Annotated in this window: 50 protein-coding genes, 1 riboswitch and 1 other annotated feature (2 of these 52 only partly in view); of the genes, 47 read left to right on the top strand and 3 right to left on the bottom strand. The window is 46.3% G+C overall.

Translation table 11 applies throughout. The features are described 5' to 3' along the window. A protein-coding gene (gene scfB, locus AC0J5I_RS09935) for a thioether cross-link-forming SCIFF peptide maturase (RefSeq protein WP_475299658.1) crosses the window boundary here: on the top strand, window positions 1-1169 show its 3' portion. Its footprint begins 235 nt before the window's first position; 1169 of the gene's 1404 nt are visible here — the last part of the coding sequence; the start codon falls outside the window, past its left edge; its stop codon occupies window positions 1167-1169. Between the two features lie 324 nt (window positions 1170-1493). Here scfB and AC0J5I_RS09940 read toward each other — a convergent pair whose 3' ends face one another. Beyond that, window positions 1494-2660 carry an aminotransferase class I/II-fold pyridoxal phosphate-dependent enzyme gene (locus AC0J5I_RS09940; protein WP_475299659.1) on the bottom strand — a complete coding sequence of 389 codons (1167 nt, stop codon included), beginning with the start codon at window positions 2658-2660 and terminating at the stop codon, window positions 1494-1496. Window positions 2661-3002: 342 nt separating this feature from the next. Next, window positions 3003-3148, top strand: a riboswitch (Lysine riboswitch). 159 nt (window positions 3149-3307) lie between these two features. Here AC0J5I_RS09940 and dapD point away from each other — a divergent pair. The 10 genes from dapD to AC0J5I_RS09990 all read left to right on the top strand — a co-directional run bounded on the left by dapD (window position 3308) and on the right by AC0J5I_RS09990 (window position 12749). After that, window positions 3308-4021 (top strand): 2,3,4,5-tetrahydropyridine-2,6-dicarboxylate N-acetyltransferase, encoded by a 714-nt coding sequence (gene dapD / locus AC0J5I_RS09945; RefSeq protein ID WP_475299660.1) that lies wholly within the window; start codon window positions 3308-3310, stop codon window positions 4019-4021. A 31-nt stretch (window positions 4022-4052) separates the two neighbouring features. Next, window positions 4053-5195 carry a M20 metallopeptidase family protein gene (locus tag AC0J5I_RS09950; RefSeq protein ID WP_475305663.1) on the top strand — a complete coding sequence of 381 codons (1143 nt, stop codon included), beginning with the start codon at window positions 4053-4055 and terminating at the stop codon, window positions 5193-5195. A 425-nt stretch (window positions 5196-5620) separates the two neighbouring features. Beyond that, complete coding sequence (locus AC0J5I_RS09955; RefSeq protein ID WP_475299661.1) at window positions 5621-6136, top strand: hypothetical protein; 516 nt, start codon at window positions 5621-5623, stop codon at window positions 6134-6136. A 39-nt stretch (window positions 6137-6175) separates the two neighbouring features. Then, window positions 6176-6706, top strand: coding sequence for a DUF2179 domain-containing protein (locus AC0J5I_RS09960; protein ID WP_475305667.1), 531 nt, complete (start codon window positions 6176-6178; stop codon window positions 6704-6706). 40 nt (window positions 6707-6746) lie between these two features. Beyond that, the gene (locus AC0J5I_RS09965; protein WP_475299662.1) at window positions 6747-7694 is read left to right on the top strand and encodes an aldo/keto reductase; all 948 of its coding nucleotides are present in this window, start codon (window positions 6747-6749) and stop codon (window positions 7692-7694) included. Between the two features lie 572 nt (window positions 7695-8266). Next, window positions 8267-9307, top strand: a complete 1041-nt coding sequence (locus tag AC0J5I_RS09970; RefSeq protein WP_475305672.1) for a branched-chain amino acid aminotransferase — start codon at window positions 8267-8269, stop codon at window positions 9305-9307. 375 nt (window positions 9308-9682) lie between these two features. After that, entirely contained in the window at window positions 9683-10672 is a 990-nt protein-coding gene (locus AC0J5I_RS09975; protein ID WP_475299663.1) for a YihY/virulence factor BrkB family protein, read from the top strand. Window positions 10673-10799: 127 nt separating this feature from the next. After that, complete coding sequence (locus tag AC0J5I_RS09980; RefSeq protein WP_475299664.1) at window positions 10800-11996, top strand: FtsW/RodA/SpoVE family cell cycle protein; 1197 nt, start codon at window positions 10800-10802, stop codon at window positions 11994-11996. Between the two features lie 24 nt (window positions 11997-12020). Next, entirely contained in the window at window positions 12021-12374 is a 354-nt protein-coding gene (locus AC0J5I_RS09985; RefSeq protein ID WP_319217612.1) for an arsenate reductase family protein, read from the top strand. 18 nt (window positions 12375-12392) lie between these two features. After that, the gene (locus tag AC0J5I_RS09990) at window positions 12393-12749 is read left to right on the top strand and encodes a glycine cleavage system H family protein (protein WP_475299665.1); all 357 of its coding nucleotides are present in this window, start codon (window positions 12393-12395) and stop codon (window positions 12747-12749) included. A gap of 287 nt (window positions 12750-13036) precedes the next feature. On the opposite strand, the gene AC0J5I_RS09995 is transcribed toward AC0J5I_RS09990, so the two are convergent. Then, entirely contained in the window at window positions 13037-13762 is a 726-nt protein-coding gene (locus AC0J5I_RS09995; protein ID WP_475299666.1) for a gamma-glutamyl-gamma-aminobutyrate hydrolase family protein, read from the bottom strand. A gap of 255 nt (window positions 13763-14017) precedes the next feature. Here AC0J5I_RS09995 and sufC point away from each other — a divergent pair, with 255 nt between their 5' ends. The 31 genes from sufC (at window position 14018) to mmuM (ending at window position 48148) form a co-directional block, all read left to right on the top strand. After that, complete coding sequence (sufC, locus tag AC0J5I_RS10000; protein ID WP_475299667.1) at window positions 14018-14791, top strand: Fe-S cluster assembly ATPase SufC; 774 nt, start codon at window positions 14018-14020, stop codon at window positions 14789-14791. 11 nt (window positions 14792-14802) lie between these two features. Then, a complete protein-coding gene (gene sufD / locus AC0J5I_RS10005) occupies window positions 14803-16095 on the top strand; it encodes a Fe-S cluster assembly protein SufD (RefSeq protein ID WP_475299668.1) in 1293 nt (430 codons plus the stop codon). Then, the gene (locus AC0J5I_RS10010; protein WP_475299669.1) at window positions 16092-17327 is read left to right on the top strand and encodes a cysteine desulfurase; all 1236 of its coding nucleotides are present in this window, start codon (window positions 16092-16094) and stop codon (window positions 17325-17327) included. The genes sufD and AC0J5I_RS10010 overlap by 4 nt, the downstream gene beginning before the upstream one ends. Continuing rightward, a complete protein-coding gene (sufU, locus tag AC0J5I_RS10015; protein WP_475299670.1) occupies window positions 17314-17799 on the top strand; it encodes a Fe-S cluster assembly sulfur transfer protein SufU in 486 nt (161 codons plus the stop codon). Before AC0J5I_RS10010 ends, sufU begins: the two co-directional genes overlap by 14 nt. After that, window positions 17796-19190, top strand: coding sequence for a Fe-S cluster assembly protein SufB (sufB, locus tag AC0J5I_RS10020; protein ID WP_475299671.1), 1395 nt, complete (start codon window positions 17796-17798; stop codon window positions 19188-19190). The genes sufU and sufB overlap by 4 nt, the downstream gene beginning before the upstream one ends. A gap of 735 nt (window positions 19191-19925) precedes the next feature. Further along, the gene (locus tag AC0J5I_RS10025; RefSeq protein WP_475299672.1) at window positions 19926-20738 is read left to right on the top strand and encodes a Hachiman antiphage defense system protein HamA; all 813 of its coding nucleotides are present in this window, start codon (window positions 19926-19928) and stop codon (window positions 20736-20738) included. Beyond that, entirely contained in the window at window positions 20735-23806 is a 3072-nt protein-coding gene (locus tag AC0J5I_RS10030) for a DEAD/DEAH box helicase (protein WP_475299673.1), read from the top strand. Before AC0J5I_RS10025 ends, AC0J5I_RS10030 begins: the two co-directional genes overlap by 4 nt. 252 nt (window positions 23807-24058) lie before the next feature. Continuing rightward, window positions 24059-24631, top strand: a complete 573-nt coding sequence (locus AC0J5I_RS10035; RefSeq protein ID WP_475299674.1) for a hypothetical protein — start codon at window positions 24059-24061, stop codon at window positions 24629-24631. 674 nt (window positions 24632-25305) lie between these two features. Beyond that, window positions 25306-26097 carry an amino acid ABC transporter permease gene (locus AC0J5I_RS10040; RefSeq protein WP_475299675.1) on the top strand — a complete coding sequence of 264 codons (792 nt, stop codon included), beginning with the start codon at window positions 25306-25308 and terminating at the stop codon, window positions 26095-26097. Then, a complete protein-coding gene (locus tag AC0J5I_RS10045) occupies window positions 26094-26912 on the top strand; it encodes a transporter substrate-binding domain-containing protein (RefSeq protein WP_475299676.1) in 819 nt (272 codons plus the stop codon). The genes AC0J5I_RS10040 and AC0J5I_RS10045 overlap by 4 nt, the downstream gene beginning before the upstream one ends. Window positions 26913-26927: 15 nt before the next feature. Next, window positions 26928-27638, top strand: coding sequence for an amino acid ABC transporter permease (locus tag AC0J5I_RS10050; RefSeq protein WP_475299677.1), 711 nt, complete (start codon window positions 26928-26930; stop codon window positions 27636-27638). After that, window positions 27635-28381, top strand: a complete 747-nt coding sequence (locus AC0J5I_RS10055) for an amino acid ABC transporter ATP-binding protein (protein ID WP_475299678.1) — start codon at window positions 27635-27637, stop codon at window positions 28379-28381. Before AC0J5I_RS10050 ends, AC0J5I_RS10055 begins: the two co-directional genes overlap by 4 nt. Before the next feature lie 13 nt (window positions 28382-28394). Next, window positions 28395-29615 carry an aminotransferase-like domain-containing protein gene (locus AC0J5I_RS10060; RefSeq protein WP_475299679.1) on the top strand — a complete coding sequence of 407 codons (1221 nt, stop codon included), beginning with the start codon at window positions 28395-28397 and terminating at the stop codon, window positions 29613-29615. Window positions 29616-29627: 12 nt separating this feature from the next. Beyond that, window positions 29628-30599 (top strand): NAD(P)-dependent oxidoreductase, encoded by a 972-nt coding sequence (locus AC0J5I_RS10065; RefSeq protein ID WP_475299680.1) that lies wholly within the window; start codon window positions 29628-29630, stop codon window positions 30597-30599. A gap of 26 nt (window positions 30600-30625) precedes the next feature. After that, complete coding sequence (locus AC0J5I_RS10070) at window positions 30626-31378, top strand: amino acid ABC transporter ATP-binding protein (RefSeq protein WP_475299681.1); 753 nt, start codon at window positions 30626-30628, stop codon at window positions 31376-31378. Window positions 31379-31390: 12 nt separating this feature from the next. Further along, the gene (locus tag AC0J5I_RS10075; protein WP_475299682.1) at window positions 31391-32584 is read left to right on the top strand and encodes an MFS transporter; all 1194 of its coding nucleotides are present in this window, start codon (window positions 31391-31393) and stop codon (window positions 32582-32584) included. Window positions 32585-32672: 88 nt separating this feature from the next. After that, window positions 32673-33116 (top strand): Lrp/AsnC family transcriptional regulator, encoded by a 444-nt coding sequence (locus tag AC0J5I_RS10080; RefSeq protein WP_475299683.1) that lies wholly within the window; start codon window positions 32673-32675, stop codon window positions 33114-33116. A gap of 493 nt (window positions 33117-33609) precedes the next feature. Next, the gene (gene bglB, locus AC0J5I_RS10085) at window positions 33610-34716 is read left to right on the top strand and encodes a beta-galactosidase BglB (RefSeq protein WP_475299684.1); all 1107 of its coding nucleotides are present in this window, start codon (window positions 33610-33612) and stop codon (window positions 34714-34716) included. A gap of 24 nt (window positions 34717-34740) precedes the next feature. After that, window positions 34741-35754, top strand: coding sequence for a TRAP transporter substrate-binding protein (locus AC0J5I_RS10090; RefSeq protein WP_475299685.1), 1014 nt, complete (start codon window positions 34741-34743; stop codon window positions 35752-35754). Between the two features lie 12 nt (window positions 35755-35766). Beyond that, window positions 35767-36261, top strand: coding sequence for a TRAP transporter small permease (locus tag AC0J5I_RS10095; RefSeq protein WP_475299686.1), 495 nt, complete (start codon window positions 35767-35769; stop codon window positions 36259-36261). A gap of 2 nt (window positions 36262-36263) precedes the next feature. Beyond that, complete coding sequence (locus AC0J5I_RS10100; protein ID WP_475299687.1) at window positions 36264-37559, top strand: TRAP transporter large permease; 1296 nt, start codon at window positions 36264-36266, stop codon at window positions 37557-37559. A gap of 6 nt (window positions 37560-37565) precedes the next feature. Next, on the top strand, window positions 37566-38408 hold the full coding sequence (locus AC0J5I_RS10105) for a sugar phosphate isomerase/epimerase family protein (protein WP_475299688.1): 843 nt from the start codon (window positions 37566-37568) through the stop codon (window positions 38406-38408). Between the two features lie 98 nt (window positions 38409-38506). Then, complete coding sequence (locus tag AC0J5I_RS10110) at window positions 38507-39361, top strand: AraC family transcriptional regulator (protein WP_475305676.1); 855 nt, start codon at window positions 38507-38509, stop codon at window positions 39359-39361. Window positions 39362-39396: 35 nt separating this feature from the next. Further along, window positions 39397-39708, top strand: a complete 312-nt coding sequence (gene rhaM, locus AC0J5I_RS10115) for an L-rhamnose mutarotase (protein ID WP_475299689.1) — start codon at window positions 39397-39399, stop codon at window positions 39706-39708. A 25-nt stretch (window positions 39709-39733) separates the two neighbouring features. Further along, window positions 39734-40381, top strand: coding sequence for a bifunctional 4-hydroxy-2-oxoglutarate aldolase/2-dehydro-3-deoxy-phosphogluconate aldolase (locus tag AC0J5I_RS10120; protein ID WP_475299690.1), 648 nt, complete (start codon window positions 39734-39736; stop codon window positions 40379-40381). Window positions 40382-40452: 71 nt separating this feature from the next. Beyond that, window positions 40453-41292 carry a 5-dehydro-4-deoxy-D-glucuronate isomerase gene (kduI, locus tag AC0J5I_RS10125; RefSeq protein ID WP_475299691.1) on the top strand — a complete coding sequence of 280 codons (840 nt, stop codon included), beginning with the start codon at window positions 40453-40455 and terminating at the stop codon, window positions 41290-41292. 24 nt (window positions 41293-41316) lie between these two features. Beyond that, window positions 41317-42120 (top strand): gluconate 5-dehydrogenase, encoded by an 804-nt coding sequence (locus AC0J5I_RS10130; protein ID WP_475299692.1) that lies wholly within the window; start codon window positions 41317-41319, stop codon window positions 42118-42120. A 374-nt stretch (window positions 42121-42494) separates the two neighbouring features. Next, window positions 42495-44033 carry a glucose-6-phosphate dehydrogenase gene (gene zwf, locus AC0J5I_RS10135; protein WP_475299693.1) on the top strand — a complete coding sequence of 513 codons (1539 nt, stop codon included), beginning with the start codon at window positions 42495-42497 and terminating at the stop codon, window positions 44031-44033. Between the two features lie 410 nt (window positions 44034-44443). Beyond that, window positions 44444-45190: an SDR family oxidoreductase gene (locus AC0J5I_RS10140; protein ID WP_475299694.1), complete on the top strand. Its 747-nt coding sequence runs from the start codon at window positions 44444-44446 to the stop codon at window positions 45188-45190. 356 nt (window positions 45191-45546) lie between these two features. Continuing rightward, window positions 45547-45774, top strand: a binding site (T-box leader). Window positions 45775-45828: 54 nt separating this feature from the next. Continuing rightward, on the top strand, window positions 45829-47238 hold the full coding sequence (locus tag AC0J5I_RS10145; protein ID WP_475299695.1) for an amino acid permease: 1410 nt from the start codon (window positions 45829-45831) through the stop codon (window positions 47236-47238). Next, entirely contained in the window at window positions 47228-48148 is a 921-nt protein-coding gene (mmuM, locus tag AC0J5I_RS10150) for a homocysteine S-methyltransferase (RefSeq protein ID WP_475299696.1), read from the top strand. Before AC0J5I_RS10145 ends, mmuM begins: the two co-directional genes overlap by 11 nt. A 592-nt stretch (window positions 48149-48740) precedes the next feature. Here the strand turns inward: mmuM and AC0J5I_RS10155 are convergent. Next, window positions 48741-49559, bottom strand: coding sequence for a helix-turn-helix domain-containing protein (locus AC0J5I_RS10155; RefSeq protein ID WP_475299697.1), 819 nt, complete (start codon window positions 49557-49559; stop codon window positions 48741-48743). Window positions 49560-49669: 110 nt separating this feature from the next. Here AC0J5I_RS10155 and AC0J5I_RS10160 point away from each other — a divergent pair, with 110 nt between their 5' ends. The 5 genes from AC0J5I_RS10160 to AC0J5I_RS10180 form a co-directional block, all read left to right on the top strand. Then, complete coding sequence (locus AC0J5I_RS10160) at window positions 49670-51211, top strand: DUF5597 domain-containing protein (RefSeq protein WP_475299698.1); 1542 nt, start codon at window positions 49670-49672, stop codon at window positions 51209-51211. 248 nt (window positions 51212-51459) lie between these two features. Continuing rightward, the gene (locus AC0J5I_RS10165) at window positions 51460-53895 is read left to right on the top strand and encodes a GH39 family glycosyl hydrolase (RefSeq protein ID WP_475299699.1); all 2436 of its coding nucleotides are present in this window, start codon (window positions 51460-51462) and stop codon (window positions 53893-53895) included. A 170-nt stretch (window positions 53896-54065) separates the two neighbouring features. After that, window positions 54066-55478: an MFS transporter gene (locus AC0J5I_RS10170; RefSeq protein WP_475299700.1), complete on the top strand. Its 1413-nt coding sequence runs from the start codon at window positions 54066-54068 to the stop codon at window positions 55476-55478. Window positions 55479-55754: 276 nt separating this feature from the next. After that, a complete protein-coding gene (locus AC0J5I_RS10175; RefSeq protein ID WP_475299701.1) occupies window positions 55755-56849 on the top strand; it encodes a Gfo/Idh/MocA family protein in 1095 nt (364 codons plus the stop codon). 39 nt (window positions 56850-56888) lie between these two features. Next, window positions 56889-57671, top strand: partial view of a sugar phosphate isomerase/epimerase family protein gene (locus AC0J5I_RS10180; RefSeq protein WP_475299702.1) — the 5' portion only. It continues 228 nt past the right edge of the window; the window shows 783 of its 1011 coding nt (coding positions 1-783); it begins with the start codon at window positions 56889-56891; its stop codon lies beyond the right edge, outside the window.

The raw sequence follows: 57671 nt of genomic DNA on the forward strand, positions 1-57671 counted from the left end.
TCACGGAAGACTTGTACCAAGACCTTTCCATCGATTTGAAAAACCGCCAAACATTCGTGAAAGCTCTTTGCTTGAACGTTGCCCACACTTGCAACCTGACTTGCGATTACTGCTTCGCCAGCCAAGGCAAGTACAATGGCGACAGAGCGATCATGAAATTTGAAGTCGGCAAGCAAGCAATCGATTTTCTGCTTGAGAATTCCGGTTTCCACCGCAATCTGGACGTCGATTTCTTCGGCGGCGAGCCGTTGATGGCTTGGCGCGTCGTGAAACAGATCGTCGAATACGCGCGCAGCAAGGAAGAGGAGTCCAACAAGACTTTCCGTTTCACTTTCACAACAAACGGGATGCTTTTGAACGACGAAATCAATGAATTCCTGAACAAAGAAATGTACAACGTCGTTTTGAGCTTGGACGGACGTAAGGAAATCCATGACCGGCTGCGCCGCACTGTTAACGGAAAAGGCAGCTATGACTACATTTTGCCGAAATTCCAGAAATTTGTGGAAGGGCGCGGCGACAAGGAATACTACGTCCGCGGCACTTACACAGGCAATAACGTCGATTTCACAAACGACATTTTCCACGTGGCTAATCTCGGATTCGACAAACTGTCGATGGAACCGGTTATCTGCGACCCAACCGAACCTTACGCATTGACGGAGGAACATCTTCCGGCATTGTACAGACAGTATGAAATCTTGGCTGAGGAAATGCTGAAGCGCGGCGAAGAGGGCAACGACTTCACTTTCTACCACTACATGCTGGATCTTTCCGAAGGCCCTTGCATCCAGAAACGCATCTCCGGCTGCGGATCAGGAACGGAATACATGGCTGTCACTCCTTGGGGCGAAATATTCCCTTGCCACCAATTCGTTGGTGATGAAGAATTCAGCCTGGGTAATATCTGGGATGGCGTGACCAAACCGGAACTGCAAGGCCAATTCAAGGAAGTCAACTGCTATTCCAAACCGGAATGCCAGGATTGCTGGGCTAAATTGTACTGCAGCGGCGGCTGCCCTGCAAACTCCCTGCATGCGACAGGTTCGTTGAAAGGCAATTATGAATTCAGTTGCGACCTGTTCCGCAAACGCGTGGAATGCTCGATGATGGTGAAAGTCGCGGAATCGATCCGCGAGATGGAAGCCGAAGCGATGGCTGCTGAGTAAGAATTTAACGACATAAAATGAAAGAAGTGCGCGCCGGATTGTTGTCGGCGGGCGCTTCTTTTTGTTGTGGGGATGGGCGGAGCGGCTGCTCCTCCGGAGAAGGAGGCGTTGGCCGGAGGACGATCCAAAATTTTGACGCCACCTCCGACGAGCCCACCCTCCCCGGAGGAGAAATCCGAATGTCAGCCGGACCTCCGGCGAAGCCGGCTCTCGCCGGAGCAAACCCAAAAAATGTGGGCCATTCCTCCGGCCAACAATCAACAACCAAAACCCAACAGAAAAAACCGCACAATCGCCCGATTGTGCGGTTAAACATTCATTCACTTATTTTGCATTCAAATCTTCCAGAAATGCAACGATCCGTCGGCAGCCTTCGATGACGTTCTCGTCGCTGGCGGCATAGCTCATGCGGAAATAGCCGACTCCGGATTCGCCGAAAGCCGATCCAGGGATGACGCCGACGCCGGCTTTGCGCGCGAGGTCGATGCAGAAGTTCCAGTCATCGTCGCCGTACTGCTCCGGAATACGCGGGAACAGGTAGAAAGCGCCGTCCGGATTGTTCATCTTCAGCCCGGCAGCCGTCAAGCCTTCCAACAGGATGTCCCTGCGTTTGAGGTAGGCAGCTTTCATCGTGGCAGTCGCTTCATCACCGTCGCGGAAAGCAACACCGGCTGCCGTTTGTGCAGGGGTAGAGCCGCAAGTGACCAAGCTTTGGTGATATTTCAGAATTTCGCGGATCAGGTCCGCTTGGGCAGCGACAAAGCCGACGCGCCAGCCTGTCATTGCGTAGCTTTTCGAAGTGCCATTGATGACGATCGATTGCTCAGGGATATACTTGGCGATGGATGTGTGACTGCCGTCGTAGGTCAGTTCGCTGTAGATCTCATCGCTGAGGACAAACACATCATATTTCCTGACGACATCGGCCAAGGCTTCGACTTCCGCCTGCGTGTAAGTGGCTCCGGTCGGGTTGTTCGGATAGGTAAGCACGACCATCTTCGTTTCCGGATTCTCATCCAACGCCGCCGTCAGGTCCTCTGGTGTGATCAGAAAACCCGTCTCGGATGTGTCGATTTTGACGCTCTGGCCGCCAGCCAAATGCGTAACGTATTCATACTGCGGGAAGGCTGGCGATTGAATGATCACTTTGTCGCCCGGATTCATCAGCGCGAACATCGACGCAGTGATCGCTTCCGTTGCGCCGACAGTCAGGATGATGTCGGTCTCGGCGTTGTAATGCAGGCCGTATTTCCGCTCCATGAACTTCGCGACTTCCTTGCGGGTCTCAAGGACACCGGCGGAAGGGGCGTAATGCGTCTGATTCTGGTTCAAAGCCTCTGCGGCCGCCGCCTTGATGAAATCCGGCGTATCGAAATCTGGCTCCCCCATTGTGAAACGGATCAGATCCTTCACGTCGCTGATGGCCGCGTCAAAGTTGCGGATGGGCGACCCCTTCAGTTGCTTCACAAAACGGTTCGTTTCTCTGCTCATAATTTATCTCCTCCGGATGAAATATCCTTTATCAATGTATAGTCGAACATGCGCCAGCCGATTGCTGACGCCCAATATCATGAAAATAACATAACACGATTGCAGACGTATTTCTATGCAAAGTTGCGTACTCTTGGGTGAAAATTAGAAATCCGCGAGTTTGATGAGCGTTTTCACATAGGAGTGGCCGATCCTGCCCAGCACTTTCCGATCCGGAGTCCAGCCCGCGCCTTGCCATGCAACTCCAAAACACTTAGAGACCAAGTTGAATCCAGCTTCTGCCCCGGAGCGGTTGACAGTTCTGGCGGATAAGTGTACGATTAGAAAAATAAAATGAATCTCCAAGCAAAAAGAGGTCGCGGCTGGTCAAGATTACCGCAAGGGAAAGGGACGGTCGCCGAAGCATGCAGATGCTGGACCCAGGTTGAACAAATGTGGGGCTGTTCCATTGTTGTTGCCCGATGACAATGGATTGCGCTTTAGCTTGGTTGGGCGAATGCAGGTCTCCGTAGCCGTAAGCACTCGCTTACCGCTATTTTTTTTGCATTTCAGCAACAAACGGCTGCCTGCCGCATAAGGCAAACACAGGCTAGCATGCTATAATGGGCATGTTGGAACAGAAAAAATGATCGGGAGGAAACATCAAAATGAGCGAACTATTATTGACAGATGCTTACGAAATCGCAGCATATATCAAAGCTGCCGAAAAGCAAACACCTATAAAACTATACATCAAAGGGGATTTCGAGAATCCTGCCTACGAAGGCTTGAAATTCTTCGGAAACGGAGACAGCTACACAGTCTTCGGCGACGCTGCAGCGATCTATCCTTTCTTGGAAGAAAACAAAGATAAGATCAAAGATCATGTGATGGAATACGACAGACGCAATTCTGCGATTCCGTTGTTGGACACTACCAAAATTGAAGCGCGCATCGAGCCAGGTTCATTCATCCGTGATCACGTGACAATCGGCAAGAGTGCCGTCATCATGATGGGTGCGGTCATCAACATCGGCGCAATCATCGGCGAAGGCACAATGATCGATATGGGCGCGGTGGTCGGCGCACGCGGCACAATCGGCAAAAATTGCCACATCGGAGCAGGCGCAGTGGTTGCAGGCGTCCTTGAGCCACCATCGAAATCACCAGTCATCATCGAAGACGGTGTTCTGGTCGGCGCGAACGCTGTCATCATCGAAGGCGTGCACATCGGCGAAGGCGCTGTTGTCGCAGCAGGCGCAATCGTATTGGAAGACGTACCGGCTAACGCGGTTGTTGCGGGATCCCCTGCTAAAATCGTGAAGATGAAGGACGCTCAGACAAGCGAAAAAACCAAATTGTTGGCGGACTTAAGAGACTAATAACTAAACGCGGAGGGACCAGGTGAACAGCATGCAAATTGCAGAATTATATGATACGGTGAAGACGATCCGAAGGGAGCTCCACCAGATTCCGGAGATTGGCTTCGATCTGCCGTTGACTTCGGAATACGTCCGCCAAAAGCTGGTGTCGTTCGGTTATGAACCGATCAGCACCGCCGAAACGGGCTGGGTAGCCGTCCTGAAGGGCAAGTTCCCAGAGGCTGTCGCTTTCCGTGCGGACATGGACGCCCTGGAAGTAACCGAGGAAACAGGAGCGGATTTCGCTTCCCTTCATTCGGGCAAAATGCATGCGTGCGGACACGATGGGCACATGGCCTTATTGTTGGGTTTCGCAAAATACCTGAAGTCCCTGCCGATTTTGGAAAAGTCCGTCGTTTTGGTCTTCCAGCCGGCTGAAGAAGGCCCGGGTGGCGCGAAATGGATCATGGACTCCGGCATTCTTCAGGAGCTGCAGGTCAAAAAAATCTACGGTTACCACCTGTATCCGAGTCTCCCTGAAGGCATTCTCGGCTTGGCAAAGGGACCATTGATGGCGCGCAACGGCGAATTCGACATCACGCTTGAGGGCGTCAGCTCGCATGCCGGGCAGCCGCACTTCGGCAAGGATGCCTTGATTGCCGCCGCACAGATCCTGCTCTCGGTCCAGAACATTCTGGCCCGCGATCTTGATCCCTTGCAACCAGCTGTCGTGAACATCGGCACGCTCCATGCCGGGGAAGCCCGCAATATCGTGGCCGGAAAAGCCGAGATGACCGGGACGATCCGGAGCTACGATAAGGCGGTCTATGCATCCATCAAGGAGCGCCTTGCCGATATCTGTGCAGGCATCGAGCGCATGAGCGGCGTCATCTGCACGTTGGATATCCGCGATTTCTATCCAGAAGTCACGAACGATGCGGAAATGATCGGCACGTTGATGGACGCGTTGCCGGCAGATGCCTACGAAGTCGTCAAACCATTGATGTTGGCCGAGGACTTCGCTTTCTACCAAGAGAGCATCCGCGGTGCCTTCATCCTGCTCGGGACCGGCCGTCCCGACATGGGTTGGACGCACCCGCTCCACAGCAGCCGCTTCAACTTCGACGAGAAGGTGCTGCTGCAGGGAATCGCTTGCTATGACCTGATCCTGGAAAAGGAAGGGCTGAAGGGCTAAAAGCCAACAGTCAAGTTACCGAACACAAAATATACAACCAAAAAGCACCCTCACCAGGGTGCTTTTTTCTTTCGAGGCACATAACGATTGCCGTCCTCCGGTGAGGGGTGTTTCGCCGGAGGACAGGACCGCATACAGATGCTCACCTCCGACAAGCAGAAGACTCCTCGGAGGAGCGCCCTTTTATTTCCGGTCTCTTCCGGCAAAAGAACCCTCGCCGGAGCTGGGGGCCAGTTTGTATTGCACATCTCCCGCAGCCGCTTTTTGCCAAATTTGATCGAAGCGGGCAAACTGGATCAGCTGCCGCAATATTGCGCCACATCCAATAAAATTGTAAAGGTTCGATTAAGTTGATGGATGGGAAAAGCATTTTCTCCTCAAAAAAGGTACAATGGAATCATATATTGTATGAAAGAGGGGAAATTATGCATAAGAAAAGATTATCCGCATTGCTTTTAGGGTCAACAGCATGGCTTCTTGTCGCGTGCCAGAGTCCGGCAACAGACACAGCAGCCACCGAGGCGGCGACAAGCACGTCACAAGTACAATCAGATACAGAAACGACCAACGAAGCAAGCGATCAAGCTGCTTCAAGAGCGAGCAGTTTGGAAGCAGATGAGAGCGTGCAAGCACAATCCGCAGCAAACAGTACCACGGCGGATCCCGCAACGACCGCCGATACTGCTCAGACCACCGATGAGGCAACACTGATCACCGAGGCGAAACAAACAATCACGCAATTGACAGGCTATGTCGAAAGCGATGTGTACCTGTTTATCGTGGAATCGGTCGAGGGCAATGAAGTCACAATCAACGTCCGCGAAAACGGCACTGATGTAGCAAGCTCCGTCGGTTTTTACCGTTACAACGGAACGACCGGGGAATTGCTGGAAATGGATATCGTAACAGGGGAATACACCCGCCATCCTGCACAATACTAAGAGGATAGGTTTGAATCAAAAAAGGAGAGGGTGATGACGATGTTCGATTGGGGATTATTGGCGAAAATATTCGCGATCAGTCTGAGCTATGTGACGATGAACACGATCCGGTTCATGTTGACGATAAAAGGCTACCGCATTTTGGCGCCACTGTTGAGCATGGTGGAAATCGTCATCTATGTTTTGGGACTGTCGATGGTCATGAACAGTCTGGACAATCCACTCAATCTGGCGGCCTATGCGCTCGGTTACGGGGCCGGCATCGCTATCGGCATCAAAATCGAGGATTTGCTCGCGCTTGGGTACACAATGATCACCGTCATGACGCAGGATGTGAACAGCCCAATGCCGAACTTACTGCGCGATTTTGGCTATGGAGTCTCATGCTACCGAGCCCACGGGAGGGACGGCGAGCGGCTTGTACTTGAAATCCTGCTCACACGCAAAGCCGAACGCCATCTTCAGAACAAAGTATTGGAAATCGATCCGAAAGCTTTCATGGTTTCATACGATCCGAAATACATCCACGGCGGCTTCTGGTCCAAACGGGTCCATCTTGGCAAAAAATAAACAAATGAATAAATGAACGGGCAAGGAAAGGGGAAACGAGATGACAGAACTTGTGAAATTGGGAAGAACCGACCTACTGATCCATCCGATCGGGCTGGGGGCGAACAAGATTGCCGCAGCCAATCCGGAAACGAACACCGAATACGGCGGTGATGTGCTTTTGAGCGCGATCAACAAAGGACTTAACTTCATCGACACGGCGTTCCTTTATGGGCAGGGCACTTCCGAAACCATCATCGGCAAAACGCTGAAGGAACACAACCTGCGCAATAACGTGGTCATCGCCACAAAAGGCGCGCACGAGGTGACCGAAGCCGGCATCGTCTTGAACAACAATCCAACTTTCCTGACGGAGCAGGTCGAAAACAGCCTGAGACGTCTGCAGACTGATCATATCGACCTTTACTACATCCATTTTCCGGATGAAAAGACACCCAAAGCCGAAGCTGTCGGCGCGCTGCATCGACTGAAGGAACAAGGAAAGATCCGTGCCATCGGCGTTTCCAATTTCAACCTGGAGCAGCTGAAGGAAGGCAACGCCAACGGCTACATCGATGTTGTCCAGGATGAATACAACCTCCTGAACCAGTCGGCCGAAGAGAAGCTGTTCCCTTATTTCCGTGAGCGGGGCATTTCCTTCATCCCGTACTTCCCGTTCGCGTCAGGGTTGTTGGCCGGCAAGTACACGGAAGATTCGATCCTTTCGGAGAAACAACAGCAGCGTCCGCAGTTCCGGGGCGACACCTACAAAGACATCCTGAAACGCGTGGACCAGATTCGGCCACTCGCCGTGAAGCACCAGACCGGGCTGCAGAATATCGTCCTGGCCTATTATCTGTCCAAGGACATCATCGATGCCGTTATTCCCGGCGCACGCAACCGGAAGCAGGTGCTTGAAAACCTCGAGGCTGCAGAAGTGCGTTTGGATGTAGAGGATATCGCTTTGATTCAGCAAGCTTTCCCGGCGTCGTACCGCTTGCCGAAATGATTTTCCGTTTGTCCTAAAGTTATTTATTACAAAACGATGAAAAAAGCATTTGACATTCATTAGATACAGGCATAGAATTACATCATAATCTAACAAACAGAAGGGGGAGAATGAGGATGGATGCGACTTGCGGAATGTGTACGTTACTGAACAAAAAGAAAGCGTCGTTCTCATTCGATGCCCTAGTCATTCTAAAAGTGATTTAGCCCGGATTCTTACTTACTACAAGTAGAGTCCTCTTTCCGTTTCATGGGGCTCTCATTAAAGAATGAGCCTAATCACATAGGCTCATTCTTTTTTTTGTAGAGTTGAAAAGTATAAAATATTTTGAATCCAAAAGTGCATCACCTTTGGTGTTTTACAGGTTTGCAAAAGGTTTTATGCAATCAAAATGGTTGGCTAGCTTCACGGGTAAGCCCTTCGGAAATTAGATAAATCGTACCTATTGCGCTCTACGATGCTCAGTCGGCACGATTTCCTAAATTTCTTTCAGGACTGAACGAACCCGTTCAGCTTTTCTTATCGTTAAATCTGATAAATAATATAGATATGGAGTGGTTTGGATGACAGAAATGACACAGACAGCAGAACAAAAAGCGTTGAACATCGATTGGGAAAATCTAGGATTCAGTTACGTCAAGACGGATTATCGCTTCATTTCTTATTGGAAAGATGGGAAATGGGACGACGGCGAAATGACGACCGACAATAAAGTGCACATCAGCGAAGGCTCTCCAGTGCTGCACTACGGCCAATCCTGCTTCGAGGGGATGAAGGCGTACCGCACAAAAGACGGCAGCATCAACCTGTTCCGTCCGGAAGAAAATGCCAAGCGGATGATCCAAAGCTGCCAACGCTTATTGATGCCTGAGTTTCCGATTGATAAATTTGTTGAGGCCGCTAAAGCGGTAGTCAAAGCCAATGAAAAATGGGTGCCGCCTTACAACACCGGCAGCACACTCTATCTGCGTCCCTACTTGATGGGTGTCGGCGACAACATCGGTGTCAGCCCAGCGACTGAATACATCTTCTCCATCTTTGTCATGCCGGTTGGCCCTTACTTCAAAGGCGGCTTAACGCCGACGAACTTCATCGTGTCCGACTATGACCGTGCCGCGCCGCACGGTACAGGTGCAGCGAAGGTAGGCGGAAACTACGCAAGCAGCTTGCTGCCTGGTAAAGAAGCACACGATCGCAATTTCAGCGACTGCATCTATCTTGATCCAGCAACGCACACGAAGATCGAAGAAGTCGGCTCCGCAAACTTCTTCGGCATCACGAAGGACAACCGTTTCGTGACTCCAAAATCACCATCGATCCTGCCGAGCATAACCAAATATTCCTTGTTGTATTTGGCTGAGCACCACTTGGGCATGGAAGTCGAAGAAGGCGATGTCTTCATCGACAAGCTGGATGGGTTCAGCGAAGCCGGCGCCTGCGGAACTGCCGCAGTCATCTCTCCGATCGGCGGCATCCAGTACGGCGACAATTTCCATGTTTTCAATTCCGAAACAGAAGTCGGACCTGTGACGCGCAAATTGTATGAAGAACTGACCGGCATCCAATTCGGCGACTTAGAAGCTCCGGAAGGCTGGATCGTGAAAGTAGACTAATTCAATTGAATGCAGAGCAGCTCTCCCTCAGCATATGTGCTGGCGGAGGGCTGCTTTTTTGAGCTGGTGAGTGCTGGAGATGGGTGTGAGCGGAGGAGTACGTCAGCTCCGGTGAGAGGTGCGTTGCCCGGAGTACAGCATGCGCGCCAGCGACCAACTACGGCGAGCGAATGCTGGCCGGAGGAGAGGCGGTATCCGGCAGGCGTCCTCCGGCGAAGCCGACGCGGCCGGAGGTGACATTTTTCAATCTCACTAGCTCCGGCGAAAACCACCTTCGCCGGAGCCGGACAAATCGCACAATCGATGCTTATCTGTGGCAATCGCAGCCGCTTTTGGCTATGATTAAGCTATAGAGTTTGGCGGGAGGAAAAAATAATGAACGCATTAAGAAAATTCATCAAAAATCCAAACATTCGCCAAATCATGGTTTTGTTCCAGCAGCATTGGGGCCGGATGGAGATCGGGCGGCAGTCGGCTGAGATGGCCTACTATGTGCTGTTGGCGCTGCTTCCGACATTGTTGTTGCTGGGGAACATCATTCCGTTGTTACCGTTACCGCGGGAGCAGGTGCTGGCATACGTGGAAATGGCCTTGCCGCTTGAAATTCGCAACACCATCACACCAATACTGGAAGAATACTTGAACAGCGGCAGTGGCGGGGTGGTTTCATTCGGTCTGGTGTTGTCGATCTGGACGGCTTCGAAAGCATTCAATGTCTTCCAGAACGTTTTGAATCAAGTGTACAATACGAAGATGCGCAAGAATATCATCGTCCACAGGATCTTTTCGTTTGTGATCGCATTCCTGTTGGTCGCCATGATTTCGCTTGTCGCCGTACTGTTCATGTTCGGCAGGTATATCCGTGATTTCTTCGAAGAGTTTTTATCCATCCAGTTGGACTTCATCACCGCCTTCGAAAATGTCCGTTGGATTGGGGCCTTCCTGATCATCTCAGTCATCATGACGGTCATTTATTTCGTGGTGCCGAATGTGCGTTGGTCATTCAAGTTTTCGGTGCCGGGGGCGGCATTCGCAACGATCGGCTTCCTGTTGATTTCGCAACTGTTCTCTTTTTATGTGGGAGTCGCCGGGAGCCAAGCCATCGGAAACAGTGCAATTGGGGTTGTGATCACGTTGCTGTTATGGCTGTATCTGATGGGGACGGTGCTGATCCTGGGGGGCTTCCTCAATGTGATGCTGTACCATTATTTTCGGCCGTTGCCGATTGTTCTGAAGGAAGAGAGCCGCTATGCAATCCGTTATTCGAAGAACGCATTGGCGCTGACAGTCAACGAACAATCGCTGAAACGGCGCCTGATCCGCAAAAAACTGCGCATCCAAGGGAACAAACAAGCAGACATATGATTGAATCCGGTATGACGAGGCAGAGAGGTTTAGGTTTTTTTAAACCTCCTCGCCTTTTTTTTTGGGCGAAGTTTCTATATAATGAATAGATAGCACGCCTATTGTTTTTGAAAGAAAGGATTTAATCATGCGAAATCAACAAAATACGCAGAATGCGGATGTTTCAAAGATCGATTACGGCATTATCCTGTCCGTGTTCCTTCTGGCCATCATCAGTGTCCTGACGATTTATTCAACTACTGTCCTGCAGACGGACGGCGGGATCGATACGACCATCATGCAGCTCGTCTGGTACGGCATCGGCATCATCGCCGCGGCCATCGTGATGCACTTCGATTCCGAACAACTCTGGAAAGTCGCGCCGATTGCATACGGGGCCGGCGTCCTACTGCTGTTCCTGGTCCTCATTTTCTATGACCGCAACACCTATGCGCTGCAAGGAGCGAAGAGTTGGTTCCGATTCGGTTCCGTCACTTTCCAGCCTTCGGAAGTCGTGAAGGTCGCCCTCATCATCATGTTAGCGCGGGTCATGACCGAACACAACATGCATATCGATGACCGCACCGAAAAGACTGACATGAACTTGCTGCTGAAGATTGCCATGTGGTCGGCACCGCCGTTGCTGCTGGTCATCCTGCAGAATGACCTCGGCACGACACTCGTGTTCCTGGCGATCATCATCGGAATGACGTTCCTTTCCGGCGTATCCTGGAAAATTCTGCTGCCCGTATTCGGGACAATCGGGGCCCTTGGATCGCTGCTTATCTACCTGGTTGTCTATAACCGCGACGTGCTCCTGAATTTCGGCTTCCAGAATTACCAATTCGCCCGGATTGATTCCTGGCTCGACCCGTTTGGGGACAGCACCGGGGATGCCTATCAACTGGCTCAAAGCATGAAAGCGATCGGATCAGGCAAACTGTTCGGCAAAGGCCTCGGCGTTTCCGAAGTCTACGTGCCGGTGCGTGTGTCCGATATGATCTTCTCCACGATCGGCGAGAACTTCGGCTTCATCGGCGGATGTTTTCTCATTTTCATCTACTTCCTGCTGATTTATCAGATGATCCGCATCTGTTTCGATACGAAAAATGAATTTTATGCCTACATGGCGACGGGCGTCATCATGATGATCCTGTTCCACGTATTGGAAAATATTGGCATGACGATCGGGTTGTTGCCTATCACCGGTATCCCATTGCCGTTCATCTCGCAAGGGGGCTCGGCGCTCCTTGGCAATATGCTGGGGATTGGGCTGGTCATGTCGATGCGTTACCATTACCGCAGCTATATGTTCTCGGAAGAGGACGAACATTTCGGAATCTGACCCTAACTCAAGGAGGCAATTGCATTGATCACCATCTACCAACATCCCCAATGCTCGACCTGCAAAAAGACGCGCGCTTGGTTCGACGAAGAGGGCATCGCCTACGAATTGAAGGACATCCGCGAAGAGCGCCCGGACCGGGAAAGCATCCGCCAAGCGATCGCATCGGGCAATCTGACGCTGCGCCGCATCTTCAACACGAGCGGCAACCTGTACAAGGAAATGCAACTGAAGGACAAACTCGACAGCATGGACCTTGAAGAAGCACTGGACCTGCTCGAATCGGACGGCATGCTGATCCGCCGACCATTCGTCACAGACGGCACGCAGATCACGGTCGGCCACGACGAAGAGAAATTAACCACGACCTGGAAATAAGTGAAGGAGGAAAACAACATGACTGAAAACACAGTGAAATACAGCGAGAACGGCTTCTGGATCAAAAAGGAAGCGGGCAAGTACATCATTGGTCTGTCCGAAAAAGGCCAGGATGACCTGGGCGAAGTCAGCTTCATCGACCTGCCGGAAACGGGAGTGATCAAAACGACAGACACGCTGATCGGCGTCGAAGCCGCCAAAGCGATGACCGACTTGGCTTCTCCGTTGGCGGGCACGATCACAGCGGTGAACGAAGCGCTGGAAAACAATCCGGAGAACCTGAACAGCACCGATGCAACAGTGAACTGGATCGTCGAGCTGACGGATGTCGCGGATGAAGCTTTCGAAGCTTTGCAGAACGAATCCGGACTGTAAAAGAATGTGAAAAGACAAAATGGCAAGCATCCGGACATCGTCGTGTCCGAGTGCTTGCCTTTTTGATTTTTGTTTGTGCTCCGGCGAACGCCGGGTTGGCCGGAGGAGCCAGCCCCGGATTTACTTGTCCTCCTGCGAGGGAATCTTGGCAGGAGGACAGATTGAGTACCCTGTTCGTCCTCCGGGGAGGGTTGCCTCACCGGAGGACGCGAAACCTTTCCATACTCAACTCCGGCGAAGGGTTCCCCGCCGGAGCTGAGGCCCGAAACCCGAAATCCGAAACCATTCTAGCGCGAAGACCGCGCCACCAAATCCTCAAAGAACAGACGCATGTTCTTGGCTTCCGGTATCATTGTCTCCGGGTGCCATTGGATGGCGAGGATGCTTTGTTCCGGATCCGTCGCTTCGACGGCTTCAACAAGACCGTCGGGGCTGTATCCGACAGGCTGCAAGCCTTTGGCGACGACTTTCAAGGCTTGGTGGTGGAAGGAATTCACGGACAGCTTATCGCCGACGAGTCCGTGGAGGTGGCTGCCTTCCGTCACGACGACGGAGTGGGTCGCATATTTGAAGTCGGTCTTCTGTTGGTGCTGGATGCGCATTTCCGGATATTCATGGGGAAGATCCTGATACAGGCTGCCGCCCATCTGGACGTTCAAAATCTGCAAGCCGCGGCAGATGGCCAGGATCGGTTTCTTCTGTTTCAGTGCTTCCTCCACAAGCGCCATTTCGAAGTCGTCACGCAATGGGAAGGTCGCGCCGATATGCAGGCTCGGTTCTTCGCCGTAAAAGTTAGGGGAAACATCCTGTCCGCCCGTCAATAACAGCCCGTCGATTTTGGCGACGTAGTCCGCTGCCGTTTCGGGGGCGCCGATCGGAATGATCAGCGGATTGCCGCCTGCGGCCTGGATCCCTTTCACGAATCCGATAGGTGTGTAGGCGACGGAAATCCCTGAGAAAGCAGGGACAGCCTCCAGTAATTGGTTGCCGGTTATGCCGATCAATGGTCTCATATATGTTGTCTTCCTTTCGTTATTGGCTGATTTTTACCATTTTACATCATAATTGAGAATATGGGAAAGAATCGTTCTTATAAGTGGACAAAACCGGCCGATAGTTTATAATGATTATAAATTGAAAAAAATTATCGTTGATTAATGGGGTTTTCATAATGATTCCATTGCGAAAGGTTTTCAATTGGGTTAAAATAGTCGTAGTGTTAATTATGAAGTTTCGATTAAAATATATAGATTGTGAGGAGTTAATTTATGTCTACTTTAGAAATAATAGATCTGCATGTCTCCATTGAGGATAAACAAATTTTGAAGGGTGTCAACCTGGTGATGAACACAGGTGAGATCCACGCCATCATGGGGCCGAACGGTACAGGTAAATCGACTTTGTCACAAGCAATCATGGGTCATCCGAGCTACACGATCACACAAGGCCAAGTTCTGTTGGACGGCAAAGATGTGACGGAAATGGAAGTCGACGAACGCGCACGCGCAGGCCTGTTCCTGGCGATGCAATATCCGAGCGAAATCGCCGGCATCACAAACGCTGAATTCATGCGTGCGGCCATCAATGCCCGCCGTCCGGAAGACGACAAAATTTCGGTCATGAACTTCATCAAGAAGTTGGACGAAAAAATGGAAATCCTGAACATGCCGGAAGAAATGGCTGAACGCTATTTGAACGAAGGCTTCTCAGGCGGAGAAAAGAAACGCAACGAAATCCTGCAGTTGATGATGATCGAACCGAAATTCGCGATCCTTGACGAAATCGACTCCGGTTTGGATATCGATGCTTTGAAAGTCGTTTCCAAAGGCGTGAACCTGATGGCAGGTCCCGACTTCGGCGTCCTAATCATCACCCATTACCAACGTCTCTTGAATTATGTACACCCTACATTCGTCCATGTCATGATGGACGGCCGCATCGTGAAATCCGGCGACGCCAGCTTGGCGAAACGTCTGGAAGCGGAAGGCTACCGCGGCATCCGCGACGAATTAGGTCTAGATATCCATTTGGATGAAGAATAGGAGGACGTCACATGCTGAACGAAGAAAAAACGTCCTTGTTGGATGTGGTTCGCCTGTTTTCCATTGAAAAGGAAGAACCGGAATGGATGCGCACGAAACGTTTGGAATGGCTGGAAAAATACGAAGAGCTAGCTTTCCCATTGATGGAACGCATCAGCTACCACCGTTGGCCGCTCCTTGACACAACCATCTCCGCCGGTGCATACGGCGAGGAATTGGTGAATAGCCAAGGTCTCCAATACGACTTGGGCGACACACCGAAAATCGTACAATACGGAAATGTGACGCTGATGGAGCAATTGCCACAGCATTTGATCGATCAAGGCGTCATTTTCACCGACTTATATACAGCCGCTCAGGATTATCCTGAATTGGTCCAAGAATACTACATGACGACAGCCGTGAAGCCGGAAGAAGACCGTTTCACCGCTTTCCACACAGCCTTCATGAACAGCGGCGTCTTCCTATACGTGCCGAAGAACGTCGTCATCGAAGAACCGTTGGAAGCTCTGTTCATCCAGAATTCCCACGTGAAGGAAAGCTTCGTCAAACACGTGCTTTTGGTTGCTGACGTGAATAGCTCAGTCAAATACGTGGAGCGCTACGAAACCGAAGGCAACGAAAAGAACAGCGCCAACATCATCGTTGAAGTCATCACGAAAACCGGCGCGCAAGTCAAATTCTCTGCAGTCGACACCATGGGCGAAAACACTTCAGTCTACATCAACCGCCGCGGCCACCTGTTGAAGGATTCCTCCATCGAGTGGGCGATCGGCGTCATGAACGACGGCAATGTCATCTCCGATTTCGATTCCGATCTGATCGGCGACGGTTCCCACAGTGAAATCAAAGTCGTTGCTGTTTCCACAGGCAGACAAGTGCAGGGCATCGATACCCGCGTCACGAACTACGGCAAGCACTCAATCGGCCATATCCTGCAGCACGGGGTCATCATGGACCGTTCGACTTTGACTTTCAATGGCATCGGCCACATCATCAAAGGCGCGAAGGGCGCAGATGCGCAACAAGAAAGCCGCGTCCTGATGCTGTCCGATAACGCCAGAGGGGATGCGAACCCGATCCTCTTGATCGACGAGAACGACGTCACAGCCGGCCATGCCGCCAGCGTCGGACGCGTCGACCCGGAAGAGATGTTCTATCTTCTTTCCCGTGGTATCCCTAAGGCAGAAGCCGAACGTCTGGTCATCCGCGGATTCCTGGGTACGGTCATCGCGGCCATCCCGGTCAAAGAAATCCGTGATAGCTTGGTGGATATGATCGAAAGGAAGTTGATGAAGCTTTGATCGATGCAAAAAAAATCAAACAGGACTTCCCGATCCTTTTCCAGACCGTGAATGACGAGCCGCTGATCTATCTGGACAACGCGGCCACTTCACAAAAACCGAAACAGGTGCTGGAAGCCATCCAACATTATTACGAATTTGACAACGCCAATATCCACCGCGGCGTGCATACGTTGGCGGAACGCGCGACTTCAGCCTATGAAGCCGCCCGCGAAAAATTGCGCCGCTTCATCAATGCCGCTTCGATGAAGGAAGTCCTCTTCACCCGCGGCACGACAACCGGCCTGAACTGGGTTGCAGTCGGCTTCGGCGATCTGATCGTCGAAGAGGGCGATGAAATCTACATCACGCCGATGGAGCACCACTCCAACGTGGTTCCTTGGCAACAGTTGGCGAAACGCAAGAAGGCCAAATTGGTCTACCTGCCGTTGACTGCAGACGGCTTCGTCGATGTCGAAAAATCGGCCGAAGTCATCACTGCAAAAGGTAAAATCCTATCGGTTTGCCATTCCTCGAACGTTTTGGGGATCACCAACCCGATCAAGGAACTGGCTGCATTGATCCACCAGCACAACGGCTACATCGTAGTGGACGGCGCCCAATCGACGCCGCACATGAAAGTCGATGTGCAGGCCTTGGATGCCGATTTCTACGCCTTCAGCGGCCACAAAATGCTTGGCCCTACCGGATCCGGCGTGCTATACGGCAAGGAAGCCTTGCTTGAAAAAATGGAGCCAGTCGAATTCGGCGGCGAAATGATCGATTTTGTCTACGATCAGGAAAGCACCTGGAGCGTCCTGCCTTGGAAATTCGAAGCGGGCACACCGAACATCGCCGGCGGAATAGGCCTTGGGGCTGCCGTCGACTATCTCGAAGCGATCGGCATGGATGCCATCGAAGCCTACGAGAAGGAAATGGTTCGGTACGTGCTGCCGAAACTTCAGGCTGTCGAAGGCATCACTGTCTACGGTCCTGCCGATCCGGAAAAGCATACGGGCGTCATCACCTTCAATCTGGAAGGGGTCCATCCGCATGACTTGGCTACGGCTTTCGATATGGAAGGCATCGCTGTCCGCGCCGGTCATCACTGCGCCCAGCCGTTGATGCGTTATTTGGACGTATCCTCGACAGCCAGAGCGAGTTTCTATTTCTACAACACATTCGAAGAGGCCGATCAATTCATCGCCTCCTTGCATAAAATAAAGGAGTTTTTCAAAGATGGCTTTATCTAAACTAGAAAACCTATACCGCCATGTCATTCTTGACCACTCCAGTCATCCGCACAATTACGGCACCTTGGAAAACGCCGATGAACAGATCGAGCTGAACAACCCGACCTGCGGCGACGTCATCACTTTACAACTGGCGATGGATGGCGACACGATCACTGCCGCCAAATTCTCAGGCCACGGCTGCAGCATCAGCACAGCCAGCGCCAGCATGATGACGGACGTTGTCATCGGCAAAACGAAGGCAGAAGCATTGGCCTTGGCGGAAGAATTTTTCCTGCTGGTGCAGGACAAAATCGAGCCGAATGAGGAACACCTCGGCGAAGCGATCGTCCTGAACGGCGTCGCGAAATTCCCTGCCCGCATCAAATGCGCGACTTTGGCTTGGAAAGCTTTGGAAAGAGCGATTATCCAAGACAAAAAAGAAAAAGGGGAAGAACAAGCGGAATCCCCGCATGAAGGAGAGATTTTATGAGCGAAGTACCAGTAGTTGACGATTATAAATTTGGCTTTCATGACGACGCAAAAATCATCTATTCCACCGGCAAAGGGCTGACTGAAGAAATCGTCAGAGAAATATCCGAGTCTAAGGATGAACCACAATGGATGTTGGATTTCCGTCTGAAATCATTGGAAGCATACAGAAAAACAGGGCTGCCAAAATGGGGCCCGGATCTATCCACTCTCAAATTCGACGAAATCACCTATTTCCAGAAGGCCACCGATAAAGTCGCCCGGACTTGGGAAGATGTGCCTGACGAAATCAAGGAAACCTTCGAAAAGATCGGGATTCCTGAAGCCGAGCGCGCTTATCTGGCCGGCGTAACTGTCCAGTATGAGTCGGAAGCCGTCTATCACAACATGAAGGACGAGTTCGAGAAACTGGGCATCATCTTCACCGATACGGATACAGCCCTGAAGGAATATCCGGAAATCTTCAAGGAACACTTTGCGACTGTTGTGCCACCAACGGACAACTTCGAAGCAGCCTTGAATTCGGCCGTTTGGTCCGGCGGCACGTTCATCTATGTGCCTAAAGGCGTCCAATGCGATGTGCCGTTGCAGACATACTTCCGTATCAACAACGAAGGCTCCGGCCAATTCGAACGCACGCTGATCGTCGTCGACGAAGGCGCCAGCGTCCACTATGTTGAAGGTTGTACCGCGCCGACTTATTCGGCCGACAGCCTGCATGCCGCAGTCGTTGAGATCATCGTGAAGAAGGATGCTTACTGCCGTTACACGACCATCCAAAACTGGTCAGCCAATGTCTACAACTTGGTGACGAAACGCGCAGTAGCCCTGGAAAACGCGACAATGGAATGGATCGACGGCAACCTGGGTGCCAAAGTGACCATGAAATACCCGAGTGTCTTCCTGAACGGCCGTGGCGCCAAAGGAACGATGCTTTCCGTAGCTTTCGCCGGAAAAGGCCAACTGCAGGATACCGGCGCAAAAATGATCCACAACGCACCGTACACGTCCAGCTCGATCGTCTCCAAGTCGATCGCCAAAGACGGCGGGGCAGTGAACTACCGCGGACAAGTGAAGTTCGGCAAGAAATCGGAAGGATCGATCTCGCATATCGAATGCGACACGATCATCATGGATGACATTTCCACTTCCGACACGATCCCGTTCAACGAAATCCACAACGGCAAAGTCTCCCTAGAGCACGAAGCGAAAGTTTCCAAAATCTCCGAAGAGCAGCTTTACTACCTGATGAGCCGTGGCCTCAGCGAGTCCCAAGCGACCGAAATGATCGTCATGGGCTTCGTAGAGCCATTCACCAAAGAACTTCCGATGGAGTATGCAGTCGAGTTGAACAGACTGATTGCTTATGAGATGGAAGGGTCAGTGGGATAATACAAAAATAAGGACTAGAAATGCTTAAATTAAGTATTTCTAGTCTTTTTTATTTTGTAGAATTTGAATTAACGTTAATAATATCAACAATGATAATTTTTAGGGGAAATATTGTTCTACTACAATGTACTGAGTGAACCTATCTGCGCTACCTTCTTCGTGTTAGGATATAACTCGCTGAAGACTTGATTTGTCATTTTTGAGTATTATAGACGACACAGTTAGTGAAAGCAGGTTCACACTGAAAAGTAACTTGAATTTTTTTTGCATATTTAATTGAGGGATTAAACAATTTTAATGTTCTTAAATATTGATATTTAGGAACATAATTCGAATTTTTATGCAATAAGCAGAATCATTAGATGTTAACGTTTAGAAAAAGAACTTGGTTCAGCTGATCTTTTAAGCAACTATTGTTACCTGACATTGATATTACGAGTGAGACATAAGTCAAGCTTGATGGTAGTTGTCAATTTGTGGAATTGAATAAACTATGAAAAATTTATTAAGAGATTATGAATTACTATTTAGTCACCACAGTAGCCAGTTCTTTAAAAATATTGTGTTAATAGTTAAAAATACTGATATAATAGTAATCGAAAACTTCTCAAGTTAGTTAACAATAACAACAGCTATAGAGTTTGACAAAAATATTTTAGACTTAATCCATAATTATTCGAAAATAGGTGTCCAAGAGGATATACCCGTTATTTTATGTTTATGAAAGGAGAAGGTATGATAATTCCAGAACATATAAAGTGGCTTGTCGAAGAATGTGACATTGAAATGAGAGATGAAAAAATAATTAAATGCTATAAGCTTAACTATGATTTAGAAGATGATCAAACTTTAAGAATATGGGCAAAACATATACGGAGGCAATATGAATCAGATGAGTCTCTTGCTGAGTCTTTAGAAGAAACAGGTATGACTGCTGAAGAATACTTGCGTGAGAACGTTATCCCACAAAAAAGTATGGAAAAAGGCGCTACAATGAGGTCCGCTGATTTTGGGGAAATTGTCTTTTCTGATTTATTAGAGTTTATTTATGATTTTGAAGTGCCGAGATGCAAGCTTTACAATCGTGCCACTCCCACTCAAAGTGAACAAGGAACTGACATACTTGCATATAAATTCTATAATCCAGATTACAAACCACATCCAGAAGATCATCTGAGTTCAGTTGAATCTAAAATGGGAGCCACAACTTCTGATTTCGGCACACTGAATAAAGCGATAAAAGATTCAATAAAAGACGAATTCAGATACTCGATGACATTAAATTATTACCGTAAAAAATTGAAGAGTATGGGGAAGCATGATGAAGCGAGGAGAGTAGCTAGATTTCAAATGAAATCTGAAAAGGATTATATTAAAAGACTTATTGCGGGAGCTGCAATAAGTCGAGCCAACGTGGAGCATGATGTACAAATAGATTTTAAAGATGAGGGCGAAATTAGACTTACAAAAATTGATAGTATATTTTTGATTCACTGTGGTAAGTTGATGGATTTGGTTCATGACTTATATGAGAGGTGCATAGAATGATTCTAACAAACCGATCTGAAAGAATGTTAATGTACGAAAAAACTAAATCTAAATTGAGGGAGTTTTTTGTTGATGAGGTTGACTTTCCTGAGTTCCCTCTAAATTCTGCTGATTTAATTTACACAACAATATATGTTCTTTCTATATTTTGTGAAAAAGAATTCCTCGAAGATTACGATAAACTTTCAGAACTTCGAACAGATGATTTGAAAGTTATAGCTCAATACTTTGATTTCGCAGTACAAGCGGAAGAAGATTTGTCATATGATGCAACTCTACTTTTATTAGGAGCTATCACCTATTTTACTATTGAAAATTTTGGGAATTCTAAGGTGTTAATAGCTAAAATTGATCCAGCAAAGTTGGGATCAACCATTGAATTGGCAATTTATCAAATTCTCGAAATATTATTGTTTGATTCATCAAGAACCACTTTTGATAGTGATTCTATGTACGGTCCAATAGTACAATCAATTAGAAACCATTTTATGTATGGGAGCGATTTTCAGAAAATTTTTGATAATTATAAAAATCTTAGAACGAAATTAAAAAATTCAAATGATATATTTGAGGTATCATTCATCGATTTTGTCAAACCAATAATTACTTTGGCACGAGAATACTCTTCATGGATCGCTCTACCAAATAAATCAGGTGTGGAGATAGAAGCATGGGCCCCGTACCTTAATTTACCAAATAGTATTCATCTTCTTTGGCCAGCACAAAATATGATTATCAAGGATGGTGCATTAATCAATAAAAATTGCGTTGTTCCTCTTCCAACTGGTGTTGGAAAAACAAAGAGTTTTGAGTTGATTATTTACAAAAAATTGATGATTGAAGAGAGGCAGAATGTAGTTGTTATTGCTCCATTACGAGCACTCTACAACGAAATTTCTTTTAATCTGAATACTATTTTCAATACTTTCTCTGGAGTAAAAGTGACGGAGTTTACTGAAATTTACCAAGATGATACCACTTTTGATAATTCCAAAAAGAATATCATAATTGCGACACCCGAAAAGTTCAACTTTATTTTAAGACATCAACCACAATTCATTAATTATATCGATCTTTTTATCTTTGACGAGGCGCACCTTTTTGATGATCAATCAAGGGGGGTGAATTATGAATTGCTGGTAGCTGAGGTAAATAGACTTTCTAGCGCAGATAGTCAAAAAATACTATTTTCTGCTATTTTGTCTAATTCTAATCAAATCTCAGAATGGTTATTCGGTGAAAATAGAGTTGTTGATAGTGTCGATAAAATTGAAACATCAGAAAAATCGATTGGCTATTTTAGCTCCAATAACCAAATTCATTTTTATGATAATAATCTTGTGAATGAGGAATCATTCTTTGTTCCCAATATAATTCAAGCGCAAGATTTTAATATCAATAACAATAATTTCAACAAATGGAAATACCCGAGAAATGATTCTCCAACTAATAAGAGAGTCGATTTATGTATCTATTTTGTTAATAAGCTTGTAGAAAATGGATCTGTTGCAACTTTTGTTGGGAAACCCGCTTCCATTAATACGATAATGAAAAGAATGACCGAACTCAACACAAGACATAACATTATGCAGCAAACACTTGAACAAACTAATCAAATTGAGGTACAAAAATTTAGGAACCTTTTTCGACTTCACTATAATGATAATCATGTATACACACAAGTGTCATCATTTGGAGTACTTCCGCATTATGCTGCTTTATCTGAAGGGATTCGAGAATCTGTAGAGCATGCAATAAAGAACAATCACTACAAAGCAGTTATCAGTACGTCGACGCTGGCGGAAGGTGTAAATATACCAATTAAATATTTATTGATTCATTCTCTATCGCAAGGAGGCGGGACAATACAAAACCGGAAAATAGCAAATTTAATTGGTAGAACTGCTAGATCAGGGGTATATACTGAGGGATCAATTGTGTTAATGGATGAAACCATTTTTGATAACAGAAATAGAAATTATCGAGGGAAAATGTTATGGAGAGATAATAGGATAGCATTTGCAAACAAAATGATAGAAGAATGTAGGAGCCGTATCCTTATTCTGGTTGAAAGCTTCACACCAGATTTCGGTGGACATATTTTGCCTTCTTATAGTGTTACTGCTTGGATAAATGCATATTATTTGAAAGAATCAAATTGGAAAAGTCTGGTTTTAGATAAATTTAGTGAATTTTCTTCAGAGTCTTCTGAACGCGCAAAACAGGTTACTGAGGATTATGCTAACAATATTTTCCGGGTTATTGACGATTTAGAAAACTATTTATCATTCATTTATGTTGAAAAACGCAATGAGATAGATTTCGAAGAACTCGTTAAAGGAATATTTGAAAATACTTTTGCTGTTTATTTGGCCGATGAGAGCCAGGAAAAGTTACTAAAACATATTTTCAAAAGTATTTCAATAAAAGTTCAAAATATGATTGATGAAGATAATAAATTCTTTTACTCAAAGAGTTTGTACGGTCTTGATGTTTCAGAAAGAATCTTCGAAAGGGTTAGGGGTTTAGAAGATGAACTTGCACAAATGAATTTAGACGAAATTATCATGATTGTCATTGAATGGTATTATCAGCTCTTTGAGGTAACGCTGGATCTTGATTTGTCAAATTATCTAATAGCAGTAAATGCATGGATATCAGGGAAATCAGTTCTAGATATTCAAATAATGCTTGACGAAAATCAATTTCAAAAGGTTGAAAAAATACTGAAGAATTGCATTTCTTATGATTTCTCCTTTTTCATTGGTGCGCTCTTGGATGCAGTCAGTGAAGAGAACTCTGTACTGATAGAAAAACTTACCAAAATTCAGAAAATGATTAAATATGGTGTCAGTAGCGCTTTCTCAATAGAATTTTGTGAAAAAATTGCCAATGATCGTATGTTAGCTAATTTGATTGATGATTTATTGGGAAATCAAAAAAATAAAAGTGTCTCATTTTATTCAGTAATCAAAAATTATTCAGATAAAATATTCTTGGAATTAAAGAGTTACCCTGATTATTACATTCAAAAATTATCACAGTACTTGAACTCTGCTCCAAATTAAATTGTAAAAATTAAATATTATTTTGTCAGAAAATATATAGCTGAAGAATGCGCAAAAAGCCACTAACATGCAATAATTTATATGTAAAAAATTGTTATTTTACTCTAGCATGTTTTCACGGTAGTTGCTTACATAAAAGAAAAAATCCCACTTTGGATTTTTTGCAATACTTTAATATTTGCTAGAAATTTTATTTTTCTAGTATTAGTTAATAGTTTTATGGGAAATTTTTTCAAAGGGAGGATGTTTCTATTGAGTTTTGTATCTATAGCGGGGAATAAAAATTATATTAATATTATGAGCGATGGAAGAGCTGTTTTTAACGATGGAACAATTCAAAATGATTGGGAAAAATACAGGATAATTGGAGAAACTCGATTTATAGCTTTTGCAGGGACTGTTCATTCTTGCTTTTCAGTTGTAGATATTGCAATAAATAAACAGCATTTATCTTATGAGTTGTGGACAACAGAAGTAAGAAGGGCAACAAAATCGATAGCTTATTCCGATTCTATGAGCAAGGCTATGATATGTGTTGGGGGATGTGATGAAGGGATTTTGAAAATAAATACTTTTTCCAATAAACCGGAACATGAGGATACTAGTATTATCTTAAGTAATACAGATATAGCTTATGTATTTCTTCATAATATTGAAAATGAGTTGAATTTGGAGAATGAATTTATGCAAATGGCAATGAGATATGGTTCTTTTGAGGCTAGTGACATTTTATTAGCGCAAAGAGATTTGAACAATTTAGTATCAGATGTCAATCCAAGTATGGTTAACAAGAATGTTTCATCAATAACTCTAAAAGTTTATTAATCTCCCACTTAGTTTCAGTAGTTGCATTCTTTGGTTGTTATATTGGATGTGTTCTATTTGGTATCATATGCTGTTTTGTAGTATCAATAAACATTTTCAGATCGAATGAGCAGTTACATAATAGGTAACTTTCTTACATGATATCCGAAAGCGTCATTGAAAGAGTCAGTAGTATAACACACAAATAAACAACCGCAAACGTTGATATACTCACGTTTGCGGCTTTTTTGCGTGTTACGAACTCCAGCGATGGATCACCGGAGAACTCAAACATAACCGGACCTCCGGCCAAGGACCATTCGGCCGGAGGTCAACACCGAAAATGAGTCTTCATCTCCGATGAAGACCGCTTCGCCGAAGGAGGGCGGGTAAGGTGGTATCTGATCTCCGGCGAGGACCTTGCAACCGGAGAAGAAAAAAAAACAACCTCAATTCCTCAGGTTGCCTTGCGATCCAAGCAATCCCCTCCCTCTTTCCCCACAAAATAATATAACCATGGTTACGCTTCATTTTTTATTTTCATAATCAAAAGCACGCTATTTACGAATTAAGGTATCAAGAAGGCACCACATCTTGTGGAAGGACGGGACAGTGAGGTATTCTATTGGAAATTCAAGAAGTTCAGAAAGTTCTGACAGTAATGAATTTAAAGAAATGTGAGAGGAGGGAATAAAATGTCAAGTTTCTTTAGTTGGGATCTTGTGTGGGAATTTTTTCCAAAAATTCTCAGTGCGTTGCCCGTGACATTGTTGATTGTAGGCATTGCGACTCTTGTAGGCTTGGTGTTAGGAAGTTTTATTGCGTTCATACGGGTGGAAAAAATACCGATATTGAATCAAATCGCCGCAGTATTTGTTTCCTTTATTCGCGGGACGCCGATTCTCGTCCAGTTATACATCGTTTATTACGGTATACCCAGCCTCTTACAGGCGATCCAAATTGATGTGTCATCATGGGACAAAATTATTTTCATCTACATTACGTATGGATTGAACACCGCAGCGTTTCAATCAGAAACCATTCGAGCAGCAATCTTGAGTGTACCTGTCACGCAGAAAGAAGCCAGCATCGCTTGTGGATTGACGAAGTCGCAAATGTACCTGCGGGTCATTCTTCCGCAAGTTGTGCTCGTCGCATTGCCATCATTCGGTACCACGACCGTCGCTTTGCTGCAGGATACATCGTTGGCATTTACAATCGGGATCGTGGATGTGGTAGGAAAAGCGCGGGCCATTGGTGCTGTGACCTACCACACGTTGGAGGGATACGTAGGCGCGGCAATTCTGTTCATTACTTTGAGCGTTATCCTCGAAAGAGTCTTTGACGTGTTGGAGAAACGGATGAATTTCACCGAAGCAAAAAAATCGTCATTCCAACTGCCAAGATTATTCCTTATTAAAAATAAAGAGGGTCAAATGAAAAAGGTTCAAAAAATCGAGACAAATTTGAAGGAGGAATTATTATGAAAAAATCAACAGTGGGATTCGGAGCAAGTTTATTGATGGCAGGGGTTATCTTGGCTGGGTGCAGCAGTGGTTCAGCTGAAACCGAAAGTGCAGCAGACAGCGGCGCGACAGAGATTAAAGTAGGTACAGGGAATGAAGCTCTGCCATATGCTTATTTGGACGAAAATGGCGAATATGATGGCTATGATGTCGCTGTAGTGAAAGCCATTGATGAAAAATTGACGGATTACACGTTCACTTTTGAAGGAGCGGACTTCCCCACAACATTGTCAAATTTAGAGAGCGATAAAGTTCAGATGGCGGCTTTCGAACTTGAAGTAAACGCAGAGCGCCAAGAAAAATTTGTATACGGGGATGTCGGCTACGTGGTATGGGACACATACATTGTCTCTGATCCGGATGCAGGGACGGTTTATGAGACCTTTGACGATCTTGCCGGCAAAAAAGTCTACGCCACAACTGCGACAAACCAGGCAGCAATGGCTGAAACCTATTTAGAAGAAAATCCCGATGCTTTTGAATTAGTTTATGGCGAATACAACAACGAACAGATCGTTCAAGCGATTACTTCTGGAGCCGTGGATGCATCATTAGCACCAAAATATCAAGTTGATAACTGGAACCGTTCCTTTGATGAAAACTTAGCGATCGGCAGTGAACCAGTGCATAATTCGGATGCTTACCTGCTCTTCAATAAAGAAGCCGATCAAGCCTTCATCGATGCCGTGAACACAGCGTTAGAGGAATTAAAAGCGGATGGAACCATTAAAGAACTTTCCGAAGAATACTTAGATGGTGATTACGTTCCAGAATAAGAAAGGATGAGGGCCATGAGTTTCAAATTTGAGGTGATGATCCAATCATTGAAAGTAGCAAGCCAATACATTGGCACAACATTATTCATGGCCATCACATCGATAGTCATCGGCGTTATTTTAGGATTAGGGATAGCGTTGATCCGGCTTTATCGTATCAAAGGACTGAGCCAATTTTTCCAAGTGGCTGTCACTTTATTGAAAGGCATTCCGATGGTATTGATTATTCTCGCTCTGTACCTGGTCGCTTCCAAACAGTTTGATGTTTGGTCAGAATCCATGAATTGGTCGCTTCGGTTCAGGGATTTCAACATGGTATGGATCGCCATTTCCGCATTGACGTTATTGGCCACGATCAACAGCAGCGAGATTTTTCGCGGAGCATTTGCGGCTATCAAAAAAGGGCAGTTCGATGCCGCCAAATCGATGGGCATGACCGACCTGCAAACGATTCGCCGGGTTCTGTTGCCGCAAGCAATCCCTATCTCTTTACCGATGTTCAGTAATTTATTGATCAGCTTGGTTAAGGCTTCGTCCTTAGCCTCGATGGTCAGTGTCGTCGATGTCTTTGCAGCCGCGAAGATCACAGCCCAGCAAAACTATCGCTTCCTGGAAGCCTATGTGGCGGTTGCGGTCATCTATTGGGGAATCAGCCTGGTGATCGAAAAAGGTGCGCAAATCCTTGAACAGCGCATGACCCGTAAATTGAGGAGGGCGATTTTATGATGGAAGTACGCAATATCCACAAGCGCTTCGGCAAGCAAGAAGTCCTCAAAGGCATCGATATGGATGTTGCCAAAGGCGAAGTTGTCACACTTCTGGGGCCAAGCGGTTCCGGCAAAACAACTTTTCTCCGCTGTCTGAATTTTTTGGAACGGGCAGATGAAGGCAGCATTCTCCTTGGAGAGACCGAAACGATCGTAAACAAAGCCAATCCGAAAGAAATTTTGGCGCACCAACGCCAAACCGCGATGGTCTTTCAAAATTATGCGTTGTTCCATAACAAGACAGCGCGCGAAAATATAGTGATGCCGCTGTTGCTGACGAAAAAAAGGACAAAGCAGGAAGCGTATGAAGTGGCAGATGCTTTGTTGCAACAAGTGGGTTTAACCGAACGCCAAGATTTTTATCCCAGCCAATTATCCGGCGGCCAGCAGCAACGAATCGGAATTGCACGGGCCTTGGCGTTGAATCCCAAAGTGATCTTGTTCGATGAACCGACCTCAGCATTGGATCCGGAATTGGTCGGACAAACGCTGACGCTCCTTCGGGACATCGCAGAAACCGGCGCAACGATGGTGCTGGTGACGCATGAGATGAAATTCGCTTATGAAGTGTCGGACAAAATCATCTTTATGGAAAACGGCCTGGTGGTTGAACAAGGCTCACCCAAAGAAGTATTTGAACAAACGAAAGAGGAGCGGACAAAAGCCTTTTTGTCCCGCTTCACAACTCAAATGGCAAGATAGGGGAGGAAATAAGATGGCATATCGTTTCGCAAATCGTATCGAAGGATTGAAATCATCGCCTTTAAGGGAGAATGCAAATAAAAATATGGAAGCCAAAGATGTGATTTCATTTGCTTACGGCTTTCCGCCAGTTGAAGCTTTTCCAATGGAGACACTCCAAAAAATTTCACAAAAATTATACACAGAAGTCGATCCGGAAACGTTTTTGCAATATGGTGCCTCTGAAGGCTATCCCTTGCTGCGTAAGCTGGTCAAAGAACGGCTGGCTGCAACCGCCAATCTTCACAATGAGGAACAGGTGCTGATAACATCTGGTTCCACCCAAGCGATGGACATTGCAGTGAAAGTCTTTTGTGATGAGGGAGACGTTGTGCTCTGCGAAGAACAAACCTTTTCAGGCGCGGTGAATGCCATCAAAGGCTATGGAGCCATTCCCTTACCGATTCCGATGAACGTTTCAGAAGAATCTGTCGATGTGGAAGCTCTGGAAGAAATGCTGCGTTTTGATCAACGCATCAAGTTCATTTACCTCATTCCCACATTTCAAAATCCATTGGGGACATCGATTCCTTTGGAAAAACGCCAAGCGATCTACAATTTGGCCCAGAAATATGATGTGCTGATATTCGAAGATGATCCTTATGGTGATCTCCTGTACTACGGCGAACCGATCATGAAGCTGAAGGAGATGGATACGGACGGGCGCGTCATGTATGCTGGTTCGTTCTCCAAAATTTTGGCACCAAGCGCACGCTTAGGCTTCATTATGGCGCCGGATGAGATCATGGAAAAACTGGTTTTGGCCAAGCAAGTTTCCGATTCCCATACCAATTTTTATTGGCAAGTGATGCTGGCGGAATTCATGCAGAATCATCAGTTTGAAGAACATGTCTCGGAGTTGAAGCTGTATTACAAGGGGAAATTTGAAGCGATGGTTGCGGGCCTTGAAGCGTTGCCTGAAGACAAAATTCAGTTCATCAAACCGACTGGCGGCTATTTCATCTGCTGCAAAATGGCGGATGACTTGGATCCGGAAACATTCTATACGGCATTGGATGAAGCCAAGGTCGCCGTGATCCCTGGAAACATCATGAGTGTGGCGCAAGAAGGCTATGAACGTTATTTCCGTTTGAACTTCACAAAACCGACAATGCAAGAAATCGTGGAAGGCGTAAAAGTGCTTGGTGAAGCTTTGGAACAAGCGACACCTGCATCATCCAAACAAGTGATTTGAGGAGGATATTAAATGAGATTGATTTATTATGGGGTCAGTGCTGACGAAGAAAAATTCATCAAGCGTTGGAGTTTCAGCAACAAGATACCCGTGACCATCATCAACGAAGGCATATCCAGCGAAAATGTCCATTTCGCCGGCCCCCATGATGGGGTCTGCCTGTATCCGAGTCCGGAAATGCGCCAAAGCGAGCTGCTTTATCGCAAATTGCGGGAACAAGGCATCCACCAGTTGTCGGTCAAATCGACCGGGGTGGATGGGATCAACTTCGAATGGGCGGAAAAATATGGCTTGACCGTGACGAACGTTCCTTCTTACAGTCCCACTTCAGTCGGTCATTTTGCGATCATGTCGATTTTGATGGTCCTGCGGAATATCCCGACCGTCCTGCAAACTAATTCATCCCGTAAAACAACAATTGGTAGAGAACTGCAAGATGTGACGGTCGGAATCTTAGGGACAGGCCGGATCGGTTCTGTGGTCGCGGAAGGGATCCATGCTTTAGGTGGTCGCGTGATCGCATCAAGCTCAAAAGAAAATCCGCGCTTGAAAGGGAAAGTCAGCTATGTTTCTTTTGAAGAACTGTTGAAAGAATCGGATGTTCTTTCCATACACATCCCCTTATCTGAGCAGTCCACTTATCTATTTTCAGAGGAAACTTTTGCGAAGATGAAGCAAGGAAGTTGTCTGGTGAATACAGCGCGCGGAAAAATTGTCGATACTGAAGCATTGATCCAAGCTTTATCAACAGGAAAACTGGCTGGTGCAGCCTTGGATGCGTTGGAAGACGAGGAAAAATATTTTTCCGTCGGTTGGGAAAAGAACCCGTATCATTCCCGCTTGATGGCCTTGCCGAATGTCATGATCACACCACATATTGCCTACCATACAGAATTGGCCGTACAAGAAATTGTTGAGACCTCATTAACCAATGCGCGGGATATTATAACAGCAGGAATCTCGCGCAACACGGTCTCGCTTTGAGAATTAAAAAGAAGGAGGAGATGAAGATGATCCAGGCGCAAATAATAGGGCTGAAAAAAAGCTTCGGTAAGAACGAAATATTGAAAAACGTAGGGTTGACAATCAATAAAGGCGAAGTTATCTGCATTATCGGACCGAGCGGATCTGGAAAAACCACCTTCTTGCGTTGCTTGAATCTCTTGGAAAGGCCCGATGCAGGCATGTATGAACTCGGCGATCTTCGCTATGACCTGAGTCGTATTGGTTCGCATCAGAGCCGGGAAATTGCCAGAAAAACGGCGATGGTTTTTCAATCTTATGAACTGTTCAGCCACATGACGGTTCTGCAAAATGTGATGGAAGGATTGGTTACACCCCGGAAAGTCCCTAAAAAACTGGCAGAACAAATTGCCACTTCCGTCCTTGAAAAAGTGGGCATGGCGGACAAAGCCGGGATGTATCCGATTCAACTATCCGGTGGGCAGCAGCAACGCGTCGGCATTGCCCGAGCAATGGCGTTGTCTCCAGAGTTGTTGTTGTTCGATGAACCCACATCAGCCCTGGATCCGGAACTTGTTGGGGATGTGTTGAATGTGATGAGGCAATTGGCTGACACGGGTCAAACGATGATCATCGTAACCCATGAGATGCAGTTTGCGCAAGAAGTGGCGGATAAAGTTGTTTTTATGGCGGATGGGGTGGTCGTTGAATCCGGAACACCTGCAGAAGTCTTTGATGACCCTAAACAAGAACGGACAAAACAATTTTTGATGCAAGTCCGTTTCAAAACAGCAGTCTGAGAGGGATGACATGTGGAATATACGGAAGTGAATAGCAAGCTTTGGACCAAAGATTTTCTCTTGGTGAACAGCATCACGTTTTTGGCAATGACGGCAATCACGACCCAAATGGGAACATTGCCCCTCTATGTGACTGCCCTGGGTGGGTCTAAAGCGGTTGCCGGAAGTATCGTAGGAATTTTAGGCATCTCGGCTTTGTTTTTCCGATTGCCGATCGGAATACTATTGGATCGATACGGTCGCAGGCTGTTGCTCACAATCGGTCTGGGGATTCTTTTCCTTGATTTTGCCTTGTTGAATGTGCTGCAGACGCTCCTGATGCTTTTTTGTTTACGTTTGGTCCAAGGCATCGGCAACAGCATCCAAGCTACAAGTGCTGCTACAATGGCGGCGGATTTGATTCCAAAGGAACAGTTATCTGTTGGCTTGGGATACTTCAGTATATCCCAAGCAGTCCCAGGCGCAATCGGACCTTTGCTGGGGTTGGCTGTGGTGGAAACATACGGATTTGAGGCCTTGTTTCGAGTGGCGCTTTTGTTGACAAGTGTCGCTTTTGTATTAAGCTTTTTTCTGAGTACGGAATCGCCAAGAACGCTTTTTTTCGGAGAAAAGCCAAAGACGAAGGGCGGAGCGACGGAAGCATTGTCCGTCATGAAGAATCGGGGCGTTATTTTTCCTAGTCTGATCATGTTTTTGATCTGCTTTGCGAATTCCGGCGTCATCGCATTTATCGCACAGTTTGCGATCGAAAAGAAAATAAGCGGAGCCGGATACTACTTTACAGTGATGACGGTCGTCACGGTTCTGATCCGTTTTCTATTCCCCCAATTGTTAAAACGCGTCAATCAAACGTTTTTGATTTGCGGAAGCATATTGAGTATCAGTGCAGCGTTTGGCATGCTTGCTTATGCCGATGATCTTGTTCATCTTCTTTTAGCGGCGGTCCTATATGGGATTGGCTTTGCCAGTTTGCTGCCGGTCATGAATACGATTGTTTTGCAAAGCATTTCCGATCATGAACGCGGGCGCGCGATAGCGATTTTCTCGGCTGCCCTGGATGTAGCCTATGGTGGCGGGGCGATGCTTTGGGGTGTCATCGCCGGTTTGTATGGATTTCAAGTCATGTACCTCTTTTGTGCAGGATTTGGATTAACCGCTCTGTTTGCTTACCTTTTGTTTGATGGCAGGAAGAAGCAAATGTCATAAAGCATGACACATCCTGTGAGCCCAGCCTTGCAACTCTTATCCTTTCTTACTAAAATTAAGAATATGATGAGAGAATGGAGTGGCCATTATGGATGTGTTAGATCGGAAAATTTTAAATATTATGCAAAAAAATAGCCGGATCACTGTCAAACAGATTGCCGAAGACTGTTTCATCTCGTCTCCATCTGTATCCGTGCGTTTACAGAATTTGGAGAGTATGGGTTACATTCGTACGTATCAAGCTGTTCTTGACCATCAGAAGTTGGGCTTTTTGATAAAAGCTTATGTGAATTGTGCAGTCAATGCAAAGGATAAACAAGATTTTTACAGTTACGTCGAAGCAATCCCCAATGTCGTGGAATGCGACTGCATTACCGGTGATTTCTCGATGTTATTGAAGGTCTACTTCACAAACACAATCGAGCTTGATGAATTTATCACTGACCTGCAACGCTTCGGCGATACCAAAACGCATATTGTCTTTTCAACAAATGTCGGTCCCCGTGGGCTGCAAATCCAAATAAACGAATAAGCAAAGACGCCGAGAGTCATTTTCGGCGTTTTTGCTAATTTTTTTGAAGTTTGGGATGGAATGAAATCGCAAAAGAGGCCTGCGGAGGACCTCAGCTCCGGTGAGCGACCCTCTCGCAGGAGCCCAATACCGAAAACAACATTCATCTCTGATGAAGACCGCTCCACCGGAGAAGGTAGGGGAATTGTTGGCTGATCTCCTGCTAGGGTTTCTTCACCGGAGGAGAGAGCATAAAATTAGCACCACCTCCGTTCATAATTGCGGAACATACGCGGGGGGAAATGCGGATATATTTTCTTGAAACCGCGCTGAAAACGAATTGGGACGGCTTTTAATCGAATTATTGGTTGCTTCCTCATCTGAATCCGCATACAATGGGTGTGCAACTTTAGACAGTTTTTGTTCAACAACCGCCATATTTTTCGAATTGAATGCTTGTTATTATTAACTCATCAAATGAAAGCGATTCATATATCGAGAAGGTGGTAAAGAAATGGTGATTACAGAACAATTATTTGTGACGAAGGAATTGGTTGAGTCGAAAATCGACTTGCTGATCGAAAATCTGACGACAATCAAAGATGACAACGGAGACTTCCTGTTGGACTTCGACGGACTGAAAGTCGACGACAAGAGCTGGACGGTCTGGAACTGGCCGCAAGGTGTCGGATTGTACGGCATCTATAAAAATTACCGAAACACAAAAAATCCGCGCTCGTTAGCGGTTGTCGAAGAATGGTTCGAAGCACGGATGACCGAGGGAGCTCCGCCGAAGAACGTGAACACGATGGCGCCGCTGCTGACGATGGCTTACCTGTACGAAGATACAAAAGACTCATGCTACTTGCCTTATCTGGAACAATGGGCCGAATGGGTCATGAAGGATATGCCACGGACGGATGAAAACGGATTGCAGCACGAAACCTACGGACCCTCGAACACGAACCAATTGTGGGACGATACCTTGATGATGACGGTATTGCCGCTCGCGAAAATCGGCGTTTTGTTGGACCGTCCCGAATACCTGGAAGAGGCGCGTTACCAATTCCTGCTGCACATCAAATTCCTGATGGACAAGAAGACAGGCCTTTGGTACCATGGCTGGACTTTCGAAGGCAACCACAACTACGCCGGAGCGTTCTGGGCCCGCGGTAACTGCTGGTTGACGATTGCGATTCCGGAAATCATCGAGATCATGGACTTGCGTGAAGGCGATGCATTCCGCGCATTCCTGATCCAAACACTCGAAGCGCAGGCAAAAGCGATTACGGAATATCAAAATGAATGCGGTTTATGGCACACACTTTTGGATGACCCGACATCGTATGTTGAATCATCCGCAACAGCCGGATTTGCTTACGGTTTGCTGAAAGCGGTTCATAAGCGTTACTTGCCGCAGGAATACAAAAAAGTCGCCTACAAAGCAATCAACGGTCTGTTGGAACAGATTGACGAAAAAGGCGAAGTGCAGAATGTGTCGGTCGGAACCGGCATGGGCGATTGCCTGGAATTCTACAAGAACATCGATAAAACGGCGATGCCGTACGGACAATCATTGACAGTATTATGCTTGACGGAACTTCTCGTTTCATACTGCTGATCATACAAACAAGGGAGAAATATCATGAAGAAGAAACATTTATTATCAGTTGTTTTGATGTCCGTACTGGGCACCGGCTTGTTGGCCGGTTGCGGAAATTCCGAGGTGTCAGCAAAAGATGCCATCGTACTGCGCTATGCCTACGCCAGCAACAGCCAACCGGTCATCGATTCGATGAAGGAATTCGGTCGTTTGATCGAAGAGAAGACAGACGGCGAAGTCGTTATTGAGTATTTCCCGGACGGCCAACTCGGCAGCGAAACGGAATTGATCGAATTGACACAAACCGGCGGGATCGACTTCACGAAAGTCAGCGGATCCGCATTGGAAAGTTTTTCGAAGGATTACTCGATTTTTGGGGTACCTTACATCTTCGACAGCGAGGAACATTTCTACTCGGTCATGGAAGATCCCGAAATCATGGACGGCATCTACAACTCGACTGCAGAACTTGGCTTTGTCGGTTTGACTTATTACGATTCCGGTCAACGGAGCTTCTACATGACGGACGGTCCGATCAATACGCCTGAAGATCTGAAAGGCAAAAAGATCCGCGTCATGCAGAGTGAAACAGCGATCAAGATGGTCGAATTGCTGGGCGGTTCCGCTGTTCCGATGGGAAGCAGTGAAGTCTACACTTCGCTCCAGTCCAACCTGATTGACGGAGCGGAAAATAACGAATTCGTATTGTACACAGCCGGCCACGGTGGGGTTGCGAAGTACTATTCCTATGACGCCCATACGCGCGTTCCCGATGTTGTGATCATGAACGATGCCGTAAAAGAACGCTTGAGCGACGACCAGTACGAAGCGGTTCTGGAAGCGGCTGAAGAATCTACGGTTTACGAGAAGAGCGTGTTCAAGGCAGCTGTCGAGAAAGAAAAAGAGACTGCAGTGGCAGAATATGGCATCGTGTTCAACGAAGTGGACATCGCACCATTCCAAGCAGCCGTAGAACCGTTGCATGAACAATTCAAAAATAATGCGACCTACAGCGAATTGTACAACATGATTCGCGCGCACGCTGATGCAGAGTAAGGGGAGAGTATGATGGAAAAAATAAGAACGTTTTTAGATAAGACGTTGGAGATCCTGTGTTCGGCGGTGTTCGTCGTTATGATCCTGACGACGTTGTACCAAATCTTCATGAGAACAGTCATGAATAATCCAAATACGGTAACGGAAGAATTTGTCCGCTTCAGCCTGGTGTGGTTATCCATGTTGGCGATGGCTTACGTTGTAGGCAAACGCAGCCACTTGGCGGTGACATTGTTGAGTGATAACTTGAGCGGCCCAAACAAGCGCTTGTTGGAAATCGTTATTCAAGCATTGTTCTTGGTCTTTGCCGCGCTGATCATAGTTTATGGCGGCTGGAAAGCCGTATCCGTGACAACCGGCCAGATTTCTCCTTCGTTGTCTTTATCGATGGGCTATGTCTACTTGTCCGTTCCGGTTTCCGGGTTCATCATGTTCCTCTATAGTCTGCTGAACCTGATCCAAGGAAAAGTCGCGATCGAAAATGTTGAAGAAAGCGGGGAAATTTAAAGATGGCTTTTGAAGCAGGTTTGATATTATTCTTTGTATTCGTAGTATTGCTGATAGTGGGGATGCCGATTGCGATCAGTATCGCGGTCTCCTCGATCGCCACATTATTGTTGGTTGTCCCGTTTGAAATTGCCGTCTTCACTTCCGCACAGAAAATGGTTTCCAGCTTGAACAGTTTCTCGCTCGTCGCCATTCCGTTCTTCGTACTCTCGGGGATCATCATGAATAATGGTGGGATCGCCGAGAAACTCGTGAACTTCGCGATGCTGTTCGTAGGCCGCATCCCAGGCGGGTTGGCCCATACAAACGTGTTGGGTAATGCCTTGTTCGGCTCCATGTCCAGCTCTGCGATCGCAGCTTCGACTGCCATCGGTGGGGTATTGATTCCGCAACAGATCAAAGCAGGATATGACCGCAAATTCGCTACAGCGGTGAATATTGCGTCCGCTCCAACCGGGATGGTCATCCCGCCGAGTACCGCATTCATCATGTTCTCGTTGGTCGCAGGCGGTGCATCCATCTCCTCACTATTCTTAGGAGGGTATCTGGTAGGAGCACTGTGGAGTCTGGCAATCATGCTGGTTGCTTACGTCCACGCCAAGAAAAATAAATATCCGACGATGAAAGCTTCCGAAATGGGTTCGGCTTTCAAGATCATAAAAGAAGCGATTCCCAGTGTCATGCTGATCGTCATCATCATCGGCGGCATCCTGACCGGCATCTTCACGGCCATCGAAGCTTCCGCAATCGCAGTTGCCTATTCGCTGCTGATCGCAATGTTCTTCTATAAAACAGTCACTGTCAAAGACATTTATCCGATGCTGAAGGAAGCTGTTTTGACGACCGGTACGATCACATTCCTCTTGGCGACTTCATCGATGATGTCCTTCGCGATGGCCTTCACCGGCATCCCGCAAGCAATCAGCGCAGCAATCCTTGGCTTGACGACGAACAAATTCCTGATCTTGTTGTTGGTCAACGTCGTATTATTGATCGTAGGTATGTTCATGGACGTTGGTCCTGCCATCCTGATCTTCACGCCGATCTTCTTGCCGGTCATCACCAGCGTTGGCGTCGATCCTGTCCACTTCGGATTGTTCTCGATCATGAACTTGTGCGTCGGCTCGATCACACCTCCAGTAGGAACCGGGTTGTACGTAGGGGCCAGCGTCGGGGGCGTCAAAGCCGAGCAGATGCTCAAGCCGCTCGTGCCGTTCTACTTGGCGATCTTGGTCGTGCTTTTCCTCATCACGTACTTCCCTGGATTGGTGATGTGGTTACCGAACATGGCGGGGTAACAGGATATGCTTAATATCACAGTCCGTGGTCATGACTTATCCGGTGTCACATCGGTAAAGGATCTGGCCGAGCAAACGAAAAAGCAAGGTATCCACAATCTGCAGTTGGCGCTGGGCATGTCCTTTCCGGACATGCCTTCCGGCGCAGCCAATCTGAACCCCGGCATGGGGGCAGCGATCAAAAGGGAGTTGGCAAAAGAGGATGTGCAGGTCGGCATTCTGAGCTGCTACATCAATATGATCCATCCCGATCCCGAGATCCGCGAACAGCTGCTTCAGAAATTCGAGAGCTACGTGCGCCACGCCCGCTACCTCGGGGCGGCGATGGTTGCTTCCGAGACCGGCTGCGTATTGCCGGAGATACAATATACAGAAGACAATTTCACTGATGAAGCCTTCGCCGACATGGTCGCAGTCATCCGCCGCTTGGTCAAGGCCGGCGAAGCAGCCGGTATGTTGGTGGGAATCGAGCCCGGCCTGAATCATCCGCTCTACAGTCTCGAGCGGGTGGAGCAGCTGGTGGCGGCGGTGCAGTCGGATTACTTGGGGATCATCTTCGATCCCTCGAATCTGATTACGAGTGAAGATTATCAGCACCAGGTTGCCATGGTCGAACGGGCTTTTGAACGCTTCGGCGACAAAATCGTGGCGGTCCATCTGAAGGACTTCATATTCGAAGACGGCCAAATCATCCCGGTCAACCTTGGGGAAGGCCTGATCGATTACGCGGCGATTGCCGGAATCATTGCCAAGCACAAGCCCCTTTCCTACGTCGTCCTCGAAGAAACAAAGGATGACCATATCGGGAAGGCGCTGCAGCTGTTGAGAGAAAGCGAAGTCAAACCATAATTTTCATCAGTATATATAGTAGAAACACGCAAGAATAGGTGAGGGGAATATCCATGAATACAGATAAGCAACTAAAAAAGTCCTCAAACGTTAACACGATGGCTTCGGATCAGTACGAGGTCTATCACGTGAAGGATGTCATCAGCCAAGAGAAGACGCTCTACCACTACCATGACTATTATGAGGTGCATGCGACGTTGGCGGGGGAAGCGACTTTCTATTTGGATGGCAAACAGTTCGATATCGAAGCGGGGACGATTCTCCTCATCCATTACAATGATCTGCACCGGATCGTCAAACAGAACACGGACTACTGCGAACGTGTCTACATCTTTTTGACGCCGGAATTTCTGCAGAGCAGTTCCACGAAATGGACGAATCTCGAGGAGTGTTTTTACGGGGGCGGTGAACGCCGCAGCAAGGTCCTGAAGATCGATGCCGATTTGTTGCGGCAAAAGCTTTCCTTCATCGACCATCAGCCGGATGCATCGATCTACGGTTCGGACATCAAGTACGAGCAGAACTTGATTGAGTATCTGTTGTTTTTGAATCAGCTGGTGCAGTCGGAGGAGAACGAAGAGGAGCCGAAAGTGATCGTGCAGAATGAGCGGATCGAGCAGATGATCGACTACATTTCCGCGAACTTGAGCAATCCGCTGACGCTGGAGGAGATGGAAAAGAACTTCTTCGTCAGTAAATACTACATCACGCGCGAGTTCAAGAAGCATACGGGCTTCACGTTCCATCAGTTCGTGATGAAAAAGAAGCTTCTTTACGCAAAGCAGCTACTGAAGACCTACCAGAGTTCGAACCTCGTCTACAATCAATGCGGCTTCGCATCATATCCGCATTTCCTGAAGGCGTTCAAGAAGGAATTCAGCATGACGCCGAAAGAATTTTTGGCAAAAAACAAAGAGAACCAGAAAATCCACTATGAGCATTTTGAAGCCTAAAGTTGTTAGGTTGAGATGCCGAAAGGAGGATGAACATGATCAAAAAAGCTTTCGCAATGAAAATCTATCCCGATCAGCACGAGGAATACCGGAAGCGCCATGACGAATTGTGGCCGGAAATGCGCGAGATGCTGAAAGATCACGGGGCCAACCAGTATTCGATCTTCCTCAATCCGGAGACGAGCGAATTGTTCGGCTATCTCGAGATCGAAGACGAAGAACGCTGGAGCGGGACAGCCGCCACCGCCATCAACCAGAAATGGTGGCACTACATGGCCGACATCATGGAGACCAATCCGGATGACTCGCCGGTATCGAAAGAATTGAGCCATGTGTTTGAACTATAAAGTAATCATAGAAAGTGGGAGACGGATGAAACGCGTATCTATTTTGAATCGTTTGGAAAAAACGGGGGTCGTGGCAGTCGTCCGCGGCGCCACGAAAGAAGAGGCTCTGAAGTCCAGCCACGCAATCGTCGCGGGCGGCCTGAACGGTATCGAATTGACATTCACTGTTCCGAACGCGGATGAAGTCATCCGCGAGCTGGCGACAGTCTACAAGGATCAACCGGAAGTCGTGGTCGGAGCGGGGACGGTATTGGATGCCATCACTGCCCGTCTGGCGATACTGGCAGGCGCCGAGTTCATCGTCAGCCCGAATTTCGACAAAGAGACAGCAGAGTTATGTAATTTGTACCAAATCCCTTATCTGCCGGGCTGCATGACGATTACGGAAATGAAAAAAGCACTGAAGAGTGGCGCTGACATCATTAAACTGTTCCCAGGCAGCGCCTATGGTCCGAGCATCGTGTCAAGCTTCAAAGCGCCGATGCCGCACCTGAATTTGATGCCGACAGGCGGCGTCAGCCTGGCGAACATGCAGGAATGGTTCGATGCAGGTGTCACCGCGGTCGGTGTCGGCGGCAACTTGTTGGCACCTGCCGCGACCGGTGACTTTGATAAAGTGACCGAAGTGGCAAGGCAATATGCGGATAAGTTTGCGGAGATCAAAGGGAAGTAAAAAAGGTTCAGAGTGAAGTACAAGCTTCTATCAAACAAGCAACACGAAATACAAAAAAAGGGGATCATCACATGCAAAACATGGAAACACGTTATACACACAGTCCGGAGGATATCCGTCATTACTCGACAGAACAACTGCGCAAGGAATTTCTGGTCGAGAAAGTATTCGTTCCGGGCGCAATCAGCCTGACGTACACACACAATGACCGCATGATCTTCGGCGGCGTCACTCCAACAGATAAAGCATTGGAGATCGTCCTGGACAAAGAATTGGGTGTCGAATACTTCCTGGAGCGCCGTGAGATGGGTGTCATCAACATCGGCGGACCAGGTTCCATCGAGATCGACGGGAAAAAAGAAGAGATGAAAAAACAAGACGGTTACTACATCGGCAAAGAAACGCGCCAAGTCGTCTTCACGTCCGAGGATGCAGCCAATCCGGCCAAATTCTACATCAGCTCCGTGCCGGCGCACCACAAACATCCGAACGTGAAAATCAGCATCGACAACATCAAACCGATGGAAACCGGTGAGCCGTTGACGCTGAACAAACGCAAAATTTACCAATACATCCATCCAAATATTTGCGAAAGCTGCCAATTGCAGATGGGCTACACGATTTTGGAACCAGGCAGCGCTTGGAACACCATGCCGAGCCACACGCACGAACGCAGAATGGAAGCCTACGTCTACTTCGATATGGAAAAAGACACGCGCATTTTCCACATGATGGGCAAACCGGATGAAACGAAGCACTTGGTCATGGGAAATGAACAGGCTGCGATTTCACCAAGCTGGTCCATCCACTCCGGAGTAGGGACAAGCAACTACTCGTTCATCTGGGCGATGTGCGGCGAAAACATCACTTACACTGACATGGATATGGTTCCTATGGACCAATTAAAATAAACGAAAAAAGAAAGAGGGATACGTATGGATTTTACAATGGATATGTTCCGTTTGGACGGAAAAGTGGCACTCATCACGGGTGCGGTATACGGAATCGGATTCGAGATCGCGAAGTCTTTGGCTGCGGCCGGTGCGACGATCGTTTTCAATAATTTAGATCAAAAATCAGTGGACGACGGGATTGCCAACTACAAAGCGATCGGCATCGAAGCGCGCGGCTATGTCTGCGACGTGACAGACGAGTCCGGCGTGCAAACCATGATCAAACAAATCAAAGAGGACGTCGGCTCCGTGGATATCCTGGTCAACAATGCCGGCATCATCAAACGCACACCGATGATCGAAATGGCCGTGGCGGACTTCCGCCAAGTCATCGACATCGACCTGACTGCACCGTTCATCATGGCTAAAGCTGTGCTTCCGGACATGATCGAAAAAAGAAGCGGCAAGATCATCAACATCTGTTCGATGATGAGTGAACTCGGCCGCGAAACCGTTAGTGCCTACGCAGCCGCTAAGGGCGGACTGAAGATGCTGACAAGAAACATCGCTTCCGAATATGGCCAATACAACATCCAGTGCAACGGCATCGGACCCGGCTACATCGCGACGCCACAAACAGCGCCATTGCGCGAACTACAGGAGAACGGCGAACGCCACCCATTCGACCAATTCATCGTCGGCCGCACACCAGCCGAGCGTTGGGGCGAACCGGTCGACTTGGCTGGCCCATCCATCTTCCTATCGTCGAGTGCTTCGGACTTTGTGAACGGACACGTTCTGTTTGTCGACGGGGGCATCTTGGCTTACATCGGCAAACAACCTTAAGAGAGCATATATGTGTGGGCACCCCGGCCGGATGGCAGGGGTGCTTTTTTGGGTTTGGTATTGAACGAAGAGGGCTGCTGCGGGGCCGGATCTCCGGTGAACGACCCGCTGGCAGGAGGAGAGCATGATACGTGAGGCCTCATCTACGACGAAGGCTGCCTCGCCGGAGGTGGGCGGGAAAATGGAATCTGATCTCCGATGAAGGTCGCTTTACCGGAGGAGACTACGAAAAATTGTACTGTTCTCCGGTAAGAAACGTCTCACCGGAGAAAAATGAGCAAATCCAAAAATCCGAAAGCAATATAAAAAATTTTTGATTTTTCAGGTGCTCAAATTCTCTAAGAGTTAAGGAACTTTCCGCTAATCATGGTATTATGGAAATATTAAGTAACGCAGGAGGCGATAAGGTGGTAAAAACTAATCCAGTATTGATTGTATTATTCGGCGCGACAGGTGATTTAGCCCAAAGAAAGTTATATCCTTCATTTTTCCGATTATTCCGAAGCGGTGCGTTGGCAGAACGTTTCGCAGTGATCGGGACGGCAAGAAGAGAGTGGAGCGACGAGCATTTTCGGGATGTGGTTTCGGAATCTATCCAATCATTCCAGCCGACAGAAGCGGAAAAAGCTGCTTTTTTAAGCCACTTTTATTATCGTGCGCATGACGTTTCAGATGTGGAGCATTATGTTCATCTCAAAGAGCTAGCTGACAAATTGGATGTCCAATATGATTTGGAGCAGAACCGGATGTATTATCTGGCGATGGCGCCACAATTTTTCGGACCGATCGTGACTCATTTGAAAGGGCAGCAGATCGTGACTGACAAAGGGTTCAACCGCGTCGTCATCGAAAAGCCGTTCGGGATGGATTATGCATCAGCTGAGCAATTGAATGACCAAATCACGCAAGTGTTCCCGGAAGAGGATATTTTCAGGATTGACCACTATTTGGGCAAAGAAATGATCCAAAATATTTTGGCCGTGCGTTTGACGAATCCGTTCCTGGAATCTTCGTGGAATCGTGAGTACATCGAAAATATTCAGATTACTTTTGCCGAGGAATTGGGAGTGGAAGAGCGCGGCGGCTACTATGACCACAGCGGGGCTTTGAAAGATATGGTTCAAAACCATATTCTGCAAGTGCTATCCTTGCTGGCGATGGAACCATTAGCCTCCGTATCCGAAGCGAATATTCAAACAGCCAAGATCCAAGCGCTGAATGCTGTGCGCGTCTACAGGCCTGAAGAAGTCCGCGAAAACTTCGTCAGAGGCCAGTACGCGGCAGGCGAATTGGATGGCAAGGAATTTGTCGCTTATCAAGAAGAGCCGAATGTCGCAAGCGATTCGAAGACTGAAACGTTTGTAGCCGGGAAATTCATGGTGGATAGTCCGCGTTGGAGCGGAGTGCCTTTTTATGTGCGCACCGGAAAACGCCTGACGGAAAAAGGGACGCGCGTCAATATCGTTTTCAAAAAAGTTCCCGTTAATCCGTTTGATGCTGAGAAGGATGTCCCAGCAAATGATCTGACCATCTATATCCAGCCAACAGAAGGTTTTGCTTTGACCATGAACCGCAAAGAAATCGGGCAGGGATTTAATACGCAGCCGATCAAATTGGAGTACCGCCATGATAGCGAAATGATGGCCAATACGCCAGAAGCGTATGAACGCCTGACTTATGATGTTATTTTGGGCGATGCAACCAACTTTGCGCGTTGGGAAGAAGTCGCGCAGTCATGGAGAATCATCGATGCAATCCGGGAAACGTGGGACAGCGAAAGTGATGAGATTCCAAAGTATGCGGCAAGAACAATGGGCCCAAAAGAAGCGTTTGATTTATTGAAAAAAGAGAACCATGAGTGGGTGTGGACACCTGATGAGTGGTACCGCGAGCGCGGATTGTTGAAGGAATAGATTCGGTGTTGCGTTCCTGCGTATTGTGACCGAGGCGGGATTTCCTCCGGGGAGTGACTGCTTGACCGGAGAACAGCGAAACAAACGCGTTTCACCAAATAACAGAGGAGTGCTCACCAACCAGTTGAGCACTCCTTTTTGTGCTTTCCGGTAATGATGGGTTCAAATATGAAGACGAATTACTGGAGAGAGCCTATTCACCGGAGGACACCGCTCAACAGTTAGGCGAATTTTCTGAATTTCCAATTGCTGTTCCTTGACTTCACCTCAAGGTTAAGGAGTAAGGTTCTGGTAAGCCTATAACGGGTACCCGGTGGTATAATAAAAATGGACAAGCAGTTGTCAGATGCAATAAACCGTTTTTCGATTCTTTATTGATACTCCGGGTCAGAATGGAAAGGATGAAGATAATGGCAATCAAAGACAAAGTAGTGATCATCACGGGAGCTTCTTCAGGGATTGGCGAGGCGACAGCCCGACTGTTGGCGAGTAAGGGAGCTAAATTAGTATTAGGCGCGCGCAGAGAAGAGCATTTGCGGAAATTGGTTGATGAAATCGTTCAGGGTGGCGGGGAAGCTGTTTACCACGTTACGGACGTAACCAAAATCGAAGACAACAAAAAGCTGGTTGATCTGGCAAAAGAAAAATTCGGCAGAGTGGATGTCATTTTCCTGAATGCCGGTGTGATGCCGAATTCGCCTTTATCGAAGCTGAAAACAAAGGATTGGCATCTAATGGTGGACGTCAACATCAAAGGCGTGCTGAACGGGATCGAAGCGGTTCTGCCCGAATTCGTAAAACAGAAATACGGTCATGTCATCACCACATCGTCTGTTGCGGGCCTTAAAGCATATCCGGGTGGAGCAGTTTATGGCGCCACTAAATGGGCAGTCCGCGATCTGATGGAAGTGCTGCGCATGGAATCCGCGATGGAAGGCACCAATATCAGAACAGCCACAATCTATCCGGCCGCGATCAACACGGAATTGCTGGAAACCATCAGTGACGATAAGATTGCCAAAGATATGGGGATCATTTATAAACAATATGGCATCAGCCCAGATCGCGTAGCCAATGTGGTCGCCTTTGCGATCGACCAGCCTGAGGATACCAACGTAAACGAGTTTACGATCGGACCGACCATCCAACCATGGTAATAAATATTAGGAATAGTAAGTCCGCTGTACCGTTTTATTTCGGTGCAGCGGGCTTGTTTTTTGTATCTTCTGTATGATACCGGAGCTCTCCTCCGGTGAAGGAATGCTTGTACGGAGGAGAGCGTCGAAAATGACTTTGATCTCCGTCCAGAGTCCTCCCACGGGAGCAGAGCGACGTGACCCGCATCGTATCTCCGGCCACAACCGCTTGGCCGGAGGACAGCACCCGAACGGAGTACCAACTCCGGCCACCCCCAAAAATCATCCCAAAGCACTAACAAGAATGAAAGTAAGCAGAAAATATTTCACAAATTAATTGACAACCCTCCATCATTCTTGTATATTTATTAAAAATATATGAAACTTTGATGAGATAAGTAGTTAGGAAAGAAACCACAGAGAGTCTGCGAATGGTGAAAGCAGATGTTTCGGAATTAGCGAAAATGGTCTTTGAGTTATCACATGTGAGGGAAACTTAGCAGGTGACGGGTACGCCCGATAGCGCGTGAAGGGATGACAGTCCCTTGCTGAGATAATCTTTTTGATTATGAACAAAGGTGGTAACGCGAGCATTCGCCCTTTCAATAGGGGGAGTGTTTTTTTTTATATATTTTTAAAACATTTTTGGAGGGAATAATATGGAGCAATCATTTGTAAGGGAAATGACATCAAAGCATCTAGTTATGCTTTCATTGGGTGGAGTAATAGGAACCGGAATCTTTTTAAGTTCGGGGTATTTGATTCAAACGACGGGTTCGATCGGAACCATCATTGCGTATTTGATCGGAGCATTTTTGGTGACGTTGGTTATGATGTGCTTGGGTGAATTGTCGGTCCACGAGCCTAGCACAAGTTCGTTCCACAACTACGCTTCAAAATATATCCATCCCGGAGCAGGTTTCGTGGTAGCGTGGCTTTATTGGTTAACGTGGACAGTGGCATTGGGATCGCAATTCATCACTTTGGCGATTTTGTCGCAGCGCTGGTTTCCTAGCATTCCCACATGGCTTTGGTGCATCTTTTTCATAGGCATTATTTTACTCTCAAATATTATTGATGTGCGTTGGTTTTCTGTCAGCGAATTTTGGATGTCATTGATCAAAGTGCTCGCACTGGCAATTTTCCTTATCCTGGGTCTGGGTGGCATTTTTGGATTTATACCGATTCAGGGGAATTCGTCAGCACCACTTTTCAGCCATTTGACGGAAAACGGTTGGTTCCCGAAAGGCGGAGGCTCCGTATTTTTGGCGATACTGTCGGCTAACTTTGCTTTTTCCGGTGCGGAATTGATCGGCGTAGCCGCTGGCGAAACGACAAATCCCAAGAAGAATATCCCGAAAGCAATCCTACAGACAATCGTCATTCTCGTGGTCCTTTTCATCGGGACGATTGTTGTGATCGGTGCGCTGCTTCCGGATTCTGCGGCTAATTTGGATGAAAGTCCGGTGACCGTCATTCTGCATTTGATGGGTATCCCATACGCCGCCGACATCATGAATCTCGTCCTGATCACTGTAGTTCTTTCCGGCGCAAACTCCGGGGTCTACGCCGCATCGAGAATGCTGTGGTCATTGGCCAATGCGGGAACGCTGCCGAAACGTTTCGCGAAACTATCCAAACGCGGGTTGCCGATCTACGGGTTGCTGCTGACCATTCTCGGCGGACTGCTTTCGCTCTTTTCCAGCATTTATTCCGCGGACACCGTTTACTTGGCTTTGGTTTCCATTTCTGCATTCGCGGTCGTGGCTGTTTGGTTGAGCATCGCGTGGGCACAACTTAATTTCCGAAAACAGTACCTAAAATCGGGGAATAAGCTCGATGCGTTGGATTACAAAACGCCATTCTATCCAATCGTTCCTTGGCTCGTCATTATTCTTTGCTCAGTGTCGATCATCGGCATCGCTTTTGATCCGAACCAGCGGATTGCCTTGATCATCGGCATCCCATTCACGATCTTGTGCTTCTTTTATTACCAATTATTCTTCAGCAAAAAGGCTTCTGTAGCAATCGAGAATCAAGAAGTAGGTGAGCTTTCCGATGAATTTTAAAGAGTGGCAAAAGAATCAAAAAGTGATCCTCATCGATGGCTCGATGTCCCTGGGGCTTGAAGAGCAAGGGTTGGACCTGAATGATAAGTTATGGACTGCGAAAGCATTAGTGAATGAACCGGATAAAATCGAAAAAGTGCATCAGAACTATTACGATGCAGGGGCAAACATTGCCATCACCAGCAGCTACCAGGCGACGGTTGCCGGGTTTGAACGGCTGGGCCACACAACCGAAGATAGCCGAGCTTTGATCAAAAAAACGGTTCAACTTGCGAAACAGGCACAATCGAAAAGCCGAGGCACGCAAGAAAAATGGGTGGCGGCTTCAATCGGGCCATACGGTGCTTATTTGGCGGACGGATCTGAATACCGTGGCAATTACGGTCTGTCGCAAACCGAATTGGTCGATTTCCATCGTGAAAGGCTAGCGTTGCTGCTGGAAGCAGGGGCTGATTTGCTAGCTATCGAAACCATTCCGGACATAACGGAAATCCGGGCTGTGATTGAGCTGCTGGCCCAGTATCCCAATGCGACAGCCTGGTTGACGGTCACTCTGAAAGACGCCCACCACTTATGTGACGGGACCGATCTGCATGTATTCCAACAATTGGCAGAGTCATCCGAGCAAATCATTGCATATGGCGTCAATTGCGTGCAGCCTGATTTAGTCTTGCCTGCCTTGGAATATCTGAAGGAGAATGCGACAAAGCCCTTGGTCGCTTATCCAAATTCGGGAGCAATCTACAATCCCACCACAAAAGTATGGACGCACAGTCATGAAGTGGACGAAGTATTCTCAAACGAAGCATTGAAATGGAATGGACTGGGCTGCAAATGGATCGGCGGCTGTTGCTGCACATCCTCCAAAGAAATCAAGCTGTTGAAGGAAACCTTCGCTGCTGTTCTTTAGTTGGAATAAACATAATAAAATAAACCCATCATCCTTTATGCAAATGTTAAACTGTTTTTTTTTAATGTTTTTTATCCAAAGAAATCAAGCTGTTGAAGTAAACCTTCATTGATGTTCTATAGATAAAATCCCCAAGCTAGTCGAAATAAGCCTATAAAAATTAACCCATCATTCAGTTTTTTCTCAGAGGATGATGGGTTGTGTTTTTAAGGAAAAATACAAAATAAATCCTAGCCAATATACGACGCTGAATCAAAAAGTCAAAATTGAAAATGACGTATGGGAATATTCGCCCGTAAAACAATACTTGCTGGGCTCGAACATAGACGAAAATGAAAGCACCCATGAAATCGTCATAAATCTATCAAATGAAAATGAAAAATTTAACCTCTACTGGTTCAAATTTGAAGACGGGGAATTTTTGATTTGTTTGGGCAAAAACTCTCAGGAATACTTAGAAGAGAAAATCACCCTAACATTTGATTGATACGCTGGCGACACTTCGGACAATAATAGGGCAAGGACTTGGATGTTCAAAATCCATGTCCTTGCCCTATTGTCAATGATGCTGGATTTTCCGAGGGTATAGCCATCAATATCTTACCTTTCTGAACTGCTCTGGAGAATACCCGACATTCTTTTTGAAAACTTTACAGAAATAACTCGAGTCCCGGAACCCGCAAGAGTCTGCAATTTGATGGATTTTATTTTCTGGGAATTGCAACAATTCCACTCTAGCGTGGATAATTCTTACAGTCGTCAGAAAGTGATTGATTGTCTGGTTCATATTTTTTTTGAAAACCCCACAAATATGTTCCTTTGTCATTCCGCATGATGCAGCGATATCATCAAGATTGATAGGCTTGTGATAATTCTCTTCGATAAACGAAATGATACTGTTAACTGTTCTGTTTGTTCCAAATTGATTTTCTCCAATAATCAACCTTACTGCATTGGCCAAATTTAATAGAAGTTTATAACAATAGGTCGAAAGTTCAATTTTAAAATTCGCACTAGTCTTATAATTGTTTATCATTTCAACCACAGATGTTGAAAAAATCTGCGTATCAGATAAGTGGTAAGCGCCTGATTGTGTCATGTCCAGATTTTTTAAGAGTTCAAGACAAATATCTCCATTGAATCCTACAAAATCAAGCAGCCATTCATCGGATAGTGCATGGTACTCGTGAGCAGTGTTTGGATAAATCAGAAATCCTTGACCCTCATTGATGATCATTTTTTTCTCATCAATGATAACTTCTCCTTGGCCTTTTTCACAAAAAAACCATTGGAAATGGGAGACGCCTTCTATCCGGTTAATGGATTCTTGATTATGTTTAAATCCTAGGGTCAATACCATCATCGGAATGTTCGTGGACCGATAATCCAGATTATTTATGGTGATTATCATGTGTTTTTTCTCCTCATCTTAATATTTTACTATGATTATAAATATATTAAGATGGACGCTGATTGTCAATAGGCACTATACTAAGCGTAGATAGAAAAGGAGGAATATCAATGACAAAAATACCTGAAATCAGAAACGAAAAGGGATTTCCAACACTTTACGTAAAGGGAGAACCATTTTTTTCATTAGCCGGTGAACTTCATAATTCGAGTACCAGCGATCTAAAATACATGGAGGAAAACGTGTGGCCGAATTTGAAACCGCTTAATATGAATTCTGTAATTGCGCCAATCTATTGGGAGTTGATAGAACCTGTAGAAGGGGAGTTTGATTTTACTTTGTTGGATGGACTCATCACCCAAGCTAGAGAGCAAAAGATGCACCTCATCTTGATCTGGTTTGGACTATGGAAAAATGCTGAGAGCATGTATACGCCCAAGTGGATGAAGCAGGACTCCAGCAAATACAGCAGAGTGCAAACTGCTAAAGGAGAAAAGCTGCATTCCATTTCGCCTTTATGCGAACTGGCTGTCGAGAAAGATGCCTACGCTTTTTCCAAAGTGATGAAGCATATTAAGGAGACAGACCAAGAACATTCAACTGTTATCATGGTTCAGGTCGAAAATGAAATCGGTTTATTAGGGACGGACAGAGACTATAGTCCCCTAGCAAATGAACTCATCAGCAAAGAAATCCCCAAAGATTTAGCGGATAATCTTAACTTAGTTGGCACATGGGACGAGGCCTTCGGGAAAGATGCAAATGAGAGCTTTATGGCCTATCACTACGCAAGAGCGGTTGAAAAAATTACCTCAGCCGGAAAATACGAATATCCAATTCCATATTTCACAAACGCTTGGCTAAAACAGTATCCATGGTATCCTGGTTCGTATCCTAGCGGCGGCCCTGTAAAAGAAGTTCATAAAATTTGGAAATCCATTGCACCCTCTTTATTTACTTTGGCTCCAGACATCTACGTTCCCTACGTGCCACAAGTATTGGATGAGTATGCGTATGAAGGAAATCCGCTGTTGGTTCCGGAAGTCAGAAAAGATGCAGTCACTTCTTCCTACTGTTTGTATGCTTTTACGAAGCATAATGCGATTGGTTATTCTCCATTTGGGATTGAAGAATTGGTGCTCCCTCCAGAAAGTATCAATAAGCCTCCAATGGATGTGATGCTGGCTCTCAATATAGATCCATCCGCTTTTGATATCGAAGACAGTAAGAACTATTTGGCCAAAACATACTCAATAATCGAAAACATAAAATCACTCTTGATGGAGTATCGAGGAACGGGTAGAGTGCATAGTTATGTTAAAAAACACGAAACCGATTTTGGGGCTTTCATTAACCTGACTCATTATGATGTAGTTGTTTCTTATGCACCGAGAATGGACAAGAAGCCTGTTGCTTCAGGAGCGATTTTTGAACTTGAAGAAAATAAATTCTTACTTGTAGGAATGATGAGCAAGCTTAGCTTCCGGGCTAAGCCAGGTGAAAATTATAAAGTAGAAGTGATCAAATTTGAAGAAGGCGATTTAAAAGATGGGAAATTTATATCCGGTAGAGTTCTGAACGGTGATGAAAAAATGTCAGTTGGTTTTGATGCAATGCCAAGTTGCTACATCATTGAATTGTTTAAATATTAAGGGGGCATTCGATTTAAACTAGAATTGATTATACGTCAGTCGGTTCAGTTTTCCCTTTATGCTTCTCCAAAGCAGTCAGTCCTTTTTAGTGGTCTAGGATGAGTATTCTGACAAACCATTATTAAGGACTTTTTAATGTTGTCCTAAAATCCAGTTTGTTATTTTAAGCGCAGCACTGTTTTTATTCTGTATGCTCTTGTGAGGGGCTGCCTGAATAGCATATAGTAATACCTGAAAGAGGTGATTGGATGAAACTCATCAATCCATGGGAAAACATCAAGATCAAAAAAATCGGAAACAAGGAAGTCATCCAAAATTTTGATGATGACATCCATCTGCTGTATGTGTTGGTCGGGGAACTGTCGGTAGAATCCGAAGGCAGTTATTTGACTTTGCAAAAGGACGATTTTTTCATTCTGCATAAATCCAAATCGTATACATGCCATACGGGCGATTCGAAAGTTTTTCAGTTGTCGTTGCAGTATTTTTATTCCGAAGAGGATGAGTCCGACCCGTACAGCTACTATTTTACCGGCGATTCGGTCAAAAATACCCACAGCTCGGATATGCAGGTAACCTATCTGTTGAATCAATTGGTGGAACTGTACATTTTCAAGGAACAGAAACGGATATCGGAAATCTTTGAGGTGTACTTCAACCTCATCAATACGTTGGAAAAGAAGTATTTTGTGAAAGTGCAACTTGAGTCGGACAGGAGCATCAAGCAAAAAGTCGAGGAAGTCAAATTTTACATCGATAATAACTTTGATAAAGAGATCCGCTTATCCGATTTGGCGGGGAAATTGTTCGTGTCGGAACAATACCTTTCCAAACTGTTCTCGAACGAAATCGGCTTGTCACTGAGCGAGTATCTGATCAGAAAGCGCTTGGAAAAAGTGCGGAAAGATTTGTTCGAAACAGAAAAATCCGTGACCAACATTGCATTCTCAGCCGGATTTTCCAACATCAATTCCTTCAACCGGTTGTTCAAAAAATATCAAGGGCTGACTCCCAGCGAGTACCGCAGAGAATCGAAAAAAGGCATCGAAATCCAATCTTCACCTTTTGCGATACTGAATGAAGAATTGACGGATCTGCAGAAGTACTTTGTGGAAGAGGAGGAAGGCAATAGTGCCGACAAGTTGAAAATCGATGTTTCAGAGTCGGAAGATTTCGATTACGACAAATATCTGATCAATCTCGGTTACGCCGGTGACCTGCTCCACACGTCATTCTCCCAACAGATCCGATATACGCAAGAGCAGAATGCTTTTCGCTACGGCCGGATTTGGGGCTTGTTCAACAATGTTTTGTTTGAACAAGTTGGCGATGAATTCGACTTCACAAAAGTTGATGAAATTTTGCAGACGGTTCTCGATGCCGGGATGATTCCGTTTTTGGAACTCGGATTCAAAGGCAAACTGATACATGAAACCCACACAAAAATCATTAAGAAAGAACCGTTTGAGCTGAAAACCAACAGAATGGACGGGATTTTGCTCAGGTTCACAACCTTTCTCAACCATTGTATCGATAAGTACGGCGATGAGGAAGTCTCAAAATGGATCATCGAAATATGGAAACCGAACGCATTGGTCCTTAAGAACACGGATCAGGAACAGCTATCCCTGATCGAGATGGGTGACGGACAGGTGGATATTTCGCAGTATCCGCACTATATCCGTTACTTCAGTAAAATCAGCGAATCTATCAAGCGTATCGTTCCGGGAATGCAAGTAGGCGGCTGCGGATTGAGTTTGGACATCGAGCGGGGAGACATGCGGAATTTTCTGCGCAAATGGAAACAGGAAAAAGTCAAACCGGACTTCATCAGCATCGGCATCTATCCGATCGATGAAATCAAACATGGCTATGTTGTAGAGAAGCGTGCGAATCCGATTTCCCATGATGAAGATTATATGCTGAATAAAATCAAGGACATCCGCACCTTACTGGATGAATTGGATTTGGGTACGAAGTTGTACGTGACGGAGTTCAACGTGACCATCCTGAACAGGGAAATCGTCAATGATACGGCCTTCAAAGGCGCCTATATCCTGAAGAATATCCTTTCGATCCTTTCCTATTGCGATCTGATCGGGTATTGGCAATTGTCGGATTTGACGGTGACCAGTTTCGATACAGCCAAAAAAGAAATCTTTGGCGGAGCCGGTATCCTATCCAAAAACGGAGTCCCCAAAATCGGTTACTATGCTTTCAAATTTCTGAAGAAATTAGGTCCGAAAAGAATCTTCGCTTCCGAAAATCTGATTGTGACCAGAAAAGAAAAGCAATATCAGTTGCTGTGCTACCACTACAGCCATTTGAATGCGACCTATTACTACGACACCATCGGAGGATTCCACAAAAACAATGCCTACGCCATTTTTGACAATGAACAGCCGATCGATTGGACAATTGAACTGAATGGCTTTGAAGCAGCCGGTAAATACCGGATCACCAAGTACAGCATCGGGAAGAACAACGGCAATTTTTTGGAAGAAGTCAATGCGATCAGCCAAATCGATCATTTTGATAAAGAAATGATCCAATACCTGAAGCAAAAATGCGTTCCGAAGATCGAAATACTGACACAAATCATCAGCGATGATAAATTAGTACTGGAAATCCATCTGTCCCCGTATGATATTTGCTTGTTTGACATCCAAAAAGTATCAGATTAGTTAAGAATGTGCCACACAAATTTACACAACAATAAAAGGTAGCGTTTTCTCGTCATGGAAGTACCATGAATTTAAACGCTATCAAAGTAGAGGAAACTTCCGTCCCGGTATAAACTATGTATGTAATCGATTACAAGCGGTCTTATAATTTACAATCAGGAGGAAGACAAATGGAAAAACAGGTGGATATGAATTTTGAGGTAGCTAGTCAAAAAGTGAAAATTCAAGAAAAAACAAGTAAAAAGATAGCTGTTTTTTACAGCTTCGGTGAAGTTGGAAGTCAATTGAGTTGGTATATGATCAATACCTATCTGATGATTTTTTACACTGATATTATTGGGCTTTCTGCTGCTGCGATTTCAATGATCATGCTTGTTGCTCGTATCTGGGATGCTGTGAACGATCCAATGATGGGCATCATAGCTGATAGAACACATACTAGATGGGGTAAATTCAGGCCATATCTCATTTTTGCTCCACCATTCCTAGCTATATTTAATATTCTTACGTTTACTGTATTCCCTGTAGAAGGTGTAACGAAAGTAATTCTTTGCTTAGTTTTATATATTGGCGCAGGAATGTCTTATACTGCACTTTCGGTTGGGTATGCCAGTTTAGTAAACCGAATTGCAAAAGACTCACAAGTTCGAATGAATTATACGTCAGCAAGAGCAGTTGGTGGCAGTATCATTCAAATGATTTTATCCATGGCAGTAATGCCAGCCATCTTATTTTTCAGTAACAGTGATGTTGCTAATTCTCGAGGCTACTTTTGGGTCACTGTTATTTGTTCCCTGATTATGATTCCAGCTTTTTGGCTAACAGCATATCATTGTAAGGAAACAGCAAGAACGGATTCAAGGAAGAGAGAGAAACAAAAAATTTCTGTTACGACATCTTTGAAAGCGCTATTTAAAAACAAAATGCTGTTGATCACAGTTTGGAGTGTTTTCTTGGGGGCAATGTCCGTTATTGGAAGAATGACCTTACTTGCATACTATGTAATTTATGTAGTCGGATCTTTTACAATGATTGCACCAATTTTTACAAGTATGACTGTTTTTCAATTGATAGGTAGTATGTTGTTGCCAGTGGCTACAAAGAAATTTGGTAAGAGAAATTGGTTGCTGATACTAAGTCTGATCAGTATTATATCTATATTCGTTCTTTTTCTTTTCCCATCCGGTAACACCGCCTTCTTGCTGACGACTGCTGCATTTATTGGACTTGCGAACTCAGCTGGCAGTGTTTCCACAGGAATGTTATCTGATTGTGTGGAATATGGAGATTGGAAATATAGAGTGCGAGATGAAGGATTGACATTCTCGTTCTTAGGATTTGGTGTAAAACTTGCATCAGCGATAGCCGGAGCCGGGGGAGTGCTGATGCTTTCAGCAACCGGTTATGTACCAGGAGCAGTACAGTCACAAGCCTCTATCACAGGAATAAATGTGGTAGTAAACTTAGTCCCTGCGATTTTAATGGTACTCAGCATCCTTCCCTTGTATTGGTACAAACTTGATAAAAAACAAATGGATCAAATCGCAGTCGAATTGGAAATCCGAGAACTAGAAGAAGATTAATGGATTGAGGCAAGGTATTTTGTAAGGAAATCTATAGTAATTAGTCAAAGAAAAGAAGGCAAGCGGATATTTACCTGTAAGATTTCATTGCAATTGCAGTGGAATCTTTTTTTTTACACGTTAAATTAAAAATGTGTGATTCATGTTTAATCAGAGTCTAACTTGATTTATTTTATGATAAAAATGTGTGATTTATTTTTATTCATAAAGTTGAGAGCAAAAGTGCAATTCATAATAGAATAATCTTGTAAGCGATAACCAAAAGGAGGAAATAACATGAATAAATTAAAATTCGGAATCATCGGCTGCGGAGGAATCGCCAACGGGAAGCATTTCCCGGCATTGGCTAAATTATCGGATAAAGTGGAAATCGTGGCTTTCTGTGACACGGTCATCGAACGGGCTGAAAAAGCGGCTAAGGAATATGGTACAGCGGATGTTTTAGTGACGGAAGACTACAAAGAGCTTTTGGCTAGGGAAGACATTGATGTCATCCATGTGTTGACGCCGAATATTTCCCACTCATACATCACGGTTGATGCCTTGGAGTCAGGGAAGCATGTCATGTGCGAAAAACCGATGGCGATCAACTATGCAGAGGCAAAAGAAATGCTGGATGCTGCTGAACGCACCGGCAAAAAATTGACAATCGGCTACCAGAACCGATTCCGTGCCGATTCCTTAGCTACTTACGATGCTTGCAGCAAAGGCGAATTGGGCGATATCTACTTCGCTAAGGCACATGCCATCCGCCGCAAAGGCGTTCCTACCTGGGGAGTATTCCCTGATAAATCAAAACAAGGCGGTGGCCCGCTGATCGATATCGGCACGCATGCCTTGGACTTGACGCTTTGGTACATGAACAACTACAAACCAAAATCAGTACTAGGATCAACTTATCAAAAACTGAAGGACAATCCGATGGCGAACATGTTCGGCCCTTGGAATCCGGATACTTTCGAAACGGAAGACTCGGCATTCGGACTGATCAAAATGGAAAACGGCGCGACCATCTTCCTGGAGGCTGCTTGGGCGCTCAACATGATCAACCCGAAAGAAGCCCAGGTTACGCTTTGCGGAACTGAAGGCGGAGCAGAGATGTTCGGAAAAGCTTTCATTGATCAGGGCTATGTCGTCTTCAATAAAGCAGCCCACAATCAATTGGAACAGACGCAACCATCCGATGCCGGCGGTGTGTTCGGATTCGAAGGGGCGACCTTGGAACAACGTGATGCTGAAGCCAAACAGTGGGTGGAAGCGATCCTGAATGACACGGACCCAATGGTGAAGCCTGAACAAGCGATCGTCGTGACCCAAATCCTGGAAGCAATCTACAAATCAGCTGAGACAGGACAAGTCGTTGAATTTTAAGCAAGGCCTATAGCCACTAACCACTAGGAGGAAACAACAATGGCAAGAATCAAAACTGCTGTCAGTCTGTACAGCCTGCAAGACGAATATCTGAACAAAAGAATGAACTTGGAAGACCTGATGAACTTACTGAAAGATCTTAACGTCGAAGGCGTGGAAATGTTGCCGGATCAGATGATCAAAAATGCGCCGCATCCATCCCAGGAAGAAGTTGATCACTGGCACGCGCTGCTTGACCAAACCGGCGTGAAACCGGTCATTGCCGATGTCTTCTTGAACTCCAACCTCTACAACAACCGCACGCTGACGAAAAAAGAATGCATCGATTTGCTGATTCAAGAAATCAAGCAGGCAAACCGTTTGGGCATGAAAATGATCCGCTTGGTTTCGATGGTGCCTTACTGGGTTTGCGAACCGTTGCTGCCTTACTGCAAAGAGTACGACGTTACCATCGCCCTGGAAATCCATGCAGGGATGGCTTTCGACGGCCCAGAAACGCTTGCTTTCATCGAAGAAATGAAACGTCTGGATTCTCCGTACATCGGACTGGTCATCGACACCGGGATCTTCTGCAAAAAATTCCCACGCGTTGTACGTGCCTACGAGGTCAACAATGGCGCCAGCCCAGAAATGTTCGATTACCTCGATAGCTTGTTCGAAAAAGGTACGGACCTGCACCGAGTCCGTAAAGAGAATGGCGGTACTTATCCAGATGAATTCAAACAAGTCATCAAAACCAAAGAGGACCACATGTTTGCGCCGCTGTGCGATGGCTATGAAAACTATCCATTCTCAGTGATGGATGAATACATGCCGTACATC

The sequence above is a fragment of the Trichococcus sp. TS_SC_9 genome (assembly GCF_056156325.1).

Coding starts and splice junctions, on each gene's coding strand:
- AC0J5I_RS09940 (WP_475299659.1), bottom strand. CDS start 2,660: ATGAGCAGAGAAACGAACCGTTTTGTGAAGCAACTGAAGGGGTCGCCC.
- dapD (WP_475299660.1), top strand. CDS start 3,308: ATGAGCGAACTATTATTGACAGATGCTTACGAAATCGCAGCATATATC.
- AC0J5I_RS09950 (WP_475305663.1), top strand. CDS start 4,053: ATGCAAATTGCAGAATTATATGATACGGTGAAGACGATCCGAAGGGAG.
- AC0J5I_RS09955 (WP_475299661.1), top strand. CDS start 5,621: ATGCATAAGAAAAGATTATCCGCATTGCTTTTAGGGTCAACAGCATGG.
- AC0J5I_RS09960 (WP_475305667.1), top strand. CDS start 6,176: ATGTTCGATTGGGGATTATTGGCGAAAATATTCGCGATCAGTCTGAGC.
- AC0J5I_RS09965 (WP_475299662.1), top strand. CDS start 6,747: ATGACAGAACTTGTGAAATTGGGAAGAACCGACCTACTGATCCATCCG.
- AC0J5I_RS09970 (WP_475305672.1), top strand. CDS start 8,267: ATGACACAGACAGCAGAACAAAAAGCGTTGAACATCGATTGGGAAAAT.
- AC0J5I_RS09975 (WP_475299663.1), top strand. CDS start 9,683: ATGAACGCATTAAGAAAATTCATCAAAAATCCAAACATTCGCCAAATC.
- AC0J5I_RS09980 (WP_475299664.1), top strand. CDS start 10,800: ATGCGAAATCAACAAAATACGCAGAATGCGGATGTTTCAAAGATCGAT.
- AC0J5I_RS09990 (WP_475299665.1), top strand. CDS start 12,393: ATGACTGAAAACACAGTGAAATACAGCGAGAACGGCTTCTGGATCAAA.
- AC0J5I_RS09995 (WP_475299666.1), bottom strand. CDS start 13,762: ATGAGACCATTGATCGGCATAACCGGCAACCAATTACTGGAGGCTGTC.
- sufC (WP_475299667.1), top strand. CDS start 14,018: ATGTCTACTTTAGAAATAATAGATCTGCATGTCTCCATTGAGGATAAA.
- sufD (WP_475299668.1), top strand. CDS start 14,803: ATGCTGAACGAAGAAAAAACGTCCTTGTTGGATGTGGTTCGCCTGTTT.
- sufU (WP_475299670.1), top strand. CDS start 17,314: ATGGCTTTATCTAAACTAGAAAACCTATACCGCCATGTCATTCTTGAC.
- sufB (WP_475299671.1), top strand. CDS start 17,796: ATGAGCGAAGTACCAGTAGTTGACGATTATAAATTTGGCTTTCATGAC.
- AC0J5I_RS10025 (WP_475299672.1), top strand. CDS start 19,926: ATGATAATTCCAGAACATATAAAGTGGCTTGTCGAAGAATGTGACATT.
- AC0J5I_RS10030 (WP_475299673.1), top strand. CDS start 20,735: ATGATTCTAACAAACCGATCTGAAAGAATGTTAATGTACGAAAAAACT.
- AC0J5I_RS10040 (WP_475299675.1), top strand. CDS start 25,306: ATGTCAAGTTTCTTTAGTTGGGATCTTGTGTGGGAATTTTTTCCAAAA.
- AC0J5I_RS10045 (WP_475299676.1), top strand. CDS start 26,094: ATGAAAAAATCAACAGTGGGATTCGGAGCAAGTTTATTGATGGCAGGG.
- AC0J5I_RS10050 (WP_475299677.1), top strand. CDS start 26,928: ATGAGTTTCAAATTTGAGGTGATGATCCAATCATTGAAAGTAGCAAGC.
- AC0J5I_RS10055 (WP_475299678.1), top strand. CDS start 27,635: ATGATGGAAGTACGCAATATCCACAAGCGCTTCGGCAAGCAAGAAGTC.
- AC0J5I_RS10060 (WP_475299679.1), top strand. CDS start 28,395: ATGGCATATCGTTTCGCAAATCGTATCGAAGGATTGAAATCATCGCCT.
- AC0J5I_RS10065 (WP_475299680.1), top strand. CDS start 29,628: ATGAGATTGATTTATTATGGGGTCAGTGCTGACGAAGAAAAATTCATC.
- AC0J5I_RS10070 (WP_475299681.1), top strand. CDS start 30,626: ATGATCCAGGCGCAAATAATAGGGCTGAAAAAAAGCTTCGGTAAGAAC.
- AC0J5I_RS10080 (WP_475299683.1), top strand. CDS start 32,673: ATGGATGTGTTAGATCGGAAAATTTTAAATATTATGCAAAAAAATAGC.
- bglB (WP_475299684.1), top strand. CDS start 33,610: ATGGTGATTACAGAACAATTATTTGTGACGAAGGAATTGGTTGAGTCG.
- AC0J5I_RS10090 (WP_475299685.1), top strand. CDS start 34,741: ATGAAGAAGAAACATTTATTATCAGTTGTTTTGATGTCCGTACTGGGC.
- AC0J5I_RS10095 (WP_475299686.1), top strand. CDS start 35,767: ATGGAAAAAATAAGAACGTTTTTAGATAAGACGTTGGAGATCCTGTGT.
- AC0J5I_RS10100 (WP_475299687.1), top strand. CDS start 36,264: ATGGCTTTTGAAGCAGGTTTGATATTATTCTTTGTATTCGTAGTATTG.
- AC0J5I_RS10105 (WP_475299688.1), top strand. CDS start 37,566: ATGCTTAATATCACAGTCCGTGGTCATGACTTATCCGGTGTCACATCG.
- AC0J5I_RS10110 (WP_475305676.1), top strand. CDS start 38,507: ATGGCTTCGGATCAGTACGAGGTCTATCACGTGAAGGATGTCATCAGC.
- rhaM (WP_475299689.1), top strand. CDS start 39,397: ATGATCAAAAAAGCTTTCGCAATGAAAATCTATCCCGATCAGCACGAG.
- AC0J5I_RS10120 (WP_475299690.1), top strand. CDS start 39,734: ATGAAACGCGTATCTATTTTGAATCGTTTGGAAAAAACGGGGGTCGTG.
- kduI (WP_475299691.1), top strand. CDS start 40,453: ATGCAAAACATGGAAACACGTTATACACACAGTCCGGAGGATATCCGT.
- AC0J5I_RS10130 (WP_475299692.1), top strand. CDS start 41,317: ATGGATTTTACAATGGATATGTTCCGTTTGGACGGAAAAGTGGCACTC.
- zwf (WP_475299693.1), top strand. CDS start 42,495: ATGGAAATATTAAGTAACGCAGGAGGCGATAAGGTGGTAAAAACTAAT.
- AC0J5I_RS10140 (WP_475299694.1), top strand. CDS start 44,444: ATGGCAATCAAAGACAAAGTAGTGATCATCACGGGAGCTTCTTCAGGG.
- AC0J5I_RS10145 (WP_475299695.1), top strand. CDS start 45,829: ATGGAGCAATCATTTGTAAGGGAAATGACATCAAAGCATCTAGTTATG.
- mmuM (WP_475299696.1), top strand. CDS start 47,228: ATGAATTTTAAAGAGTGGCAAAAGAATCAAAAAGTGATCCTCATCGAT.
- AC0J5I_RS10155 (WP_475299697.1), bottom strand. CDS start 49,559: ATGATAATCACCATAAATAATCTGGATTATCGGTCCACGAACATTCCG.
- AC0J5I_RS10160 (WP_475299698.1), top strand. CDS start 49,670: ATGACAAAAATACCTGAAATCAGAAACGAAAAGGGATTTCCAACACTT.
- AC0J5I_RS10165 (WP_475299699.1), top strand. CDS start 51,460: ATGAAACTCATCAATCCATGGGAAAACATCAAGATCAAAAAAATCGGA.
- AC0J5I_RS10170 (WP_475299700.1), top strand. CDS start 54,066: ATGGAAAAACAGGTGGATATGAATTTTGAGGTAGCTAGTCAAAAAGTG.
- AC0J5I_RS10175 (WP_475299701.1), top strand. CDS start 55,755: ATGAATAAATTAAAATTCGGAATCATCGGCTGCGGAGGAATCGCCAAC.